Raw genomic sequence first — 42050 nt, forward strand, 5'->3', positions numbered from 1 at the left:
CGGGGGGCTAAAGCTTGAGCTGGCGGATGGCCTTGTTCAGTTCGCCGGCCAAGGCCGCCAGTTCGGCGCTGGTGGTGGCGGAGCCGGTAGTCTGTTGCACGGTTTGCTCGGTGACGTCGCGAATGCTCACGATGGAGCGGTTCATCTCTTCGGCCACCTGACTCTGCTGTTCGGCGGCCACCGCAATCTGGGTATTGCTGGTGCGCATCTGCGCCACCGAGCCGGTAATGGCGACCAGTGCCTCGCCCGCTTCGTGGGCCTGTTGCACGCAGTCATCGGCCTTGAGCGAGCTTTCCTGCATGAACTCGACCGCATCGCGGGTGCCGCTTTGCAGGGAGGTAATCATCAGGGTGATTTCATCCGTTGAGACCTGCACGCGTTTGGCCAGATTGCGCACCTCATCGGCCACCACCGCAAAGCCACGGCCCATTTCGCCGGCGCGGGCGGCCTCGATGGCGGCGTTGAGGGCCAACAGGTTGGTCTGTTCGGCAATGCCGTGAATCTCGCTGACGACGCCGCTGATTTTCTGGCTGTCGACGGCCAGTTGCTGGATCATTTGTGCGGTCTGTTGTACCCCGCTGGACAGCCCGGCGATCGACTGACCGACGCGGTCGACCACTTGCTGGCCGGTGCCGGCCAGTTGCTCGGCGTTTTTTGATTGGTCGCGGGTGTCTGCCGTGTGCTGGGCGATGTGGTGCACGGTGGTGGACATCTCGTTGATCGCGGTGGCGGCCTGCTCTGTCTCGCTTTGCTGTTCGAGCATGCCCTGGCGCACGTCGCGCATGCTCACGGCCATGCGCTCGGCGCCTTCGTCCAGGCGGGCGGCGGTCTGCGCAACGATGCCGACCACGCGCTGGTAACCGGCCTGCATGGCATTGAAGGCCGTGGCCATCTGGCCGACTTCGTCACGGCTGTCGAGTGGCACGCGTGCCGCCAGGTCGCCGCTTTTCTCTACCTGCAGCATCACATCCTTGAGGGTGTTGAGATGGCTCAGCAGGAAGTGGATCAGCAGTTGCGATGCCGCCAGCAGGGCCAGCATCAATAGGGCGACAACCAGTGCATAGCTCAGTGCGCGCTCGGCGATCACCTGTATCAGGCTGGGCGCATGGGCGAGTACGGCGAGGCGTTGGCCCTGGCCCAGGTCGATGACCTCGGCGCCGATCAACGCCTCGCCCGCCGCCAGCGGGTCATGTTCCAGGGCTACCCAGCCACGAGCCCGGCTCAGGCTGGCGCCCTGGTTATCGGCCAGCGGCGGCGTTTGCCCGTCGGCAAACTGCAGCAGTTGCTCCCCGCTGGGCAGCGGCTGACCTGCAGGCCAGCCGGTCAGCAGCCTGGCTTGCAACTGCGCGGCGCTCTTGGCCGCGTCGACGCGTACCTGTTGCTCCAGTTGCAGGGCGTACAGCACCAGCAGCAGGGAGGTGACGAAGGCCACGGCGTTGACGGCCCAGAATTTGTATTTAAGAGAGAGGTCGCGAACCCAAGTGCCCATGATGTCTTCTTCTGGTGGCGGCGAAAGCGGTATTAGCAAAGTGCCACTACTGTCTCGCGAAACTGCAGTGCGGCTGTTGATCTCTATCAACAGGACGGTTCGTTCTTGTTAACGACCGCGTTGGCGCGGACTTTAGCAAAGGCGTTATATCCGTTAGGCGTTGAGCCCGGTCGGCGCCTGTTGGAGCGGCTTCAACCGCGAGTGTTATCGCTATCCAGGGGTTTTGCGCGGATAAATCCGCTTCTACCAGGACACTCCCCCCTGCAACAGGTAACTGGGGCATAGCCTTAGCAAAAGCGCTCCCGGGCAGGCCTTCAGTTGGGTTCGCCCTCGGCGGCGACGGGGTCGATGACTGTCGGCAGGCCGAAGAACTGCCTGGCGCAAGCGGTGCTGTGCGCCGCCAGGGTTGCCAGGCTTTCGTTGCGGTGCAGCGCCACCTCTCGGAGCACCTCGGTCAGGAAGGCCGGTTCGTTGCGGCCGTTTTTCGGTTTCGGTCGCAGGCTGCGCGGCAGCAAGAACGGCGAGTCGGTTTCCAGCATCAACCGGCCGACCGGGATTTCCCGCATCAGCGGGTGCAGGTGGGTGCCGCGGCGCTCGTCGCAAATCCAGCCGGTAATGCCGATATGCAGGTCGAGGTCGAGGTAGTTGAACAGGGTGCGCTTGTCGCCGGTGAAGCAGTGCACCACCGCCGCCGGCAAGCGGTCGCGGTAGTCGCGCAGGATCTCCAGCAGGCGCTGATCGGCGTCACGTTCATGGAGAAAGACCGGCAGCTGCAGGTCGACGGCCAGGGCCAGGTGTTCTTCGAGGACTTTTTCCTGTTGCGGGCGCGGCGAGAAATCACGGTTGAAGTCGAGCCCGCATTCGCCCACGGCGCGCACCTGTGGCTGGCGCAGCAAGGCCTGCAGTTGGCTGGCGCTGTCGGTGTGCCAGCTGCCGGCATCGTGAGGATGGATGCCGGCGGTGCTGAACAGGCGTTGGCCGCTGTCATCCAGCTGGCGGCACAGTTCCAGGGCCTGTTCGCTTTGTTCCAGGCTGGTGCCGGTCAGCAGCAGTTGGCAGACACCGGCGGCATAGGCGCGGGCGAGCAGAGCTTGAGGTTGCTCGGCGAGGCTTGGGTGAGTCAGGTTGACGCCGATGTCGATGAGTTGCATGGGGCGGCCTATGGGTGGGGGTTGGCAGCATATCAGAGCTTTTTTGTTTTTAAAAAAACCTTAAATTACAGCCTATTACCGTGCTTTTGTGATGTTGGGTAGGCCGTCTGACTGGCATCCGTCAGCGAGCTGTGCGACTCTCCGCGGCCCACGCATTGCTGGAACTTGGCGAGCGCTGCGGTACTCTCACTCGGCCAATGACGCCCGGTGGCCGCCCTTGCCGTGGAGACTTGATGTCGCGCCCGCTGCTTTTATTCTGTCTTTTGCTGTTGCTGCCGTTGTCGGCCGTTGCGCGCGTGGCGGGGCCGCCCGAAGTGCGGCCGCCGAGCCAGGCGCGTGATCTGGCGAGCATTCGCCGCAGTGCCGAGCTGCGCGTGCTGGTCAACCAGAGCCGTAACAGCTCGGGTGAAGTCAAAGGCCAGAGCATCGGGATGGAATACCATCGCTTGCGGGCGTTCGAACAGTATCTCAATCGCAATGCCCGCGATGACCGTGTCCTCAAGCTGAAGATCATTCCCAAGGCCAAAGACCAACTGCTGGCTGCCTTGCAGCGCGGCGAGGGGGATCTTGTCGCGCCAGGGGAGTTGCTCAATGTGCGTGGCGGCGCTGTCAGTGCCAGTGCGGCGATCCGCAGCAACGTGCCGTTGATCGTAGTGTCGCGGCAGGGCGATCGGCGTTATCAGAGCCTCGAACAGATGTCCGGGCGTAGCCTGGCCTTGGCCGCAGGCAGCGCCGCGGGCGCCGCGGTGCATACGTTCAACCGGAAACTGCTGCAGAGCAAGCGGCCGCCGATCATCATCGAGTGGGTCGACCCCAGTCTGGCCGTCGAGGATGTGCTGGAGATGGTGCAGGCCGGTATCTACAGCATCACCGCGGTGGAACAGCCAATTGCCGAGCGCTGGGCCAAGGTCATGCCCAAGCTGCGGCTGGAGCCGCACCTGGTGTTGGCCAAGGACGGCGACCTGCGTTGGTACGTGCGCCGTGACGCCGCGATGCTGGGTGCCAGTGTCGACCGTTTTCTCGCGACCTATCGTGCCCCGGCCGATTCGGATGGCGCTTTTCAGCGGGTTTATCGGCGTCTCTACAGGGTGCACTATCCGCTGGGACGAACCGAACGCCAGCGCCTGGAGAAGGTGCGTCCGGTGTTGCAGCGGCATGCGGCGCAGTACGGCTTCGATTGGCTGACCCTGGCGGCATTGGCGTTCAAGGAGTCCACCCTCAATCCTGCTGCGCGGGGTGCCGGGGGGGCAACCGGTTTGATGCAGATAACCCCGGCCGCCGCGCGCAGTGTCGGAGTCGGCAATATCGCGGTGTTGGAGAACAACGTGCAAGCCAGCGCCAAGTACCTGGCGCTGATTCGACGCAACTTCTTCAACAGTGCCCAACTCAACGAGCGCGAACGCATGGCCTTCGTGCTGGCGGCATACAACATGGGGCCGCAGCGGGTGCAGAGCATGCGTGCCGAGGCGCGTCGGCGCGGCCTGAATGCCAATCAGTGGTTCTTTCAGGTCGAGCGGATCGCCATGGAGCAAGTCGGGATGGGCGTGGTCAGCTACGTCAATAGTGTGAACAAGTACTACCTGGCTTATGACCGCGAACGTTATTTGCTGGAGCCGCAGAATGCCGCGCTAAGTGCGCCGAATTAATCGGCTTGTACGATATTGCCGAGCGCTTTTATGGGCTTCAACGCCCCGCACAAGGGGCGCTGTGCAGCAATGGCCACGTGTGCAGCGGCCGATAATGGGTGCCGCGCGTGTTCTGCTCGGAGACGAACAGGGAAAACCGGGTTACCGGCCAATCGAAGCATGGATTGGCCTCGATGGGTTGCGCGGGGCAGTGCCGCAGCAGGCTGAGGTGGGCGCGAAAGGGGCGGCTCTCCAGCTGAATGGCGGCGCCGCTCAGGTGCTTGCACAGTTGCTCAACCAACTCCAGTAACGCCTCTGGCGTGTGGCTCGGCGCCAGGTACAGCAGGCCATTGCGGTGCCGTCCGAGGCGATCCAGGCGCAGGTCGAATGCAGGCACTCGCAACCCGTTCGCGAGTTCCTGCAACTGCGCAACGCGAGCACGCGGCTGCTGGCCGAGAAACGCCAGGGTCAGGTGCAGGTTGGCGGCTGCGACCGGACGGCCGTGCAGGTGCAGATTGCTGCGCCAGCTGGCAATGGCCTCGGCCAGTTCAGGCGGGCAACCCAGGGCAAAGAACAGACGCAGAACATCGTTTTGCATAGTGTCGGGTTCGTATGCGAGGCGCTGTCTTGACAGTATTGCGCAGGCTTCTCTAGGATGCTGACCCATGCGCCGATTTAAACAGCTACTTGCGGGGCGCCGAGTGATTTGCAGCGTGCAAATCTCTGAGAAGTACTCTGCGGAGGCTTCGAAATACCGCTAAAGCGCTGGTTCGGTGTCGCCTCTCACCTGCCCGGCGGGATTCATGAGGCGGAGACATGAGCATGAGTTGTCCGCAACCGCTAATTCGCTTGGCCCCGATCACTTCCGGGCTGAGCCAACGCAACCCGAAAATCCTCCTCGGCGGCAGTCACCAGCCGACCCTGCTGCGCTATCTCGACGGCTGGCCCAGGCGTTGGGGTGGGCCGCGCGCCTTTCTCATCCACTTCGTCGATGACCACCAGGCGCTGGCGCGCTTCGCCAGCGACAGCTTCGATATGGCCGTGCTGCAAGCACCCAGTGCCGAGCATTTGCACGCCACCGTGCGTGAACTGACGCGGGTCGCCAGGCAGGGGCTGATTACCCGGGGTTGAGCGGTTTGTGGCGCTCGCGGTCACGGCGCGAGCAATTACGGGTAATCGATGGCGCTCACATACCAGGTCTTCTCGCCGGCCGGGGTTGGCACCCGCACTTCGGCATCCAGAGTCTTGCCGATCAGCGCGCGGGCCAGGGGCGAGTCGATGCTGATCAGGTTGAGTTTCAGCTCCAGCTCATCCGGGCCGACGATCCGGTAGCGCGACTGGTTGCCGTCCTCGTCTTCGAGGGTGACCCAGGCGCCGAAGTAGACCTTGTCGGCATCGCTGGGGCGACTGCTGACCACTTTCAGGCTTTCCAGGCGTTTGCTGAGAAAGCGCACGCGGCTGTCGATCTCGCGCAGCATCTTCTTGCCGTAGGTGTATTCGGCGTTTTCCGAACGATCCCCTTGCGCCGCCGCTTCACTGACCGACTGGGTGACCTGGGGCCTGCGTACGTGCCAGAGTTCGTGCAGTTCGGCGCGCAGGCGCGCCTCGCCTTCGGGGGTGATCAGTGGCGTGCCGGCGGAGCGGGGGGGACGATAGCGACTCATATAACTGTTGTCTGGCCGATAAAGCGCGAGTCTATCAGCCCTCGCGCAGCACCGTCAGCGGGCTGACATTCAACGCGCGGCGAGTGCCGAGCACGCCAGCGCCGCCCACCAGCAGGGCGCCGATCAGCGGCAGCAGCAATAGCCAGGGGTGGGCGCTCCAGGCCAGGTCGAAGGCGAAGCGATAGAGCAGGAAACTGATCAGTTCGCAGCCGATGGTCGCCAGCAGGCCACTGATTGCCCCAAGCAGGGCAAACTCGGCCCGCCGCGCCTCGATCAGCAATTTGCGCTCGGCGCCCAGCGCGCGGAGCAAGGCGCCCTGGCGGACGCGTTCGTCCAGGGTGGCCTGCAAGCCGGCGAACAGTACGGCCAGGCCGGCGGCGAGGACGAACAGCAAGACGAACTCGATGGCCAGGGTGACCTGGGCCAGGATGCTGCGCAGTTGCGCGAGCAGGGCTTCGACTTGCAGCAGGGTGACGGCGGGGAAGGCGCGTGACAGTTCGATCAACTGCCGTTCCTGCTGGGCGGGCAGGTAGAAACTGGTCAGGTAGGTGACCGGCAGATCCTGCAGGGTGCCGGGTTCGAAGATCATGTAGAAGTTGGGCTGGAAGCTGTTCCAGTCGACTTCGCGCAGGTTGCTGACCCGGGCGTCGCGGTCGAGGCCGCCGACATTGAAGCGCAAGCGGTCGCCCAGTTTGAGCTGCAGGCTCTTGGCCAGCTCCGATTCGACCGAGACGCCCGGCAAGCCGTCGACTGTGGACGCGCTCCACCAGGCGCCGGCGAGCAGCCGATTACCCTCGGGCAGATCGGCCGCCCAGGTCAGGCTGAGGTCGCGGCGAACGGCACGCTCGCCCTGGGATTCCTTGCTGACGATTTGCCGCACCGGCTCGCCGTTGATCAGGGTCAGGCGTCCGGGCACCACCGGATAGAGCGGGGCCGGATGGGGCGAGAGTTCGGCCAGGCGCGCGGCGAAGGCATCCTTGTCGGCCGGTAATACATTGAGGGCGAAATGATTGGGCGCCTGCTCGGGCAATTGATCCTGCCAGGTGTCGAGCAGTTCGCCGCGCAGCAGGGCGATCAAGGCCATGGCCAGGAGGATCAGGCCGAATGCCAGGGCCTGTCCGGCGGCGGCCAATGGGTGGCGGAGCAACTGGCCGAGCCCCAGGCGCCAGGGCAGTGAGGAACGGGCCAGCAGGCGGCGCAGGCTTTGCAAGCCGAGCAGCAGCAGGCCGCCGAGCAGCAGGGCGGCAACCAGGCCGCCGCCGAGCAGGGCGAAGGTCAGCTGCAGATCCAGGCTCAGGCGCCACATGATCAGGCCCAGGGCGAACAGGGCGGCGCCATACACCAGCCAGGAACTGGCCGGCACGGGCAGCAGGTCGCGGCGCAACACGCGCAGCGGCGGCACCCGGCCGAGGGCGGCCAGGGGCGGCAGGGCGAAGCCGGCGAGGGCGACCAGACCGGTGGCGATCCCGGCCAGCGCCGGCCATAAGCCGCCCGCCGGGATCTGCGCCGGTAGCAGACCCTGCAACAGGTAGAACAGGCCATGCTGGGCCAGCCAGCCGAGCAGGGCGCCGCTCAGGCTGGCGCCGAGCCCGAGCAGGGCCAGTTGCAGGCCGAACAGTCCCAGCGCCTGATTGCGCGACAGGCCAAGGCAGCGCAGCAAGGCACTGGCATCGAAGCGCCGGGCGGCGAAGCGCGCGGCCGAAAGGGCCACGGCCACCCCGGCGAGCAGCACGGCCGCCAGGCTGGCGAGGTTCAGGTAGCGTTCGGCGCGGCCCAGGGCGTTGCCGATTTGCCGATTGCCGTCGCGGGCATCTTCGAGGCGCTGGTTGGCCGCCAGGTTCTTGTCGATTGCTTGCCGGTAAGCGCCCAGGGCCTCCGCTGTGCCGCGCCAGAGCTCGCGGTAACGCACCCGGCTGCCGGGCTGAACCACGCCGGTGGCGGCCAGGTCATCCAGGTGCATCAGCACGTGCGGGGTCAGGCTGTAGAAGTCGCCGGCGCGATCCGGTTCATAGGTCAGTACCCGGCGCAGGATCAGGCTTTTCGAGCCGACCTCGATGCTATCGCCGATGTTCAGTTCAAGGGCGGCAAACAAGCGCGCCTCGGCCCAGGCCTCACCGGGTTGCGGGCCCGAACCGGCTTGTTCGGTTGCATAGGGGATCGCCGCACTTTTCAACTGGCCGCGCAGGGGGTAGGCGTTGTCGGCGGCTTTGACGCTGGCCAGTTGGATGCCGGCGTCGCTGGCGATCACGCTGGAGAACTCGACCAGTTGGGCGTGATCCAGGCCCAGCTGTTTGCCGCGGCTGATCTGTTCCGGCGCGGCGGGCGAGCTGCCGTTGAGCCGCAGGTCGGCGCCGAGGAACTCGGTTGCCCGCATCAGCATGCCGTCGTTCAGTCGCGCGCTGAAGTAGCCGATTGCGGTGCTGGCGGCGACGGCCACCAACAGGGCGAAGAACAGCACGCGCAATTCGCCGGCGCGGGCATCGCGCAGCAGTTGACGGGTCGCCAGCGAGAGCAGGCGAGCGAGCGGCAAGTGAGTCATCAGGGTTCCACGTGGTCGACCAGGTGGCCGCCTTCCAGGCGGATCAGGCGTTGGCAGCGATGAGCCAGGCGCTCGTCGTGGGTGACCAGCACCAGGGTTGCGCCGCGCTCCTGGTTCAGGCCGAAGAGCAGGTCGCTGATGCGTTCGCCCGTATGGCTGTCGAGGTTGCCGGTGGGCTCGTCGGCGAACAGCACCTCGGGCTCGGCGACAAAGGCGCGGGCAATGGCCACGCGCTGCTGTTCGCCGCCGGAGAGCTGACGCGGGTAGTGGGTCAGGCGCTGGCCCAAACCGACCCGTTCGAGCAGTGCGCGGGCGCGCTGGCGGGCATCGGCATGGCCTTCCAGCTCCAGTGGCAGCATGACGTTTTCCAGGGCGTTGAGGCTGTCGAGCAACTGAAAGGACTGAAACACGAAGCCGACATGCTCGGCGCGTACCCGCGCCCGCCGATCTTCATCCAGCGCGCCCAGGTCGTAGCCGGCCAGAGCCACAGTGCCGCCACTCGGCAGATCGAGCCCGGCGAGCAGGCCGAGCAGGGTCGATTTGCCCGAACCCGAACTGCCGACGATGGCCAGGCTATCGCCTTTATTCAGCGCCAGGGACAGGTCATGGAGTATGGTCAACTCGCCTTCCGCGCTGGCCACCACTTTGCTAAGGTTGCGCGCGGTCAGAATGCTTGAGTTCATGGAGAATCCAATGCGTGCAGGGTTGATGAGTGCGGTTTTTACCCTGTTGTGCTGGGGGCAAGTCGCGCTGGCGGACACCGTGCTGGTCGTTGGCGATAGTATCAGCGCGGCTTTCGGCCTGGATACCCGCCAGGGCTGGGTCGCTTTGCTGGAACAGCGTCTGGTCGAGCAGGGTTATCAACACCGGGTGGTGAATGCCTCTATCAGTGGCGACACCAGTGCAGGCGGCGCCGCGCGGCTGCCTGGACTGCTTGCCGAGCACCAGCCGAGCCTGCTGATTCTGGAGCTGGGCGGCAACGATGGCTTGCGTGGCCAGCCCCCGACTCAATTGCAACAGAATCTTGCGTCGATGATTGAGCAGGCGCAGGGCGCGGGGGCCAAGGTGCTGCTTTTGGGGATGCGCCTGCCGCCCAATTACGGTATCCGCTACACGACGGCCTTTGCCCAGGTGTTTGTCACCTTGGCGCAGGAGAGGCAGGTGGCCTTTGTGCCCTTCTTTCTGGAAGGCGTCGGGGGCGTGCCCGAGATGATGCAGCGCGATGGGATTCATCCAACTGCGGCTGCTCAGCCGGTACTCCTGGAGAACCTCTGGCCGACCCTGCAGCCGCTGCTTTGACAGGCTTTTCCGCGAGCAGGCTTTCGGCTAAGGTGGCGCCCCCGCCTAGCAGGCCGTTGAAAAACTACTGCGCTCGGTTATGCGGCGTTGAAATCAGCCTCAAAATGCTCATTTACAGCACGTAAACTGCGCTTTTTCGGCTGATTTCGCCTTGCCTAACCTTCGCTCGCTACATTTTTCAACGGCCTGCTAGGAGCCATCGATGCCGCGTTCTGCCTGGTCCTTGTACGCTTATCAACTGATCGAGCCGGACGAGCAGCTTGATCTGTTCGCCTGCCGTGAGGTGCGCGTGCATCTGGTTGCGCGTCAGCTCGAGTTGGGCGGTTTTGCCGATCGTACCTTGTGTGGTGGGTTGTTGCCGGCGCGGCCGCTCTGGCGTGAGGTGGATAAGGGCATGCTGCGCGACGCGCGCCTGTGTTCGGCGTGCCGGGCAACCCTTGAAGCGCAGCGCCGCGGGCAGCGCTCGCGTTGGCCTGAGTCGCGGTAAAAGGCTGGCCTGCTGCGGGGTTGCGCGGCCTGAACCGCGGACTATTGGCGCACGCAACCCCTCCCGTTTTTCACCTGCGGCGCCGGACGGCGAACGTCTGGAGACGGTCTCGCGACGGCGCTCGATATTTTCCCAAGCGCTGAGCGCCGTTGTACAATCGCCTCGTTAAATGTCAGCCATTTTCGTCAAGGATTTCCGGATGTTGTCGCGCGCTCCTGCCGTCGCCCGTTGCTTGTCGCTCTGCGCCTTGTTCTGCACAGGGTCTGTTGTTGCCTTGGAATTGCCTTTGCCGCCGCCAGGCGAAGACATCGTCGGCCAAGTACGGGTAGTCAAGGCCAAATACGAAGACACCTTTGCCGACCTCGGCGTGGCCAACGATTTGGGTTATCTGGAAATGATCGCGGCCAACCCGGGAGTCGATGCCTGGCTGCCTGGTGAAGGTACGGAAATCATCCTGCCTACGCGCTTTATTCTGCCGCCGGGGCCGCGCGAGGGGATCGTGATCAATCTCGCCGAGTACCGCATGTATTACTTCCCGAAAGGGCAGAGTGTGGTGCACACCTTTCCGTTGGGAATTGGTCGCGAGGGCTGGAGTTCGCCGGTGACCGATGCGCGGATCACCGCGAAGACGCCGAACCCGGGCTGGACCCCGCCGAAGTCGATTCTTGAAGAGCATGCTGCCGATGGCGATCCGCTGCCGGCTTATGTGCCGCCTGGGCCGAATAATCCGCTGGGGCCCTACAAGATGACCTTGTCGGCGTCTGGTTACCTGATCCATGGCACGAACAAGAAGTTCGGTATCGGTATGCGCGTCAGCCACGGTTGTTTCCGCATGCTCAACCATAACGTACTGCAACTGGCCGATATGGCGCCGGTCGGTACGCCTGTGCGCATCATCAACGAGCCATACAAGTTCGGCTTGAGCAATGGCAGGGTATATCTGGAGGCACATGCGCCACTGGATGATACGGGCGAGTCTTCCATTGTCGACAGGCACGCTGCCGTGATCAACGCACTGCTCAAGCGCGAAGAGTTGGGCGCTCTGCGACTGGATTGGAACATGGTGCGTGAGGTGGTGGCGGCCGAAGATGGCTTGCCGGTGCCTATTGCCGAGCCAGATGTGGCGATTGCCAGCCGTGCAGCCCCCGAGATCTGATTGCGTGCAGTCAACCAAGACCCGTTGTGCGTAAACGCCAGCGGGTTTTTTTTTGAGTGCGCCGGGCGGGGCGCACTCAAAAAAAAAGCCGATCCTTTAAGGGATCGGCTTTAGTTAGCCTTGAAGGGCTATTACTTGCGGCTGGCTTTTTCCAGCATACGCAGAGCGCGCTCATTGGCTTCGTCAGCAGTTTGCTGAGCCTTCTGAGCGGCTGCCATAGCGTCATCAGCCTTGCGATAGGCTTCATCGGCACGGGCTTGAGCGCGAGCAGCAGCGTCTTCGGTAGCGGTCAGACGTGCTTCAGTTTCTTTGGACATGCTGCTGCAACCGGTAGCCAGAACTGCGGCCAAAGCCAGAGCAGAGAATTTCAGAACGTTGTTCATCGTGTTCCCCTTGAGGTGGAGTTTTTCCATAAAAGCAATTTCCAAACAGTAGGAAATTAGCCGGCGTACATACTACCCATAACTTCTAGTAAGTAAATGTAGGCCGTGCAAGCGGAGCCTGTTTTTTTTCACCTTGGCCAAGGACGCAGCACAAGTTGTGATGTTTTGGATGAAAAACATACAGTTTTCGTTGTTCCTGCCGTGTCGCGGAGTTTACTGCTATAAATCGTCACGCCATTGCAGGGCGCCCGTTAGTCTTGTCGGGCTCGGGGCTGTGCCGTTGTGAAGTCTGGACATGGGTTGTTTTTTTTCAGGTTAATAGTGCGACTCTTTGCCTGGTGATTGCGTGGCGGCCACGGGTTTTGGTTAATAGGAAACATTTCGCTTGCGGATGCTCGCGTTGCGGACTGAGCCGCCCCGGGGGGCATCCGGGCTGCACACATGCACTTACTGAGCGGGTAGGCGCTACGGTTTACCCTTAGTCTGGCAAGTACAAAAATAGCGGAGGGTTACGCATGCTTGGGAATGCAGGGTTGTTGGCGGGCTTGGCGTTACTGATTTTCATGGCGTTGCGCGGCGTGAATATATTCATTGCCGCCTTGCTCTGCGCCGTGCTGGTAGCGCTGAGTAATGGCTTGCAAGTCCCGCAGACGCTACTCGAGTATTTCCCTTTCGGCCCGTTGGGCGCCTTCACCTTTGCCGGCAAGTTCTTCGTGCTGTTTCTCTGCGGCGCGGTCTTCGGCAAGGTCATGGCCGCAAGCCAGGCGGCCAGCAGCATTGCGCAGGCGATTACGCGCAGCCTCGGTATTCGCCGAACCCTGTGGGTCACCATGCTGGTCTGTGCGTTGCTGACCTACGGTGGGGTGGTGGTGTTCGTGGTGATTTTTACCATGTATCCGCTGGGTATCAGCTTGATGCGCGAAGCTAACCTGCCCAAGCGCCTGTTCTGTGCCGCCACCGCGTTGGGCGCCGGCACCTTCACCATGACCGCCATGCCGGGTACGCCCTCGATTCATAATGTGATCGCCGCCAGTGCCCTGGGTACCGACCTGTTTGCCGGCGCCTGGATCGGGGTGACGGCCAGCCTATTGATGGCTGCGCTGGGCATGCTCTATGTGCAGCGCGAATGGCGCCTGGCTCGCGAACGAGGCGAGGGCTTTGAGGCCAATGCGCAGGATTTGCGCATGGAGCAATTGGCCAGTGCGCCGGGTTCCGGGCCGCATTGGGGGCTGGCTGCGGTACCTATCCTGGTGGTGTTAGGCATTATCATGCTGCCGCGCTTGCTGCTGTTGAGTGGCGCGGTCGTTCCGGGGCAGGGCTTGGCGGGTCAGTTGCTGGGGGTCAGCCAGCAGCAGCCGATTCTCTGGCCGAGCCTGGCTTTGGTGATTGCCACTGGGGTTGCGGTCATGCTGTTCGCGGGCTTGCGCCGCAGTCCGCTCGCGCTGCTCGGGCAGGGGGCAGACGATGCGATCATGCCGCTGCTGAACACCGCCGCGGTGATTGGCTTCGGTGGCGTGGTCACCCAGACGTCAGGGTTCGCCCAGTTCGCCCAGTGGGTGTTGACGCTGGACTTGCCGCCACTGTTGTCGATTTTCGCCTCGGTCAGCGTGGTTTCGGGGATCGTGGGCTCCTCCTCTGGCGGCTTGCAGATATTCATGCAGACCCTGGCGCCGAAATACCTGGAAATGGGCGTCGAGCCTGAAGTCCTGCACCGTATAGCCGCTATCGCCTCGGGTGGTTTTGATTCGCTGCCACACTGTGGGGCAGTGATTGCCATGCTGATGATCATGGGCTTGACCCACAAACAGGCCTACCGGGATATTTTCGTTGTGACGGTATTGATTCCGGTGATCGCAGTGCTGGGCTGCATCGCTTTGTTGAGTGTTTTTTAAGGCGAGAGCCTGACGACAACAAGAGGTGGCGCGAAGCAGGAGAAGCCCTTGTGCGGTCGAGGTGCCGGCATCTCTGCGGGCATTCTCGCCCTTGCCTGAACATGCAGCCCGCGGGGGCGTGAGCGCTGTTGAAGGATGGCTATCGCGGCTGTCCGGTCGATGCAGGTGGAATGTCGAGGTCGCGTCGCCTGGAAAATATCGATAAGGTGCGGGTATGGTTTTACAGGTTACTTTCAGAGGAGTTGCGATGAGCGAGGCGTTGTCCATTCACCATGACCTTATCGGTCACCAGTTCGAGACCACAGTGGATGGTGATCGTGCGTACCTGGCCTATATGGATCTGGGCAAGCAGACCTTGGACATTTACCGCACCTTCGTGCCGAATTCGTTGCGCGGTCGGGGAATTGCCGCGGCGTTGACCGAGCATGCCTTGCAGTACGCCGACCGTATGGATTACACGGTGATTCCCTCGTGCTCCTACGTCGAGCGTTATATGGAGCGCCGCCAGCGGCACGGGGTCAAAGGCTGACGGGGAAGCTTATAAAAACGCCGGGCATCGCCCGGCGTTTTTATAACTGCACAACTCAGCCGCGGTGACGCTTGGGCAGTACGTCCTTGAGCTTGGCATGCATGCTGCGCAGGGTTTTTTCGGTGCTGTCCCAGTCGATGCAGGCATCGGTGATGGAGACGCCGTACTTGAGTTGGTCGAGGTCTTTCGGTATCGACTGGCTGCCCCAGCCCAGGTGGCTCTCGACCATCAGGCCAACGATCGATTGGTTGCCTTCGAGAATCTGGTTGGCAACGTTGTCCATCACCAGGGGTTGCAGTGCCGGATCCTTGTTCGAGTTGGCATGGCTGCAGTCGACCATGATGTTCGGGCGGATACCGGCTTTGGTCAGTTCCTGCTCGCAAACAGCCACGCTGACCGAGTCGTAGTTCGGCTTGCCGTTGCCGCCGCGCAACACCACGTGACCGTAGGCATTACCTTTGGTGGTGACAATGGACACGCCGCCCTCCTGGTTGATGCCGAGGAAACGGTGCGGGCTGGAAACCGATTGCAGCGCGTTGATCGCTACGGTCAGGCCGCCGTCGGTGCCGTTCTTGAAGCCAACCGCCGAGGACAAGCCGGAGGCCATTTCGCGGTGGGTCTGCGATTCCGTGGTGCGCGCGCCGATGGCCGACCAGCTGATCAGATCCTGCAGGTATTGCGGGGAGATCGGGTCGAGAGCCTCGGTGGCGGTTGGCAGGCCCATTTCCGCCAGGTCGCGCAGCAACTGACGGCCGATGTGCAAGCCGTCTTGGATCTTGAACGAGTCGTCCAGGTAGGGGTCGTTGATCAAGCCTTTCCAGCCCACCGTGGTGCGCGGCTTTTCGAAGTACACGCGCATCACCAGATACAGGCTGTCCGACACTTCTGCGGCAAGCACCTTGAGGCGCTCGGCGTAGTCGTGGGCAGCTTTGATGTCGTGGATCGAGCAGGGGCCGACCACCACGAACAAACGATGGTCTTGGCCATCAAGGATGTCGCGAATCACCTGGCGGCCGGTGGCGACGGTGTGCAGCGCGGCATCGGTCAGCGGAATTTCGCGCTTTAGCTGATCGGGCGTGATCAGGGTTTCGTTGGAGGCAACGTTGAGGTCATCGATCGGTAAGTCAGCCATCGTGCTTTTCATCAGGTCAGGGTCGTCAGGTCACGGGTGCCGGCCGCCAGCGATCCCCGTGTGGCGGAAGCACAGCATTTATGAGCACAGCGGGGATGCAGAACCTTAGCGCGTTACAGGTTGGCTAGACAATGGGTCTAAGGTCGTTAAACGGAACGAAACAGTGATTACAGGCTGGCATGGGAGAACTCGGCGGCGTGGCGTGCGATCCATTCCCCGGCGATGCTCTCGATCGCCAGGTATTCGCCCAGCTCCTGTTCGCGTTGCTGGCGGTAGTGTTCGATCTGGCAGATCTGTTCGACCATGCGTGCTCGAAATAGCGTCTCTTCGTCGATAAAGGCTACGCCGACCAGGTAATCGTCGGCCTGTTTGCGGCACCAGGCCACCACCCCGGGGTAGCGTGCCTGCTCGCCAAACAGCGGGATGCGCAGTTCTATCGCGGTGCCCCGACGAAAGCCGCATCTGGAATTGCACGCCACTCCGCCGAGACTGATATTGTTCAGCCGTTGTTTAGGGATGAAAGTTTGCTTGCGCAGTACCAGTTCCACGGGCATGTCGCTGGGGTGACGCAGAAAACGACGCATGATAACCGACTCCCCATGCCATTAATTTGACATCGCTTTGCATAGTATAGTGGTTGAATTGCAACTGACTGACTTTGATACGAATCGCCGCTTGCTGGTTCTGCTCGGAGCTTCTCTGGTGATTTTCGCTTACACAGGCTGTAGCAGTCGCCGTTGCGCGCGCCTGGTCTGGATCGGCGCAGCCGAAAATGCTGGCCTGGCTGTACGCTATGCGGTATTTCACCTGTCGGCGTTGTTTGTCGTGGCTGATGGCCGATTTTATGGCGCACGCACAGTCGTTTGCGCCTACCTGATTTGATCGACGCCTTGGGTGCGGCACTGACCCGCCCGGCTGAGGAGTTACCTTGATGTCTTTATCCCCGCGTCCACGTATCGGCATTATTGGTACCGGCGCCATTGGCGGTTTCTACGGATTGATGCTGGCCCGCGCCGGTTTCGACGTGCATTTCCTGTTGCGCGGCGAGTTCACCGCGGTGGCCGAGCGTGGACTGCTACTTAATAGCGCGGAATATGGCGCCTTGAGCTTGCAGCCGGTTCAGGCCTACCGTTCGGTGGTCGAGATGCCGCGTTGCGACTGGTTGCTGGTCGGCGCGAAAGCCACCAGCAATGAGGCCTTGGCCCCGATTATTAGCCAGGCTGCGGCCGAAGGTGCCAAGGTCGTGTTGTTGCAAAATGGTCTGGCAGTCGAAGACGAGCTGCGGCCATTGTTGCCGGATTCGCTGCATCTGCTTGGTGGGTTGTGTTTTATCTGCGCATACCGTTCGGATCCTGGGGTGATCGTGCATCAGGCGTTGGGTCGGGTGAACCTCGGCTATCACTCGGGGCCCGCGAGCGACGCCAGCGCGCGTCAGCAGATCGTCGCGGCAGGTGTCGCGCTGTTTACCGCGGCGGGGCTGGACTCCAGCGCACTGCCCGATCTGCAACAGGCTCGTTGGCAGAAGCTGGTGTGGAACGTGCCCTATAACGGCTTGTCGGCATTGCTCAATGCCGACACCCGTGCCTTGATGGCCTGCGCCGACAGTCGCGCGTTGATCGCGGCGATCATGCAGGAGGTGGTCGATGCCGCGCTAGCCTGTGGCCATGAGATGGTGCAGGGCTACCCCGCTAAATTGTTGGCCGCGACCGATCGGATGCCCGACTACCTGCCGAGCATGTACCACGATTTCGTCCAGCAGCGGCCACTGGAACTGCAGGCGATCTATGCGGCGCCGCTGGCCGCCGCCGAACAGGCGGGCTGCGAGTTGCCGCGTACGCGGGCGTTGTACCAGTCACTGCGGTTTCTCGAACAGCGCTACCAGCAACGGCCAAGTCCGACAGGCTGCTAGCCCCACGAGCCGCGTCGTTTCAGCCAAGGGCTTGGAAATTGTCTCGTAACGGCGCCTGATTTTTCACGAACACCGAGGTGAGCATGAGCAAGGCAATGGGCGACAAGCTGGTGCTGGCGATTTCTTCGCGGGCGCTGTTCGACCTGAGCGAGAGTCATCGCGTGTATGAGGGCGAGGGGGTCGAGGCTTATCGTCGCTATCAGATCGAGCATGAGGACGAGATCCTTATGCCTGGCGACGCCTTCCCCTTGGTCGAGAAGCTGCTCGGGCTGAACAGCGCATTGGGGCAGGCGCGGGTGGAGGTGATTCTGGTCTCGCGCAATAGCGCCGACACCGGCCTGCGCGCGTTCAACTCAATCCAGCACTACGGCCTGGGCATCTCGCGTGCGGCCTTCGTTGGCGGTCGCAGCCCCGACCCCTATCTGGCGGCGTTCGGTTGCCATCTGTTTCTCTCGACTCACGCCGAGGATGTGCGCGGCGCGCTGCGCTCGGGGTTTGGCGCGGCCACCATCCTCTCCGGCGGGGCACGACGGGCCGCGAGCAATGAGCTGCGCATCGCTTTCGACGGCGATGCCGTGTTGTTTTCCGACGAGTCCGAGCGGGTCTATCAGCAGGCTGGCCTGGAAGCCTTTCAGAGTCACGAGCGGCAATCGGCCCGCGAGTTGCTGGGTGGCGGTCCCTTCAAATCATTCCTGGCGGCGCTGCATCGTTTGCAGCAGGAATTCCCCGAGGAGGCCTGCCCGATTCGTACGGCTCTGGTCACTGCTCGTTCGGCACCGGCCCACGAACGGGTGATCCGCACCCTGCGCGAGTGGAATATTCGTCTGGATGAGTCGTTTTTTCTGGGCGGGCTGGAGAAGGCTGCCATTCTCGAGACCTTCGCTGCCGACGTATTCTTCGACGACCAGGCCGGGCACTGCGAGAAAGCTCGCGAGGTCGTCGCCACCGGGCATGTACCGCATGGCGTGAGTAACGAGCCGCCGCTCTAGTTTCCGGGTTGCCCTCTGGGCAAACCCGGGTGCGGATGCCGCGCCCTGTGCATATAACCGTTGATCCTGCATGGCTGCAGTTTTGTTGACTTGCAGAGGGCACTGCTAAGCTCAAGCTAGGCCTGCCTGGTAGGCAGTCGTGGAGGCTGCATGATTCGCTCGATTCTCTATGCTACCGATCTTGGTCTTTATGCCCCCTATGTCCTGCAGCATGCCTTGGCGCTGACTCGCGCGTTCAATGCGAGCTTGTATGTCGTGCATGCCGTGGAGCCGATGGGGTTGTTTGCCGAGTCGGTGCTGCAAACCTACCTGGATGAGGAGCGGCTCAAGGAGCTGCGTTGTAAAGGCCTGAGCACGGTGATGGCGAGTATCGAACAGCGGGTATTGGAGGGCTTTCGCGATGAGCTCGGCGAGTCGCAGCATGAGCTCGAGGTGATCCGTTCGGTGCAGGTGGTGCAGGGCGATCCGCCCTTGGTGATTCTCGAGGAGGCGCAGAAGCGTGGGGTGGATCTGCTCGTCGTCGGCAGTCACAGCCACGGCCCGGGCCCGGATATTCCATTGGGACGCACGGCCGCGCGCCTTGTGCAGTTGTCCGAGGTTCCCGTGTATCTGGTGCCGATGCTGCAGCACCGAGCCCGGGGTGAGACCTGAGGCCGTTTTCCGCTTCGACGAATAATCGGCAAAATTAAATAAAATCGTCTAGTTTTAATAGTTAAATCATATATATGGTTATATGTCGCCGGCCATGGGATGGCTGCTTATCTGTTTTGAGGGATTTTTATGAAGCTCCAGCAACTGCGCTACATCTGGGAAGTCGCGCATCACGACCTCAACGTGTCGGCCACAGCGCAAAGCCTTTACACCTCGCAGCCGGGCATCAGCAAGCAGATCCGCTTACTTGAGGACGAATTGGGCGTGGAGGTCTTTGCCCGCAGCGGCAAGCACCTGACCCGGGTGACCCCGGCGGGCGAGCGGATCATCACCACGGCCGGGGAAATCCTGCGCAAGGTCGAGAGCATCAAGCAGATTGCCCAGGAGTTCTCCAACGAGAAGAAGGGCACCTTATCCATTGCCACGACCCACACCCAGGCGCGTTATGCCTTGCCGGCCGTGATCGGTGCATTCATCAAGCAATACCCGGATGTCGCCCTGCACATGCACCAGGGCACGCCGATGCAGATTGCCGAAATGGCCGCCGACGGCACCGTGGATTTCGCCATCGCCACCGAGGGGCTGGAGCTGTTCAATGATCTGGTGATGATGCCGTGCTACCGCTGGAACCGCTGTGTGGTCGTGCCGCAGGGGCACCCGTTGAGCAAGCTGCCGAAGCTGACCCTGGAAGCCCTGGCCGAGCACTCGATCGTCACCTACGTGTTCGGCTTCACGGGGCGCTCCAAACTGGACGAAGCCTTCACTCACCGTGGCCTGACGCCCAAGGTAGTGTTCACTGCCGCCGATGCCGACGTGATCAAAACCTATGTGCGCCTCGGTCTGGGAGTGGGCATCGTGGCGAGAATGGCGGTGGACGCCAAGCTCGATCCCGACCTGGTGGTGCTCGACGCCAGCGATCTGTTCGAGTCCAGTGTGACCAAGATAGGCTTTCGCCGCGGCACCTTCTTGCGTGGATTCATGTGCGATTTTATCGAGAAATTCGCTCCGCACCTGACCCGCGATGTCCTGGCCAAGGCGGTGCAGTGCCACAATAAATCCGAGCTGGAAGAGTTGTTTCGCGACGTCGAGTTGCCGATTTATTGAGCGGCTTGCGAGCAAGAAAAACCCGACTAAGTGTCGGGTTTTTCTTGCTGCTCAGCGCATCAGTTCTTCGCGATCAGGTTGCCGGCGTGCAGGCCGCACTCCTTCTGCGTGGCCTCCTCCCACCACCAGCGACCTTCGCGTTCGTGTTGGTTGGGTAGCACGGGACGAGTGCACGGCTCGCAGCCGATGCTGATGAAGCCGCGCTCATGCAGGCCGTTGTAGGGGATTTCCAGCATGCGGATATAAGCCCAGACGTCTTCGCTGCTCATCTGCGCCAGCGGGTTGAATTTGTACAGCGGTTTGTCGGCAGAGGAGAACGCGGTGTCGATCTCCACTACGGCGACCTGGCTGCGGGTGCCGGGGCTCTGATCGCGGCGCTGACCGGTAGCCCAGGCCTTGACCGTGGCCAGCTTGCGCCGCAGCGGGGCAGTTTTGCGAATGCCGCAGCATTCGCTGTGGCCGTCCTTGTAGAAACTGAACAAGCCTTTTTCCTTGACCAGCGCCTCTAGTGCAGTCGCGTCGGGGGAGAGTACGTCGATGGCGATGCCGTAGTGCTCGCGCACCTGCTCGATGAAGCGGTAGGTCTCCGGGTGTAGGCGGCCCGTGTCGAGGCTGAAGACCTTGACGTTGTTGTTGAGCTTCCAGGCCATGTCCACCAGCACCACGTCCTCGGCGCCGCTGAAGGAAAGCCACAGTTCATCGCCAAAGTGCTCGAAGGCGAGCTTGAGGATGTCCTGGGGCGACTTGTTGGCGTAGCTTGTGGCCAGTTCGGCTACATCGAATGGGGCGCTCATCGGGCTGGATTCCTGGTTGGGGTGGCGCTGAGAGGGTGCCGCCAAGCTACTGCGCTTGGCTGAGCTACGCCCTCGTTGCGCTCTGTGCCTGGATGGTAGCAAAAAGGCGTTATTCCGTTAAATAACCAAGTGCTAGGTTGATCGCGTGGTTTGGGTATAAGGCTTGCGTTGCGCAGCCTCCGGCGAGCGGCTAGAGTGCCGCCTTCTTTCAAGCCCAGTCTAGGAGTGTCCCGTGGAAATCGCTTGTCTCGACCTGGAAGGTGTTCTGGTCCCGGAGATCTGGATCGCCTTCGCGGAAAAAACCGGCATCGAATCGCTGAAAGCGACCACCCGGGATATTCCGGATTACGACGTGCTGATGCAGCAGCGCCTGCGCATTCTCGATGAGCATGGGCTGAAACTGAACGATATCCAGCAAGTCATCGCCACTCTCAAGCCGCTGGACGGCGCGGTGGAGTTCGTCGATTGGCTGCGTGAGCGTTTTCAGGTAGTGATTCTCTCCGACACCTTCTACGAGTTCTCCCAGCCGCTGATGCGTCAACTGGGCTTTCCGACCCTGCTGTGCCACAAGCTGATCACCGACGAGAATGACCGCGTGGTGAGCTACCAGTTGCGCCAGAAAGACCCCAAGCGGCAATCGGTGGTCGCCCTCAAGAGCCTCTATTACCGGGTGATTGCTGCCGGCGACTCGTACAACGACACCACCATGCTCAGCGAGGCCCACGCGGGCATCCTGTTCCATGCGCCGGAGAACGTGATTCGCGAGTTCCCGCAGTTCCCGGCGGTGCACAGCTTTGATGATCTCAAGCGCGAATTCATCAAAGCGTCCAATCGCGAGTTGAGCCTGTAGTCGCCGAGCAAATACAGAACCCGCAATAGCGCAACGCCGTTCACTTAAGCCGAGTGAACGGCGTTTTTCGTGGGGCGGATAAAATCCGGGCCACGCGCCGGGTTCATGCGCCAGGTTCGAGGACGGGGGGCGCCTGGTGCATGATTCGGTGCTGGCAGATCCGGCTTCGTATCGGCCGGTTCATCTGCATACGAGCCTGAGCCCGTGAGGCTGTAAGGTGCCGTTCGGCGAAGGCAGCGGGGTCGGGCTGTCCTACCAATACCAGCAGGATCTCCTCCCAAAGTACCATTCTGTCGCGTGCTTTCTGGGTGCATAACTAGCGCTACCGGAATTTGCCGGTTTTGCGAAGAAGAGGACCGCGCCATGTGGACTAAGCCCGCCTTCACCGATATGCGTATTGGTTTCGAAGTCACCATGTACTTCGCCAATCGCTGATTGGCCTTGCCCCGGCACTGCCGGGGCATCTCACCCGGTATTCGCCATGCATATCCAGATTCTCGGTTCCGCCGCTGGCGGCGGCTTCCCCCAGTGGAACTGCAATTGCCGCAACTGCCATGGCATGCGCGCCGGCAGCCTGCGCGCGCAGCCGCGCACCCAGTCCTCGATAGCCCTGAGTGATAATGGCAAGGACTGGATCCTGTGCAACGCCTCACCGGACATTCGTGCGCAGATCGAAGCGTTCCCGGCCTTGCAGCCGGCACGCAAGCCACGCGACACGGCGATCGGCGCCATCATGCTGATGGACAGCCAGATCGATCACTGCACGGGCCTGCTGACCCTGCGTGAAGGCTGTCCGCATCAAGTCTGGTGTACCGAGATGGTGCATCAGGATCTGACTAGCGGTTTTCCTCTGTTCAATATGCTCGAGCACTGGAACGGTGGCTTGCAGCACCACCTGATCGAGCTGGACGGCGTGCCGTTCGGTATTCCCGTCTGTCCGGATCTGCAATTCACCGCGATTGTCCTGCGCAGCAGCGCGCCGCCGTATTCGCCGCACCGCGGCAACCCGCATCCGGGCGACAACATCGGCCTGTTCGTCGAAGACCTGCGTACCGGCGGCAAGCTGTTCTACGCCCCCGGCCTGGGTCAGGTCGATGATCAGTTGCTGGCCTGGATGCGCCGTGCCGATTGCCTGCTGGTCGATGGCACGCTGTGGCGCGATGATGAGATGCGTCAGTGCGAGGTTGGCGACAAGCTCGGCAGCGAAATGGGCCATCTGCCGCAGAGCGGCCCTGGTGGCATGATCGAGGTGCTCGACGGTCTGCCGGCCAAGCGGAAAATCCTGATCCATATCAACAACACCAACCCGATCCTCGACGTCGATTCGCCGCAGCGCGCCGAGCTGAAGGCCCACGCCATCGACGTCGCCTGGGACGGTATGAGCATCAATTTGTAGGGCACGTCACGCCGCGCATCACGCGAACAAGACTGCCGCCAACGGTGCCCCTACGCGAGCGGCACTGCGCACTGGAGAACCTCGATGAGCAAGACCGCCATGAGCCCTGCCGAATTCGAGCAGGCGCTGCGCGCCAAGGGCGCCTATTACCACATTCATCATCCGTTCCATCAGGCGATGTACGCCGGCCAATCCAGCCGCGAGCAGATCCAGGGCTGGGTGGCCAACCGCTTCTACTACCAGGTGTGCATCCCGGTGAAGGATGCGGCGATCATGGCCAACTGCCCGGATCGCGACACCCGTCGCGAGTGGGTGCAGCGCATCCTCGACCATGACGGTGCGCCTGGCGAGGAGGGCGGCATCGAGGCCTGGCTGCGCCTGGCCGAAGCCGTGGGGCTGAATCGCGAGCAGGTGCTGTCGCAGGAATTGGTCTTGCCGGGGGTGCGCTTCGCCGTCGATGCCTATGTCAACTTCGCCCGCCGCGCCTGTTGGCAGGAGGCGGCCAGCAGCTCGCTGACCGAGTTGTTCGCGCCGACTATTCACCAGTCGCGCCTGGATGCCTGGCCGCAGCATTACCCCTGGATCGATGCCGGCGGTTACGACTACTTCCGCAAACGCCTGAAAGAGGCGCGCCGCGATGTCGAGCACGGGCTGCGCATCACCTTGGCGCACTACACCACTTACGAGGGTCAGCAACGCATGCTGGAAATTTTGCAATTCAAGTTGGACGTACTCTGGAGCATGCTCGATGCCATGAGCATGGCCTATGAGCTGGAGCGTGCGCCTTACCACACGGTGACGGCTGAGCGGGTCTGGCACCGAGGTATTGCGCTATGACTGAGTTGACTATCCAGCAAGTGCCCAAGCTGCGCCGCGGTTTTCGCCTGCAATGGGAGCCCGTGCAGAACTGCCATGTACTGCTTTACCCGGAAGGCATGATCAAACTCAACGACAGTGCCGGGGAAATTCTCCTGCAGGTCAATGGCGCGCACAGCGTCGGCCAGATCATCGATACCCTGAGCGCGCGCTTCCCCGACGTGCCGGGACTCGATGAAGACATCCTGGCCTTTATGGAGGTAGCCAATGCCCAGTTCTGGATCGAGTTGCAGTAAACCGGGCCATGAAGCGGGCCCGCCACTCTGGCTGCTGGCCGAGCTGACCTACCGCTGTCCGCTGCAGTGCCCGTACTGCTCCAATCCGCTGGATTTTTCCCAGCAGGGGCAGGAGCTGACCACTGCCGAGTGGATCGAGGTGTTCCGCCAGGCCCGCGAGCTGGGCGCGGCGCAGCTCGGCTTCTCCGGTGGCGAGCCGCTGGTGCGTCAGGATCTGGCCGAGCTGATCAAGGCGGCGCGCGAGCTGGGTTACTACACCAACCTGATCACCTCCGGCATCGGCTTGACCGAGGAGCGCATCGCCAGTTTCAGCGAAGCCGGCCTGGATCATATCCAGATCAGCTTCCAGGCCGCCGACGAGGAGGTCAACAACTTGCTGGCCGGCTCGAAGAAAGCCTTCGCCCAGAAGCTGGCCATGGCCCGCGCGGTCAAGGCGGCCGGCTACCCGATGGTGCTGAATTTCGTCACCCACCGGCACAACATCGACAACATCGAGCGGATTATTGAGTTGTGCCTGGAGCTGGAAGCCGATTTCGTCGAGTTGGCCACCTGCCAGTTCTACGGCTGGGCCGAGCTCAATCGCGCCGGCCTGTTGCCGACCCGTAGCCAACTGGAACGCGCCGAGCGCATCACCAATCAGTGGCGCGAGAAACTGGCGGCCGATAAGCACCCGTGCAAGCTGATCTTCGTCACCCCGGATTACTACGAAGAGCGGCCCAAGGCCTGCATGAATGGTTGGGGCAACCTGTTCCTCGACATCACCCCGGACGGCACCGCACTGCCGTGTCACAGTGCGCGCCAATTGCCGGTGCAGTTTCCCAACGTGCGCGAACACAGCATCGAGCATATCTGGCGGCATTCCTTCGGCTTCAACCGTTTCCGCGGCGACGACTGGATGCCAGAACCCTGTCGTTCGTGCGACGAGAAGGCCAAGGACTTCGGCGGTTGCCGTTGCCAGGCCTTTATGCTCACGGGCGATGCCAGCAACGCCGACCCGGTGTGCAGCAAGTCAGCGCATCACGGCATCATCCTCGCCGCGCGCGCAGAGGCGGAGCAGGCTCCGGGGGCGCTGGAGGATCTGCAGTTCCGTAACGAGAAGGCCTCCAAGCTCATATGCAAGGCCTAGGCTGCGCCATGCGCATCGCCGCCGATGACATCTGGAGCGCCGCCCAGGCCGCGGCCGCCAGTGGCGATTTCGCCGAACTGCACGCCGTCCAGGGCGGCCTGCTGTGGGTGGCTTTCGATCCGCAGCAGGCACGTTGCGCGCTGTTCTTCTGGCGTGACGACGAGGTGCGCGAGCTGACTCCGCCGGGATTCTCCGTGCGCAGCCGGGTCTATGAGTACGGCGGCGGTGCCTGCTGCGCCACCGATCGGGGCGCGGCGTTCGTCAACGAGGCGGATCAGCAGATCTACCTGGTAGAGGGCGCCACGCGCACCGGTGATTCGGCGGGCGCACCCTGCGCACTGACCGCTCGGCCAGCGAGCCGCTATGGCGACCTGTCTTTTGTCTCCGCCTGGCAAGCGTTTCTGGCGGTAGAGGAGAGCCATGAGCCGAACGGCGTGATCCATCGCCTGGTGCGCATCGGCCTGGATGGACGCCGTCAGCTGTTGGTCGAGGGCGCCGACTTCTATGCCGGCCCGGTTGTCAGCGAGGACGGCCACCAACTGGCCTGGATCGAGTGGGACAGACCCTATCAGCCCTGGATCGCCACCCGCCTGTGCCTGCGTGAGGGCGATGAGCCCCGACGGGTTCTGGCCGGCGCTGACAACGAGCAGTCCCTGCAGCAGCCGCGTTTCGCTGGCGACGGCAGGCTCTGGGTGCTCTCCGACTGCCATGGCTGGTGGCAGCCGACGTGCGCCAATCAGTCATCCTTGCGCGCCGCCGATGCCTACGACGCCCCTTACGATCATGCGCCGGCTCCCTGGCAGCTGGGCGGCTTCAGCTACCTGCCGCTGGAATCGAGCGCCATGCTGCTGAGCCGTTTCGAACAGGGTTCCGGCGTGCTGCTCGACGTGGATGGGCTGGGGCGCGAACGGCGTCTGGCTCCGGACTTCAGTCGTTTCCGCGCACTGGCCGTGGATGCCGGCCACTACTACTGCATCGCCGGGGCGCCGAACCGCCTGCCAGCGGTTTTGGCCATCGCCCGTGACAGCGGTGCGGTGCGCATCCTCGCCGGCGGTGAGGAGCCCCTGCCTGCGCAGCACTTGTCCAGGCCGCAGCCCTTCAGTTGTCGGGTCGGTGAGGACGAACGCAGCCAGGGCTTCTTCTATGCACCTGCGGGGCAAGTGGAGAAACCGCCGCTGGTGGTGTTCCTGCACGGCGGCCCCACCTCGGCCTGCTACCCGGTGTTCGACCCGCGCATCCCGTTCTGGACGCTACGCGGCTACGCCGTGCTCGACCTCAACTATCGCGGCAGCAGCGGTTACGGCCGAGCCTATCGCCTGCGCCTGGCGGGGGAGTGGGGGTGCATCGAGGTGGCGGACGTCCAGGCCGCGGTGGCGGATCTGGCGGCCGGGGGGCTGATCGACCCGGCGCGGGTATTCGTCCGTGGCGCCAGTGCCGGCGGTTATACCGCGCTCTGCGCGCTGGCCTTCACCCGGGCGTTCCGCGGTGGCGCCAGCCTCTACGGGGTCAGCGACCCACTGGCCTTGCGTCAGATGACGCACAAATTCGAGGCCGACTATCTGGACTGGCTGATCGGCGATCCGCTGCGCGATGCCCCGCGTTATCGGGCGCGCACGCCGCTGCTGCATGCCGACCGGATTACGACGCCGGTGATTTTCTTCCAGGGCGGCCAGGATGCGGTGGTACTGCCGGCGCAGACCGAAGCCATGGTCGCCGCACTGCGCGCGCGCAACATCGCGGTGGACTACCACCTGTATCCCGAGGAGCGCCACGGTTTTCGCCAGGCGGCCAATCTGGCCCATGCCCTGGAACAGGAGTGGCTGTTTTATCGGCGGCTGCTGGCGAGCCCCGCCTGAGCCGATGCTCTTTACCGCGATGGCTCCGGGGCCGCCCGAGGACAACGCGTGACGCCCAATCTAGAACAAGCGGCATTCCCGGACAGGCTCCTGTCGGCGCTTGCGCCAGCCGACACGGGTGGCATTGCATTGGCAGGTGAATCCAGTACGCTGGGCGGTAGTCAGAATAACAAGCAGTAGGCCGTGGCATGAGCGCCGATATCAGTCTTCATCGTAAATTCGTCTCGCCGGAAATCGTCTTTGGTGCGGGCTGCCGACACAGTGTGGGCAACTACGCGGCCAACTATGGCGCGCGCAAGGTGCTGCTGGTGTCGGATCCGGGCGTGGAGGCCGCCGGCTGGGTGGCCGATGTGCAAGCCAGTTTGCTGCGCCAGGGTATCGAGCACTGCCTGTACACCCAGGTCTCGCCCAATCCGCGCAGCGAAGAGGTGATGCTCGGCGCCGAGCTTTACCGCAGCCAGGGCTGCAACGTGATAGTCGCGGTGGGCGGCGGCAGCCCGATGGACTGCGCCAAGGGCATAGGCATCGCCGTGGCCCATGGCCGCAATATCATCGAGTTCGAGGGGGTGGATACCCTGCGCGTGCCGAGCCCGCCACTGATCCTGATTCCGACCACCGCCGGCACCTCGGCGGACGTGTCGCAGTTCGTGATCATTTCCAACCAGGACGCGCGGATGAAGTTCTCCATCGTCAGCAAGGGCGCGGTGCCCGACGTCTCGCTGATCGACCCGGAGACCACTCTGAGCATGGATCCGTTTCTCTCCGCCTGTACCGGTATCGACGCCCTGGTGCATGCCATCGAGGCCTTCGTCTCCACCGGCTCGGGGCCGCTGACCGATGCCCACGCGCTGGAAGCCATGCGCCTGATCAACGGCAATCTGGTGGCGATGATCGCCAACCCGAACGAGATCGCCCTGCGCGAGAAGATCATGCTCGGCAGCATGCAGGCCGGCCTGGCCTTTTCCAATGCCATCCTCGGTGCGGTGCACGCCATGTCGCACAGCCTCGGCGGTTTTCTCGACCTGCCGCACGGCCTGTGCAATGCCGTGTTGGTCGAACATGTGGTGGCGTTCAATTACAACGCCTCGCCGGATCGCTTCAAGGTGGTGGCCGAAACCCTCGGCATCGATACTCGGGGCCTTAACCACGCGCAGATCCGCCAGCGCCTGGTCGAACACTTGATTCAGTTCAAACGAGCGGTCGGCTTCCATGAAACCCTGGGGTTGCACGGGGTTGGCAGTTCCGATATTCCGTTCCTGTCGCACAATGCCATGCAGGATCCGTGCATCCTCACTAACCCACGGGATTCGACCCAGCGCGATGTCGAGGTCGTCTATGCCGAGGCCCTCTGATCAGCAGCGCCAGGCGCTCACCGAGCTGCTCGGGCTGGGCAGCCATTCGGTGCGCAAGAGCCATTACCCGGAATTGCTGGCGCGCCTGGAGGATCTGGAAACCGAGCGCAACCGCTACAAATGGCTGTTCGAACACGCGGTGCACGGCATCTTCCAGGCCAGCCTGCAGGACGGTCTGCGCGCGGCCAATCCGGCCTTGGCGCGCATGCTTGGTTATGACGACCCGCAAGAGGTGTTGTGGTCGCCGGCCGACCTGGCCGAGTACCTGTTCGTCGGTGGTAGCGAGGAGTTGCAGCACATTCGTCAGGTGCTGGAGCATGCGCCCGGTCTGTTTGGCTATGAAACCCAGTTGCGGCGCAAGGACGGTAGTACCGTCGATGTATTGATGAACCTGCTGCTGAAACCGGGTGATGAAGGCCTGATCGAGGGGTTCGTCGCCGATATCACCGAGCGAAAATTGGCGCAGCAGCGCCTGCAGTTGCTCAATGAAGAGTTAGAGCAGCGAGTCAAGGCGCGCACTGTCGAGTTGCAGGAGGCCAACCGCAACCTGTTGCAGCAGATAGTCGAACGCAAACGTATCGAGCAGGCGTTGCGAGAGGCGCGCGATGCCGCGCAAGCAGCCAACCACAGCAAGGACAAGTACCTGGCAACGGCCAGCCATGACCTGTTGCAGCCACTCAACGCGGCGCGGTTGCTGATCTCCACCCTGCGCGAGCGCGACCTGCCGGAGGCCGAGCACAACCTGGTCGAACGCAGCCACCAGGCGCTGGAGGGGGCCGAGGATCTGCTCTCCGATTTGCTGGATATCTCCAAGCTCGATCAGGCGGCGATCAAGCCGGATATTGATGTGTATCGGTTGCAGAGCCTGCTGGAGCCTCTGGCGTCTGAGTTTCAACCGGTGGCTGTGGCCGAGGGGTTACGCCTGAAGGCGCGTATTCCCAACTATACGATCAGCACGGATTTCCGCCTGTTGACGCGCATCCTGCGCAACTTCCTGAGTAACGCTTGCCGCTACACCGAGCAGGGCCGCATCCTCTTGGGTGTGCGCAAGCGCGGCAAGTTCCTCGACCTGCAAGTGTGGGACACCGGTCGCGGTATCTCCGAGGATCAACTGGAAAACATCTTTCTCGAGTTCAACCAGCTGAATGTCGGTCGTGCCGCCGAGCGCAGGGGGGTTGGCCTGGGCCTGGCGATCGTCGAGCGGATCGCACGCGTGCTCGGTTATCCGGTCGAGGTGCGCTCGCAGCCTGGACGCGGCTCGGTGTTCGCCATTCGGGTGCCGTTGGCTCCGCGGATTCTGCCCGCGGCACCGGCCACTTCATCGGTTCCGACGTTGCTCGGCGACCCGTTGCCAGGGCGGCGTCTGTTAGTGCTGGATAACGAGTTGAGCATTCTTCATAGCATGGCGGCGTTGCTCGAACAGTGGGGCTGTGTGGTGGTGGCTGCGGTCGATCAGGAGACCGCCGTGCAGGAGCTCGCTGGGCAGGCACCGGATCTGATTCTGGCGGACTTTCATCTTGACCATGACGTGCTGGGTTGCGCTGTGGTGGCGTATTTGCGTCAGCACTTTGACTCGCCGATTCCCGCGGTGATGATCACCGCCGATCGTAGCGATCAGTGTCGCCGCGAACTGCAGCGTATGGGCATGCCGCTACTCAATAAGCCGGTCAAGCCCGGCAAGTTGCGCGCGGTAGTCAGTCAGATGCTGCGCGACTCGGCCATATTGTGAGAAAGGTGGATATAGCTGTGCTGTCAGGCAGCCCCTGGGTTTATATTGACTATGCTGGTGTGGAGTCCTGAGCCATCAAGGTTTTAGGCATATGGTTCTACAAGGAGATAACCCTTATGTACAGTCGCTCGTTGTTCCGCCGTATGGCTGCGATGCTGGCGGTGTTTCACGTTCTGATGATTGTCCAGATCCCCCAGGCCAATGCGCGCATGATCGGTACCGGTGAGGTGTTGGCCGAGCAACAGCAGCAGGTCGATCGCCAACAATTGCTGAGCATGCTCGATGAGCAGGGTGTTCAGGAAAAGTTGTTGGATATGGGTGTTGACCGCACTCAGGTTGAGGACCGTATCAACAGCCTGACCAGTGCCGAGTTGGCGCAGTTCAATCAGCAGTTGGCGCAAGCGCCCGCAGGTGCCAGTGGCGTTGTAGGGATCATCGTGCTGTTCCTGGTGATCTTCATCGTTACCGATCTGCTCTGTGCCACTAATATCTTCAATTTCGTCAAATGCATAAATCGTTGATTGGCTGGAAGCTCCTTCCTCTCGTTCTGGTTGTTCTGCTGGTCGCCTGCGCGAAGTCTCCGGTGTTGCCGCCGCAGACTTCGCGTTTGCCTGAGCGGGTAGAGCTGAGCGATGTACCGTTTTTTCCGCAGAGTGCCTATCAATGCGGGCCGGCGGCGTTGGCAACCATGCTCAACCAGCGCGGCGTAGTGACCAGCCCGGGCCTGCTCAAGGATCGAGTGTTCATTCCGGCGCGTGACGGCAGCCTGCAAGTAGAGATGGTCGCGGCCGCACGGGCTCACGATATGCTGGTGTATCCACTGCAGCCGCGTCTGGAAGTGTTACTTGCCGAGGTGGCGGCGGGTAATCCGGTGTTGATTCTGCAAAATTTGGCCTTCGACTGGTACCCGCGCTGGCACTTTGCGGTGGTGGTCGGCTATGACCAGCGTGAACGTACTCTGATTTTGCGTTCGGGCACCACGCGGCGCTGGCTGACCAGCTTCAGCAGTTTCGACAAGACCTGGGCGCGGGGTGGGCGTTGGGCCGTGTTGACCTTGCCGGCAGATACGCTGCCGGCGCAGGCCGAATTGCGCCCCTGGCTCAAGGCCGCCAGCGATCTTGAGGAAACCGGCCGGGTCGCTGCGGCGCAACGGGCCTATCGCGCCGCTACCCAGCATTGGCCGGATGAGTCGTTGGGTTGGTTTGCCTTGGCCAACAGCCGCTATGCCAGTGGCGATGCCTTGGGCGCTGAGACTGCTTTACGTAAAAGCCTGGCGCAGCAGCCGGGTTTTGCCGCGGGCTGGTTCAACCTGTCCCAGGTATTGACCGATCGAGGTTGCTTGCAGGCAGCCGAGCAAGCGAAGGCCTGCGCCCAGCGATTGGCTCCAGATGATCAGCGGTTTGCCGCCGCTATCAAGCAATCAGCCGGGGCCTCGCAGCAGTGCATATCGCCACCGGTATGCCCGCTGGCCAACTAGCTGGGCCGGAAAAGCCAACGGCCCCCAAGGCGCCGTTGGTTTTTGCGGACGGTAGATTAGAAGCCGAACTTGTCGCGCAGGCTGTAGTACCAGGCACCCATCGCGGTGAAAGGAACTCGGAGCAACTGGCCGCCGGGGAAGGGGTAGTGCGGCAGTTCGGCGAAGGCGTCGAAACGCTCGGCCTGGCCGCGCAGGGCTTCGGCCAACACCTTACCGGCCAGGTGGGTGTAGGTCACCCCGTGGCCGCTGCAGCCCTGCGAGTAATAGATGTTGTCGCCGAGGCGGCCGACCTGGGGCAGGCGCGACAGGGTCAGCAGGAAGTTGCCGGTCCAGGCGTAATCGATCTTCACGTCTTTCAGTTGGGGAAAGGTCTTGAGCATGTTCGGTCGGATGATCGATTCGATATTGGCCGGATCGCGCGCGCCATAGACCACGCCGCCACCGAAGATCAGGCGCTTGTCCCCGCTCAGGCGGTAATAGTCGAGCAGGTAGTTGCAGTCTTCGACGCAGTAGTCCTGCGGCAGCAGACTCTTCGCCAGTTCATCGGACAAAGGTTCGGTGGTGATCACCTGGGTGCCGCAAGGCATCGACTTGGCCGATAACTCGGGGATTAGATTGCCCAGGTAAGCGTTGCCGGCCACTACCACGAACTTGGCCTTGATTCGGCCGTTGGGGCTATGCACCACCGGGTTGGCGCCGCGCTCGATGCGAATGGCCGGGGATTGTTCGTAAATCACCCCGCCTAAGGATTCAACCGCCGCCGCCTCGCCGAGTGCCAGATTGAGCGGATGGATATGTCCGCCGCTCATGTCGAGCATGCCGCCGATATAGTTTTCGCTCGCCACCACTTCGCGGATGCGTTTGGCGTCCAGCAGCTCCAGTTGGGTATGGCCATAGCGCTCCCACAACTTCTTCTGCGCTTCCAGGTGGCCCATCTGCTTGGGCGTGATCGCGGCGAACACGCCGCCATCCTTGAGGTCGCACTGGATGTTGTACTTGGCCACCCGTTCGCGAATGATCCGGCCGCCTTCGAACGCCATCTGGCCCAGCAGTTGCGCCTGCTTGGGGCCGACGCTGCGCTCTATGGTGTCGATGTCGCGGCTGTAACTGTTGACGATTTGACCGCCGTTGCGACCCGAGGCGCCGAAACCGACTTTGGCAGCCTCGACAATGCTCACCTTGAAGCCGCTTTCCAGCAGAGCAATGGCCGTGGACAAACCCGTGTAGCCCGCACCGACAATACAGACGTCTGTTTCCACTTCACCATTCAGTTCCGGGCGTGGCGGAGCCGGGTTGGCTGAAGCGGCATAATAGGATTCTGGGTGAGACGTGTGCGCCATATTGCAACCTCTGTTCTTTATTTTTTACGAATATCGCGATGCTACCCGAGATGAAAATGCCCGGCTAGTACCTGTGCAAAATATTAAACGCCACGTCGAACAGTAAAAAATTCATTTATTCAGGCAGTTAGAGAAAAAAGTGTTGACTCTTTTGAGTGTCTCCGTAGAATGCGCACCCATCGGAGGCACATAGCTCAGTTGGTTAGAGCACCACCTTGACATGGTGGGGGTCGTTGGTTCGAATCCAATTGTGCCTACCAATTCGATAAAAAGGGTCGCCCAGGCGACCCTTTTTTATTGGGCGGCTTGTCAGGGCTCAGGCTTTCTGGAAGCATCCGGCCTTTGCTTAATTGCGTATAAACCTCCAGTGACTCTGGTTCGGTTCAGGTTGGCTCACAAGCTCCTGCCACTGTAAGGCAGGCATACCGCCGAATCGCTTACTGGCTCATCCCAACCCATGTGGCCTTTGGTAGAGGTCACCACTAGGAGAGGAGGCGCCATGCCCATCATCACTCTTCCCGACGGCAGTCAGCGTTCATTCGATCACCCGGTCTCCGTGCTCGAGGTGGCCCAATCCATTGGCGCGGGCCTGGCAAAAGCCACGCTGGCCGGCAAGGTCAATGGCAAGCTGATCGATGCCTGCGACCTGATCGACAGCGACGCGACCCTGCAAATCATTACGCCAAAAGATCAGGAAGGGCTGGAGATTATCCGCCATTCCTGTGCGCACCTGATCGGTCATGCGGTCAAGCAGTTGTTCCCGACCGCCAAGATGGTGATAGGGCCGGTCATTGAAGAAGGTTTCTATTACGACATTGCCTCCGAGCGTCCCTTTACTATGGAGGACGTGGCGGCGATCGAGCAGCGCATGCAGCAGCTGATCGAAAAAGACTACGACGTGATCAAGAAGGTGACTCCGCGCGCCGAGGTGATCGATGTCTTCGCCACTCGTGGCGAGGACTACAAGTTGCGCCTGGTCGAAGACATGCCGGGCGAGCAGGCCATGGGCCTGTATTACCATGAAGAATACGTCGACATGTGCCGTGGCCCGCATGTGCCGAATACCCGCTTCCTTAAGGCGTTCAAGCTGACCAAACTGTCCGGCGCCTATTGGCGCGGCGACGCGAAGAACGAGCAGTTGCAGCGCGTCTATGGCACTGCCTGGGCCGACAAGAAGCAGTTGGCAGCCTATATCCAGCGTATTGAAGAAGCCGAGAAGCGCGATCACCGCAAGATCGGCAAGCGCCTGAACCTGTTCCATACCCAGGAAGAGGCGCCGGGCATGGTGTTCTGGCATCCCAATGGCTGGACCCTGTATCAGGTGCTCGAGCAGTACATGCGCAAGGTGCAGCACGAACATGGCTATTTGGAGATCAAGACCCCGCAGGTGGTGGATCGTTCGCTGTGGGAGAAATCCGGGCACTGGGCCAACTACGCCGAAAACATGTTCACCACCGAGTCGGAAAGCCGCGATTACGCGATCAAGCCGATGAACTGCCCGTGCCACGTGCAGGTGTTCAATCAGGGCTTGAAGAGTTACCGCGAGCTGCCGATGCGCCTGGCCGAATTCGGCGCCTGCCACCGCAACGAGCCGTCCGGCGCCCTGCACGGCATCATGCGCGTGCGCGGCTTTACCCAGGACGATGCGCATATCTTCTGCACCGAAGAGCAGATGCAGGCCGAGTCGGCGGATTTCATCAAGCTGACCCTGGCGGTCTATGCCGATTTCGGCTTTACCGACATCCAGCTCAAGCTCTCGACCCGCCCGGATAAGCGCGTGGGTTCCGATGAGTTGTGGGATCGTGCCGAAGCGGCGTTGGCCTCGGCGCTGGACAGTGCGGGTCTGCCATATGACCTGCAGCCGGGGGAGGGTGCCTTCTACGGGCCGAAGATCGAATTCTCGCTGAAGGATTGTCTGGGTCGTGTCTGGCAGTGTGGTACCCTGCAGCTCGATTTCAACCTGCCGGTACGTTTGGGCGCCGAATACGTCAGCGAGGACAACAGCCGTAAGCATCCGGTGATGTTGCACCGCGCGATTCTCGGTTCTTTCGAGCGCTTTATCGGGATTCTGATCGAGCACTACGAGGGAGCATTCCCGGCGTGGTTGGCGCCAACTCAGGCAGTGGTGATGAATATCACCGATAAACAGGCCGATTTTGCTTTGGAAGTGGAAAAAACACTCAATCAAAGCGGTTTTCGTGCCAAGTCTGACTTGAGAAACGAAAAAATTGGCTTTAAAATCCGCGAGCATACTTTGCTCAAGGTTCCCTATCTCTTGGTTATCGGAGATCGGGAGGTTGAAATGCAAACTGTCGCCGTGCGTACCCGTGAAGGTGCTGATCTGGGCTCGATGCCCGTCGCTCAATTCGCTGAATTTCTCGCGCAGGCGGTTTCCCGGCGTGGTCGCCAAGATGTGGAGTAATCATTATTAAGCGTGAAATGAGACAAGATAAACGAGCTGCGCCGAAAGCCCCGATCAACGAGAATATCTCGGCCCGCGAGGTTCGGTTAATTGGCGCTGAAGGCGAGCAAATTGGCATCGTCTCGATTGATGAAGCGCTTAGAATCGCCGAAGAATCCAAGCTGGATTTGGTGGAAATTTCTGCCGATGCGATCCCTCCGGTTTGCCGAGTCATGGACTACGGCAAGTCGATCTTCGAAAAGAAGAAGCAGATCGCTGCTGCGAAGAAAAACCAGAAGCAAGTCCAGGTTAAAGAAATCAAGTTTCGTCCAGGGACGGAGGAAGGGGATTACCAGGTAAAACTGCGCAACCTGGTACGTTTCCTGAGTGAAGGGGACAGGGCCAAGGTATCCTTGCGATTCCGTGGCCGTGAGATGGCGCATCAGGAGCTGGGCATGGAGCTGTTGAAGCGGGTTGAAGCTGACCTGCTTGAATATGGCTCGGTTGAACAGCATCCAAAGATGGAAGGACGCCAGCTGATAATGGTCATCGCCCCCAAAAAGAAGAAGTAACCACCAGGGCACGGCAGGCCTTGCGGTTATGTTTATCAACTGAATGCGGAGTACCGAACATGCCAAAGATGAAAACCAAGAGTGGTGCAGCCAAGCGTTTTTTGAAAACCGCTAACGGCTTCAAGCACAAGCACGCTTTCAAGAGCCACATCCTGACCAAGATGTCCACTAAGCGTAAGCGTCAACTGCGCGGGAGCACCATGGTGCATCCGTCTGACGTGGCAAAAGTGGCGCGCATGCTGCGCGTTCGTTAATCGGTCAAGATAGAGGAAATAACTCATGGCTCGTGTTAAGCGCGGCGTTATCGCTCGTAAGCGTCACAAAAAAATTCTGAAACTCGCTAAAGGTTACTACGGTGCACGCTCACGCGTATTCCGTGTTGCCAAGCAGGCAGTGATCAAGGCAGGCCAATACGCCTACCGTGACCGCCGTCAGAAAAAACGTCAGTTCCGCGCCCTGTGGATCGCTCGTATCAACGCTGGTGCTCGTGTTAACGGTCTGTCCTACAGCCGTTTCATTGCTGGTCTGAAAAAAGCGTCCATCGAGATCGACCGTAAGGTATTGGCTGATCTGGCAGTGAACGAAAAAGCGGCGTTTGCTGCGATTGTCGAGAAAGCGAAAGCCGTACTGGCTTAAGTCCCCGACAATCACCGGGTTCGCCCGGTGCAAGAACGGGCTCAAGGCCGCCACGAGCGAAGGTCAGGCAAGGCGGAAGACGGCGAGGACACGGAGTTTACGAGTTGTAAATGAGCAGTCCGAGCCGGCTTCCAACGCAGTATGACCGAGTGCAGTAGGCCTTGGGCTCGTTCGAAACGTCACCAATAGGGGAAGAGCCTTAGCTCTTCCCCTATTTCGTATCTGGAGTCTGTAAATGGAAAATCTGGATGTGCTGGTCTCGCAAGCGCTTGAGGCCGTTAGCCACACCGACGATGTGAATGCCCTCGAGCAATTGCGGGTTCACTATCTGGGTAAGAAAGGCGAGCTGACCCAGGTGATGAAGACCCTGGGCAACCTGTCGGCAGCAGAGCGTCCGCAAGCCGGTGCCTTGATCAATGCCGCCAAGGATCAGGTTCAGGAAGCCCTGAACAGCCGCAAGGCGACTCTTGAGAGCGCTGCGTTGAGCGCCAAGCTGGCGGCCGAGCGCATCGACGTGACTCTGCCTGGGCGCGGTCAAGCCTCTGGCGGTTTGCATCCGGTTACCCGGACTCTGGAGCGTGTCGAGCAGTTTTTCACCCGGATTGGCTACGGCATCGCCGAAGGCCCCGAAGTGGAAAACGACTACCACAACTTCGAGGCGCTCAATATCCCCGGCCACCATCCGGCCCGGGCGATGCATGACACCTTCTATTTCAACGCGAACATGTTGCTGCGTACCCACACCTCTCCAGTTCAGGTGCGCACCATGGAATCGCAGCAGCCGCCGATCCGCATTGTCTGCCCCGGCCGCGTTTACCGCTGCGACTCCGACATCACTCACTCGCCGATGTTTCACCAGGTCGAAGGCCTGCTGGTCGACGAGAACGTGAGCTTTGCCGACCTCAAGGGCACCATCGAAGAGTTCCTTCGCGTGTTCTTCGAGAAGCCGTTGGGCGTGCGCTTCCGTCCGTCCTTCTTCCCCTTCACCGAGCCCTCGGCTGAAGTCGATATGCAGTGCGTGATGTGCAGCGGCAAAGGTTGTCGCGTATGCAAGCAGACTGGCTGGCTGGAAGTGATGGGTTGCGGCATGGTGCATCCGAACGTGTTGCGCATGTCCGGTATCGACCCCGAAAAATATTCCGGCTTCGCCTTCGGCATGGGCGTCGAGCGTCTGGCCATGCTGCGCTATGGCGTCAACGACTTACGTCTGTTCTTCGATAACGACCTGCGATTCCTGGCGCAATTTCGCTAGGGCCGCACGACCGTAACCGATCAGTTTTAGGAGAGCAGGATGAAATTCAGTGAACAGTGGCTACGTAGCTGGGTAAGCCCGCAGGTTTCCCGTGACGAGCTGGTGGCGCGCCTGTCCATGGCGGGCCTCGAAGTGGATAGCGTGACTCCGGCTGCCGGAGTTTTCAGTGGTGTGGTGGTGGGCGAAGTGCTCAGCACCGAGCAGCACCCGGACGCCGACAAGCTGCGTGTGTGTCAGGTCAGTAATGGCGCGGAAACTTTCCAGGTGGTGTGTGGCGCGCCGAACGTGCGTCCCGGCTTGAAGATTCCCTTCGCCATGATCGGTGCCGAGCTACCGGGCGACTTCAAGATCAAGAAGGCCAAGCTGCGCGGCGTCGAGTCCAATGGCATGCTCTGCTCGGCCTCCGAGTTGCAGATCAGTGAAGAAAACGATGGCCTGATGGAGCTGCCGAGCGACGCGCCGGTGGGGCAGGATATTCGTGCTTATCTCGAGCTGGACGATGCCAGCATCGAGGTCGACCTGACGCCGAACCGCGGCGATTGCCTGTCCTTGGCGGGCCTGGCCCGTGAAGTCGGTGCCTTGTACGACGCACCGGTGACTCGTGCGCAGATTGCTGCCGTTGCGCCGAACCACGATGAGGTGCGCCCGGTCGAGGTGTTGGCGGCGCAAGCCTGCCCGCGCTACCTCGGCCGCGTGGTGCGCAACGTCGATTTGTCCCGGCCGACGCCGTTGTGGATGGTCGAGCGTCTGCGCCGCGCCGATGTGCGCAGCATCGATGCCGCGGTGGATATCACCAACTACGTGATGCTCGAACTGGGTCAGCCGATGCATGCCTTCGATCTGGCTGAGATCAATGGCGGTATCCGCGTGCGCATGGCCGAGGAGGGCGAGAAGCTGGTGCTGCTCGACGGCCAGGAAGTCAGTCTGCGTGCCGACACCCTGGTCATCGCCGACCACAATCGTGCCCTGGCGATTGCCGGTGTGATGGGGGGGGAGCATAGCGGCGTGAGCGCAAAAACCTGCGACCTGTTCCTAGAAAGCGCCTTTTTCGACACCATCGCGATTGCCGGTAAGGCACGCTCCTATGGCCTGCACACCGACTCTTCGCACCGTTTCGAACGTGGCGTGGATTGGCAGCTCGCGCGTGAAGCCATGGAGCGGGCCACTGGATTATTGCTGGAAATTGTCGGTGGTGAGGCTGGCCCTATCATTGAGGTAGTTGACCAACAGCAATTGCCGAGCATCGCCCCTGTTACCCTGCGAGCCGAGCGCATCGAGCAAATGCTCGGTTTGAAAATGGACGATACAGAGATCGTCCGTTTGCTGGCGGCGCTGGGGCTGGGTGTCAGTGCTCATGGTGAGGGGCAGTGGCAAGTGACAGTTCCCAGTCACCGCTTCGATATCAGCATCGAGGTCGATTTGATCGAGGAGTTGGCGCGCTTGTACGGCTACAACCGTTTGCCGGTGCGTTATCCGCAAGCGCGCCTGGCGCCGCAGCCAAAGGCCGAGGCGGCTGTCGAGTTGCCGGCTCTGCGTCGTTTGTTGGTGGCGCGCGGTTACCAGGAAGCCATCACCTACAGCTTTATCGACCCCAAGCTGTTCGAGCTGTTCCACCCTGGTATTGAGCCGCTGATGTTGGCCAACCCGATATCGGCCGACATGGCTGCTATGCGCTCATCGCTATGGCCGGGCTTGGTCAAGGCGCTGGAACATAACCTCAATCGTCAACAGTCGCGTGTGCGCCTGTTTGAAAGCGGCTTGCGCTTTGTTGGTCAGCTGGACGGACTCAAGCAGGAGCCGATGCTCGCTGGGGTGATTTGCGGTAGTCGGCTGTCGGAAAACTGGGCCCATGGCCGCGACAATGTCGACTTCTATGATGTGAAGGCCGATGTTGAGGCGTTGTTGGCCAGTGCTGGAGCGGGTGACCGCTTCAATTTTGCTCCCGCCGAGCATGCGGCTTTGCATCCAGGGCAAACCGCGCGTATTGAGCGTGATGGCCGGTTGGTCGGCTTCTTGGGTGCCATGCATCCTGAGCTGGGTAAGACGCTGGGGTTTGATCAACCTGTGTATATGTTCGAGCTGGTATTGGCGGAAATCGCTCAAGGCCATATGCCGAAGTTTCAGGAGCTGTCGCGCTTTCCTGAGGTGCGCCGTGACTTGGCTTTGCTGGTGGATCGTGATGTGCCGGCTGCAACATTGCTTGCGGTTATTCGTGAAGCGGCGGGCGAGTGGTTGACTGACCTCAAGCTATTTGACGTGTATCACGGTAAAGGTATTGATCCGCATAGAAAAAGCCTTGCCGTCGGCTTGACCTGGCAGCATCCATCGCGCACTCTTAATGACGATGAGGTGAGCGCAGCGGCACAAAATGTCCTCACCGCCCTGGAACAAAGGTTTAACGCCACGTTAAGGAAGTAGCGTATGGGGGCTCTGACGAAAGCTGAAATGGCGGAACGTCTGTATGAAGAGCTGGGCCTGAATAAACGGGAAGCCAAGGAATTGGTAGAACTGTTCTTCGAAGAGATCCGCCAAGCGCTGGAGCTCAACGAACAGGTCAAGCTCTCGGGGTTCGGCAACTTTGATCTGCGCGATAAGCGTCAGCGCCCCGGTCGCAATCCAAAAACGGGAGAGGAAATCCCAATCACGGCACGCCGTGTGGTGACTTTCCGTCCAGGCCAGAAACTTAAAGCCAGGGTCGAGGCGTATGCTGGAACCAAGTCATAACGATGAATTGCCCGCCATACCAGGCAAGCGGTATTTCACGATCGGCGAGGTGAGCGAGCTCTGTGCGGTCAAACCGCATGTTTTGCGGTATTGGGAGCAGGAGTTCCCCCAGCTCAATCCGGTCAAGCGGCGCGGCAATCGGCGATATTATCAGCGCCAGGATGTGTTGATGATTCGCCAAATCCGTGCACTGTTGTATGACCAAGGCTTTACCATAGGTGGGGCGCGTCAGCGTCTCTCCGGTGATGAGGCCAGGGATGACACCACTCAGTACAAGCAGCTGATCAAGCAGATGATTGTCGAGTTGGAAGATGTGCTTCAAGTACTCAAAAAATAGCGACACCATTCAAAAAAGTTTCCATATTTCAGAAGCTTATTGTATAGTTCGCGACGTTTCCGGATGCACGGAAACAGATTCACGCCTAGTCGGGGCGTAGCGCAGTCCGGTAGCGCACTAGCATGGGGTGCTAGGGGTCGAGTGTTCGAATCACTCCGTCCCGACCATAATTCTCCAATAAAAACAGCCACTTGAGCGATCAGTGGCTGTTTTTGTTTTTGGACTGCGCAAAACTGGCGCAAAATACGCGCAAAATCACTCTGTGAGCTTGGTGATATCAAGGTTCGGCGAAACCTTTGTCCAGGTGACATCCTCTTCATCACGCAGATAATTTTTGGTCATTTCTGGTGTGGTGTGACCAGCAATTTTCTGAGCATCCTGGCCTGATCGGGTGTAGAGCTTGACAGACACAGCTCGAATTTCATGAAATCCAGGCAATTCTTCTTTTGTCCACCCGGCATAGCAACCAGCGGCTTCCCTTGCCTCTTGAAAGGCGCGGGTCAGATAGCGGCGCTCAACCTTTGACCAATGCTCTTTGTGTTCTGTCGCATGCATCCGCTCAGGCTTGCGGTGGACTAAGAAGGGGGAGTCCACGTCGTCCCGGCATTGCTCAATGACCTTGAGAAGCTCGGGTGTTAGCTCGTACTTGATCCAAGCCGTATCGGCCTCCTCAGACGTCTTTTCTTGAATCACTGATAAGAAGCCGTCTTCCATTTTATCGAAGCGCATCTCAAGTACATCGCCGCGTCTTAGCGCTGTTAGCAAGGCCAGATCAATAGCATTCTTAAGCCACTGGGGAGATGCATCCCGAATAGCTTTCAGTCCTTCCTGGGTATGGCGTTTACGCTTTTTCTTCTCCTTCTGGGCAATGGTGCTCGCTGCTGGGTTGTCGGGAATTAATCCGTCCGCGATGGCGTGAGTGAACACGTTCATTAGTAATGCGCGTACTTGATTACTTGAGCGTGGCGTTGAGTCCCTCAATAAGTCGGCGACAATCCGGACTGTGATTTCGTTGATTGGCTTTTGCCCCAGGGCCTTGTTGATCTTTCTGAAATGGACGGCATATAGGTCAAGCGTCCCCTTTTTAAGCTCACGCT

42 protein-coding genes, 2 tRNA genes and 1 pseudogene are annotated in these 42050 nt (G+C 61.1%); 33 read left to right on the forward strand and 12 right to left on the reverse strand.

Going from position 1 to position 42050, the window contains the following annotated elements; all coding sequences use genetic code 11:
- Positions 1-7: 7 nt before the first annotated feature.
- Positions 8-1489, reverse strand: coding sequence for a methyl-accepting chemotaxis protein (locus tag P8H27_RS13565; protein WP_289638103.1), 1482 nt, complete (start codon positions 1487-1489; stop codon positions 8-10).
- Positions 1490-1803: 314 nt separating this feature from the next.
- Positions 1804-2640 (reverse strand): TatD family hydrolase, encoded by an 837-nt coding sequence (locus P8H27_RS13570; protein ID WP_289638104.1) that lies wholly within the window; start codon positions 2638-2640, stop codon positions 1804-1806.
- Positions 2641-2873: 233 nt separating this feature from the next.
- Here P8H27_RS13570 and P8H27_RS13575 point away from each other — a divergent pair, with 233 nt between their 5' ends.
- Positions 2874-4286 (forward strand): transglycosylase SLT domain-containing protein, encoded by a 1413-nt coding sequence (locus P8H27_RS13575; protein ID WP_289638105.1) that lies wholly within the window; start codon positions 2874-2876, stop codon positions 4284-4286.
- 37 nt (positions 4287-4323) lie between these two features.
- Here P8H27_RS13575 and thpR read toward each other — a convergent pair whose 3' ends face one another.
- Positions 4324-4863 (reverse strand): RNA 2',3'-cyclic phosphodiesterase, encoded by a 540-nt coding sequence (thpR, locus tag P8H27_RS13580; protein WP_289638106.1) that lies wholly within the window; start codon positions 4861-4863, stop codon positions 4324-4326.
- 224 nt (positions 4864-5087) lie between these two features.
- On the opposite strand from thpR, the gene P8H27_RS13585 reads away from it, so the two are divergent.
- Positions 5088-5396 (forward strand): class I SAM-dependent methyltransferase, encoded by a 309-nt coding sequence (locus P8H27_RS13585; protein ID WP_289638107.1) that lies wholly within the window; start codon positions 5088-5090, stop codon positions 5394-5396.
- 35 nt (positions 5397-5431) lie between these two features.
- On the opposite strand, the gene greB is transcribed toward P8H27_RS13585, so the two are convergent.
- The 3 genes from greB to P8H27_RS13600 are packed head-to-tail and all read right to left on the reverse strand — an operon-like array spanning position 5432 to position 9151.
- Positions 5432-5929, reverse strand: a complete 498-nt coding sequence (gene greB / locus P8H27_RS13590; protein ID WP_289638108.1) for a transcription elongation factor GreB — start codon at positions 5927-5929, stop codon at positions 5432-5434.
- A gap of 34 nt (positions 5930-5963) precedes the next feature.
- On the reverse strand, positions 5964-8468 hold the full coding sequence (locus P8H27_RS13595; protein WP_289638109.1) for an ABC transporter permease: 2505 nt from the start codon (positions 8466-8468) through the stop codon (positions 5964-5966).
- Complete coding sequence (locus tag P8H27_RS13600) at positions 8468-9151, reverse strand: ABC transporter ATP-binding protein (protein ID WP_289638110.1); 684 nt, start codon at positions 9149-9151, stop codon at positions 8468-8470. Before P8H27_RS13600 ends, P8H27_RS13595 begins: the two co-directional genes overlap by 1 nt.
- A 10-nt stretch (positions 9152-9161) precedes the next feature.
- On the opposite strand from P8H27_RS13600, the gene P8H27_RS13605 reads away from it, so the two are divergent.
- The 3 genes from P8H27_RS13605 to P8H27_RS13615 all read left to right on the forward strand — a co-directional run bounded on the left by P8H27_RS13605 (position 9162) and on the right by P8H27_RS13615 (position 11410).
- A complete protein-coding gene (locus P8H27_RS13605) occupies positions 9162-9767 on the forward strand; it encodes an arylesterase (RefSeq protein ID WP_289638111.1) in 606 nt (201 codons plus the stop codon).
- A gap of 202 nt (positions 9768-9969) precedes the next feature.
- Positions 9970-10254 (forward strand): hypothetical protein, encoded by a 285-nt coding sequence (locus P8H27_RS13610; RefSeq protein ID WP_289638112.1) that lies wholly within the window; start codon positions 9970-9972, stop codon positions 10252-10254.
- Positions 10255-10453: 199 nt separating this feature from the next.
- Positions 10454-11410, forward strand: a complete 957-nt coding sequence (locus tag P8H27_RS13615; RefSeq protein WP_289638113.1) for a L,D-transpeptidase family protein — start codon at positions 10454-10456, stop codon at positions 11408-11410.
- 131 nt (positions 11411-11541) lie between these two features.
- Here the strand turns inward: P8H27_RS13615 and oprI are convergent, their stop codons facing one another.
- Positions 11542-11793, reverse strand: coding sequence for an outer membrane lipoprotei OprI (gene oprI, locus P8H27_RS13620; protein WP_090242095.1), 252 nt, complete (start codon positions 11791-11793; stop codon positions 11542-11544).
- Between the two features lie 515 nt (positions 11794-12308).
- Here oprI and P8H27_RS13625 point away from each other — a divergent pair.
- Together P8H27_RS13625 and P8H27_RS13630 are read left to right on the forward strand one after the other, a co-directional pair.
- The gene (locus tag P8H27_RS13625; RefSeq protein ID WP_289638114.1) at positions 12309-13685 is read left to right on the forward strand and encodes a GntP family permease; all 1377 of its coding nucleotides are present in this window, start codon (positions 12309-12311) and stop codon (positions 13683-13685) included.
- A 247-nt stretch (positions 13686-13932) separates the two neighbouring features.
- Positions 13933-14214: a GNAT family N-acetyltransferase gene (locus P8H27_RS13630; protein ID WP_289638115.1), complete on the forward strand. Its 282-nt coding sequence runs from the start codon at positions 13933-13935 to the stop codon at positions 14212-14214.
- Positions 14215-14269: 55 nt separating this feature from the next.
- On the opposite strand, the gene P8H27_RS13635 is transcribed toward P8H27_RS13630, so the two are convergent.
- Positions 14270-15346, reverse strand: coding sequence for a 3-deoxy-7-phosphoheptulonate synthase (locus P8H27_RS13635; RefSeq protein WP_289638116.1), 1077 nt, complete (start codon positions 15344-15346; stop codon positions 14270-14272).
- A 167-nt stretch (positions 15347-15513) separates the two neighbouring features.
- Positions 15514-15930 carry a PilZ domain-containing protein gene (locus P8H27_RS13640; protein ID WP_289638117.1) on the reverse strand — a complete coding sequence of 139 codons (417 nt, stop codon included), beginning with the start codon at positions 15928-15930 and terminating at the stop codon, positions 15514-15516.
- A gap of 31 nt (positions 15931-15961) precedes the next feature.
- Between P8H27_RS13640 and P8H27_RS13645 the strand changes: the two are divergent.
- From P8H27_RS13645 to cysB, 5 genes and pseudogenes are all read left to right on the forward strand, one after another.
- Positions 15962-16278 (forward strand): annotated as a pseudogene (locus P8H27_RS13645) (thioredoxin).
- Positions 16278-17255: a putative 2-dehydropantoate 2-reductase gene (locus tag P8H27_RS13650; protein ID WP_289638118.1), complete on the forward strand. Its 978-nt coding sequence runs from the start codon at positions 16278-16280 to the stop codon at positions 17253-17255. Before P8H27_RS13645 ends, P8H27_RS13650 begins: the two are co-directional and overlap by 1 nt.
- 83 nt (positions 17256-17338) lie before the next feature.
- Positions 17339-18244, forward strand: a complete 906-nt coding sequence (locus tag P8H27_RS13655; RefSeq protein ID WP_289638119.1) for a 5'-nucleotidase — start codon at positions 17339-17341, stop codon at positions 18242-18244.
- A gap of 150 nt (positions 18245-18394) precedes the next feature.
- Positions 18395-18895 carry a universal stress protein gene (locus P8H27_RS13660; protein WP_289638120.1) on the forward strand — a complete coding sequence of 167 codons (501 nt, stop codon included), beginning with the start codon at positions 18395-18397 and terminating at the stop codon, positions 18893-18895.
- Positions 18896-19024: 129 nt separating this feature from the next.
- Complete coding sequence (gene cysB, locus P8H27_RS13665; protein WP_289638121.1) at positions 19025-19999, forward strand: HTH-type transcriptional regulator CysB; 975 nt, start codon at positions 19025-19027, stop codon at positions 19997-19999.
- Between the two features lie 59 nt (positions 20000-20058).
- Here the strand turns inward: cysB and P8H27_RS13670 are convergent, their stop codons facing one another.
- Positions 20059-20793: a phosphoadenylyl-sulfate reductase gene (locus P8H27_RS13670; protein ID WP_289638122.1), complete on the reverse strand. Its 735-nt coding sequence runs from the start codon at positions 20791-20793 to the stop codon at positions 20059-20061.
- Positions 20794-21025: 232 nt separating this feature from the next.
- Here P8H27_RS13670 and thrH point away from each other — a divergent pair, with 232 nt between their 5' ends.
- From thrH to P8H27_RS13725, 11 genes are all read left to right on the forward strand, one after another.
- Positions 21026-21643, forward strand: a complete 618-nt coding sequence (gene thrH / locus P8H27_RS13675) for a bifunctional phosphoserine phosphatase/homoserine phosphotransferase ThrH (protein ID WP_289638123.1) — start codon at positions 21026-21028, stop codon at positions 21641-21643.
- A 363-nt stretch (positions 21644-22006) separates the two neighbouring features.
- Positions 22007-22078 (forward strand): pyrroloquinoline quinone precursor peptide PqqA, encoded by a 72-nt coding sequence (gene pqqA / locus P8H27_RS13680; protein ID WP_003284930.1) that lies wholly within the window; start codon positions 22007-22009, stop codon positions 22076-22078.
- Positions 22079-22124: 46 nt separating this feature from the next.
- Positions 22125-23039, forward strand: coding sequence for a pyrroloquinoline quinone biosynthesis protein PqqB (gene pqqB, locus P8H27_RS13685; protein ID WP_289638124.1), 915 nt, complete (start codon positions 22125-22127; stop codon positions 23037-23039).
- Positions 23040-23123: 84 nt separating this feature from the next.
- Entirely contained in the window at positions 23124-23876 is a 753-nt protein-coding gene (gene pqqC / locus P8H27_RS13690; RefSeq protein ID WP_289638125.1) for a pyrroloquinoline-quinone synthase PqqC, read from the forward strand.
- On the forward strand, positions 23873-24151 hold the full coding sequence (pqqD, locus tag P8H27_RS13695) for a pyrroloquinoline quinone biosynthesis peptide chaperone PqqD (protein WP_289638126.1): 279 nt from the start codon (positions 23873-23875) through the stop codon (positions 24149-24151). Before pqqC ends, pqqD begins: the two co-directional genes overlap by 4 nt.
- The gene (pqqE, locus tag P8H27_RS13700) at positions 24123-25277 is read left to right on the forward strand and encodes a pyrroloquinoline quinone biosynthesis protein PqqE (protein WP_289638127.1); all 1155 of its coding nucleotides are present in this window, start codon (positions 24123-24125) and stop codon (positions 25275-25277) included. The genes pqqD and pqqE overlap by 29 nt, the downstream gene beginning before the upstream one ends.
- Positions 25265-27133 (forward strand): alpha/beta hydrolase family protein, encoded by a 1869-nt coding sequence (locus P8H27_RS13705; protein WP_374761352.1) that lies wholly within the window; start codon positions 25265-25267, stop codon positions 27131-27133. The genes pqqE and P8H27_RS13705 overlap by 13 nt, the downstream gene beginning before the upstream one ends.
- 188 nt (positions 27134-27321) lie before the next feature.
- A complete protein-coding gene (gene ercA / locus P8H27_RS13710; protein ID WP_289638129.1) occupies positions 27322-28485 on the forward strand; it encodes an alcohol dehydrogenase-like regulatory protein ErcA in 1164 nt (387 codons plus the stop codon).
- Positions 28469-30214 carry a NahK/ErcS family hybrid sensor histidine kinase/response regulator gene (locus tag P8H27_RS13715; protein ID WP_289638130.1) on the forward strand — a complete coding sequence of 582 codons (1746 nt, stop codon included), beginning with the start codon at positions 28469-28471 and terminating at the stop codon, positions 30212-30214. Before ercA ends, P8H27_RS13715 begins: the two co-directional genes overlap by 17 nt.
- A gap of 116 nt (positions 30215-30330) precedes the next feature.
- The gene (locus P8H27_RS13720) at positions 30331-30735 is read left to right on the forward strand and encodes a PA2779 family protein (protein ID WP_289638131.1); all 405 of its coding nucleotides are present in this window, start codon (positions 30331-30333) and stop codon (positions 30733-30735) included.
- On the forward strand, positions 30720-31691 hold the full coding sequence (locus P8H27_RS13725; protein ID WP_289638132.1) for a PA2778 family cysteine peptidase: 972 nt from the start codon (positions 30720-30722) through the stop codon (positions 31689-31691). Before P8H27_RS13720 ends, P8H27_RS13725 begins: the two co-directional genes overlap by 16 nt.
- Before the next feature lie 56 nt (positions 31692-31747).
- Here the strand turns inward: P8H27_RS13725 and P8H27_RS13730 are convergent, their stop codons facing one another.
- Positions 31748-33031 carry an FAD-binding oxidoreductase gene (locus P8H27_RS13730; RefSeq protein ID WP_289638133.1) on the reverse strand — a complete coding sequence of 428 codons (1284 nt, stop codon included), beginning with the start codon at positions 33029-33031 and terminating at the stop codon, positions 31748-31750.
- 183 nt (positions 33032-33214) lie between these two features.
- Between P8H27_RS13730 and P8H27_RS13735 the strand changes: the two genes are divergently transcribed.
- From P8H27_RS13735 to P8H27_RS13780, 10 genes are all read left to right on the forward strand, one after another.
- A tRNA-Val gene (locus P8H27_RS13735) sits at positions 33215-33291 on the forward strand.
- Between the two features lie 239 nt (positions 33292-33530).
- On the forward strand, positions 33531-35453 hold the full coding sequence (thrS, locus tag P8H27_RS13740; RefSeq protein ID WP_289638134.1) for a threonine--tRNA ligase: 1923 nt from the start codon (positions 33531-33533) through the stop codon (positions 35451-35453).
- The gene (gene infC, locus P8H27_RS13745) at positions 35453-36004 is read left to right on the forward strand and encodes a translation initiation factor IF-3 (RefSeq protein WP_170862287.1); all 552 of its coding nucleotides are present in this window, start codon (positions 35453-35455) and stop codon (positions 36002-36004) included. The genes thrS and infC overlap by 1 nt, the downstream gene beginning before the upstream one ends.
- A gap of 59 nt (positions 36005-36063) precedes the next feature.
- Positions 36064-36258, forward strand: a complete 195-nt coding sequence (rpmI, locus tag P8H27_RS13750) for a 50S ribosomal protein L35 (RefSeq protein WP_079202156.1) — start codon at positions 36064-36066, stop codon at positions 36256-36258.
- A gap of 25 nt (positions 36259-36283) precedes the next feature.
- Complete coding sequence (gene rplT / locus P8H27_RS13755) at positions 36284-36640, forward strand: 50S ribosomal protein L20 (RefSeq protein ID WP_040069108.1); 357 nt, start codon at positions 36284-36286, stop codon at positions 36638-36640.
- A 235-nt stretch (positions 36641-36875) separates the two neighbouring features.
- Positions 36876-37892, forward strand: coding sequence for a phenylalanine--tRNA ligase subunit alpha (gene pheS / locus P8H27_RS13760; RefSeq protein ID WP_289638135.1), 1017 nt, complete (start codon positions 36876-36878; stop codon positions 37890-37892).
- A gap of 39 nt (positions 37893-37931) precedes the next feature.
- Positions 37932-40310 carry a phenylalanine--tRNA ligase subunit beta gene (pheT, locus tag P8H27_RS13765; RefSeq protein ID WP_289638136.1) on the forward strand — a complete coding sequence of 793 codons (2379 nt, stop codon included), beginning with the start codon at positions 37932-37934 and terminating at the stop codon, positions 40308-40310.
- Positions 40311-40313: 3 nt separating this feature from the next.
- A complete protein-coding gene (gene ihfA / locus P8H27_RS13770) occupies positions 40314-40616 on the forward strand; it encodes an integration host factor subunit alpha (RefSeq protein WP_003243414.1) in 303 nt (100 codons plus the stop codon).
- Positions 40597-40953: a MerR family transcriptional regulator gene (locus P8H27_RS13775; RefSeq protein WP_289638137.1), complete on the forward strand. Its 357-nt coding sequence runs from the start codon at positions 40597-40599 to the stop codon at positions 40951-40953. Before ihfA ends, P8H27_RS13775 begins: the two co-directional genes overlap by 20 nt.
- A gap of 90 nt (positions 40954-41043) precedes the next feature.
- A tRNA-Pro gene (locus P8H27_RS13780) sits at positions 41044-41120 on the forward strand.
- 88 nt (positions 41121-41208) lie between these two features.
- On the opposite strand, the gene P8H27_RS13785 is transcribed toward P8H27_RS13780, so the two are convergent.
- A partial coding sequence (locus tag P8H27_RS13785) for a tyrosine-type recombinase/integrase (RefSeq protein WP_289638138.1) occupies positions 41209-42050 on the reverse strand: 842 nt, incomplete at its 5' end.

It is taken from the genome of Pseudomonas sp. sp1636, assembly GCF_030376615.1.
In the GTDB taxonomy this organism is placed as follows: Bacteria; Pseudomonadota; Gammaproteobacteria; order Pseudomonadales; family Pseudomonadaceae; genus Aquipseudomonas.

Coding starts and splice junctions, on each gene's coding strand:
- P8H27_RS13565 (WP_289638103.1), bottom strand. CDS start 1,489: ATGGGCACTTGGGTTCGCGACCTCTCTCTTAAATACAAATTCTGGGCC.
- P8H27_RS13570 (WP_289638104.1), bottom strand. CDS start 2,640: ATGCAACTCATCGACATCGGCGTCAACCTGACTCACCCAAGCCTCGCC.
- P8H27_RS13575 (WP_289638105.1), top strand. CDS start 2,874: ATGTCGCGCCCGCTGCTTTTATTCTGTCTTTTGCTGTTGCTGCCGTTG.
- thpR (WP_289638106.1), bottom strand. CDS start 4,863: ATGCAAAACGATGTTCTGCGTCTGTTCTTTGCCCTGGGTTGCCCGCCT.
- P8H27_RS13585 (WP_289638107.1), top strand. CDS start 5,088: ATGAGTTGTCCGCAACCGCTAATTCGCTTGGCCCCGATCACTTCCGGG.
- greB (WP_289638108.1), bottom strand. CDS start 5,929: ATGAGTCGCTATCGTCCCCCCCGCTCCGCCGGCACGCCACTGATCACC.
- P8H27_RS13595 (WP_289638109.1), bottom strand. CDS start 8,468: ATGACTCACTTGCCGCTCGCTCGCCTGCTCTCGCTGGCGACCCGTCAA.
- P8H27_RS13600 (WP_289638110.1), bottom strand. CDS start 9,151: ATGAACTCAAGCATTCTGACCGCGCGCAACCTTAGCAAAGTGGTGGCC.
- P8H27_RS13605 (WP_289638111.1), top strand. CDS start 9,162: ATGCGTGCAGGGTTGATGAGTGCGGTTTTTACCCTGTTGTGCTGGGGG.
- P8H27_RS13610 (WP_289638112.1), top strand. CDS start 9,970: ATGCCGCGTTCTGCCTGGTCCTTGTACGCTTATCAACTGATCGAGCCG.
- P8H27_RS13615 (WP_289638113.1), top strand. CDS start 10,454: ATGTTGTCGCGCGCTCCTGCCGTCGCCCGTTGCTTGTCGCTCTGCGCC.
- oprI (WP_090242095.1), bottom strand. CDS start 11,793: ATGAACAACGTTCTGAAATTCTCTGCTCTGGCTTTGGCCGCAGTTCTG.
- P8H27_RS13625 (WP_289638114.1), top strand. CDS start 12,309: ATGCTTGGGAATGCAGGGTTGTTGGCGGGCTTGGCGTTACTGATTTTC.
- P8H27_RS13630 (WP_289638115.1), top strand. CDS start 13,933: ATGAGCGAGGCGTTGTCCATTCACCATGACCTTATCGGTCACCAGTTC.
- P8H27_RS13635 (WP_289638116.1), bottom strand. CDS start 15,346: ATGGCTGACTTACCGATCGATGACCTCAACGTTGCCTCCAACGAAACC.
- P8H27_RS13640 (WP_289638117.1), bottom strand. CDS start 15,930: ATGCGTCGTTTTCTGCGTCACCCCAGCGACATGCCCGTGGAACTGGTA.
- P8H27_RS13650 (WP_289638118.1), top strand. CDS start 16,278: ATGTCTTTATCCCCGCGTCCACGTATCGGCATTATTGGTACCGGCGCC.
- P8H27_RS13655 (WP_289638119.1), top strand. CDS start 17,339: ATGAGCAAGGCAATGGGCGACAAGCTGGTGCTGGCGATTTCTTCGCGG.
- P8H27_RS13660 (WP_289638120.1), top strand. CDS start 18,395: ATGATTCGCTCGATTCTCTATGCTACCGATCTTGGTCTTTATGCCCCC.
- cysB (WP_289638121.1), top strand. CDS start 19,025: ATGAAGCTCCAGCAACTGCGCTACATCTGGGAAGTCGCGCATCACGAC.
- P8H27_RS13670 (WP_289638122.1), bottom strand. CDS start 20,793: ATGAGCGCCCCATTCGATGTAGCCGAACTGGCCACAAGCTACGCCAAC.
- pqqB (WP_289638124.1), top strand. CDS start 22,125: ATGCATATCCAGATTCTCGGTTCCGCCGCTGGCGGCGGCTTCCCCCAG.
- pqqC (WP_289638125.1), top strand. CDS start 23,124: ATGAGCAAGACCGCCATGAGCCCTGCCGAATTCGAGCAGGCGCTGCGC.
- pqqD (WP_289638126.1), top strand. CDS start 23,873: ATGACTGAGTTGACTATCCAGCAAGTGCCCAAGCTGCGCCGCGGTTTT.
- pqqE (WP_289638127.1), top strand. CDS start 24,123: ATGCCCAGTTCTGGATCGAGTTGCAGTAAACCGGGCCATGAAGCGGGC.
- P8H27_RS13705 (WP_374761352.1), top strand. CDS start 25,265: ATGCAAGGCCTAGGCTGCGCCATGCGCATCGCCGCCGATGACATCTGG.
- ercA (WP_289638129.1), top strand. CDS start 27,322: ATGAGCGCCGATATCAGTCTTCATCGTAAATTCGTCTCGCCGGAAATC.
- P8H27_RS13715 (WP_289638130.1), top strand. CDS start 28,469: ATGCCGAGGCCCTCTGATCAGCAGCGCCAGGCGCTCACCGAGCTGCTC.
- P8H27_RS13720 (WP_289638131.1), top strand. CDS start 30,331: ATGTACAGTCGCTCGTTGTTCCGCCGTATGGCTGCGATGCTGGCGGTG.
- P8H27_RS13725 (WP_289638132.1), top strand. CDS start 30,720: ATGCATAAATCGTTGATTGGCTGGAAGCTCCTTCCTCTCGTTCTGGTT.
- P8H27_RS13730 (WP_289638133.1), bottom strand. CDS start 33,031: ATGGCGCACACGTCTCACCCAGAATCCTATTATGCCGCTTCAGCCAAC.
- thrS (WP_289638134.1), top strand. CDS start 33,531: ATGCCCATCATCACTCTTCCCGACGGCAGTCAGCGTTCATTCGATCAC.
- rpmI (WP_079202156.1), top strand. CDS start 36,064: ATGCCAAAGATGAAAACCAAGAGTGGTGCAGCCAAGCGTTTTTTGAAA.
- rplT (WP_040069108.1), top strand. CDS start 36,284: ATGGCTCGTGTTAAGCGCGGCGTTATCGCTCGTAAGCGTCACAAAAAA.
- pheS (WP_289638135.1), top strand. CDS start 36,876: ATGGAAAATCTGGATGTGCTGGTCTCGCAAGCGCTTGAGGCCGTTAGC.
- pheT (WP_289638136.1), top strand. CDS start 37,932: ATGAAATTCAGTGAACAGTGGCTACGTAGCTGGGTAAGCCCGCAGGTT.
- ihfA (WP_003243414.1), top strand. CDS start 40,314: ATGGGGGCTCTGACGAAAGCTGAAATGGCGGAACGTCTGTATGAAGAG.
- P8H27_RS13775 (WP_289638137.1), top strand. CDS start 40,597: ATGCTGGAACCAAGTCATAACGATGAATTGCCCGCCATACCAGGCAAG.